The organism is Colwellia sp. MB02u-6 (assembly GCF_014077095.1).
Lineage (GTDB): Bacteria > Pseudomonadota > Gammaproteobacteria > Enterobacterales > Alteromonadaceae > Cognaticolwellia.
In genome coordinates this window covers 57,672-115,342 of the sequence record NZ_JACGVG010000028.1, presented here as the reverse complement: position 1 = coordinate 115,342, position 57,671 = coordinate 57,672, and the positions used below count along the sequence as shown (strand labels likewise).

Below are 57,671 nucleotides of genomic sequence, written 5' to 3'. Positions count from 1 at the left end.
AAGACTCAGCGATAGGTATAAAACTATCTGGAAAGTGTAAGGTGTTTTGAAAGTTCCAGCGTATTAATGCTTCAAAGCCGGTGATTTTTGATGTTGCTGTGTCAACTATAGGTTGGTAATGTAATATAAATTCATCGCGGTCTAAAGCACCTACTAAATTAGCTTCAATTTTGTATTGTTCTAAAAACTGATTTTGCATTTCTGTTTCAAAATAGCATATTTGATTTCGACCTAATTTTTTCGCGCGATACATGGCAATATCGGCATATTTAAGTAATTCATTGGCGCTGACGCTATTGTCAGGGAATATGGCAATACCAATACTTGCGGCCATTTTTATTTCTATACCTGAAATATTAAATGGCTCATCAAAACAATTCAATATCCGTTGGCTTACCCTAGTTACATTGTCTATAGATTTTAAGTGGTTTAATATTATAGAAAATTCGTCACCACCTACGCGTGAAAATAATTCATTTTCACGCGTGCACTTGTAAATTCTATTGGATACTTGTTTTAACAATAGATCGCCAATATCATGACCATGGCTATCGTTAATGAATTTGAAATTATCAAGGTCGAATAATATTAAAGCTAATTTAGCGTCATCACGAGGTTGTTGTGTAATGTTTAAACGTAATGCCTCTTCAAATGAGTAACGATTAGTTAAGCCAGTTAATGAGTCATGTTCTGCTAGCTCTCTCGCTTCTTGGTAACTTTTATAAAGTTTTCTCTCTAATTCAAAACGTGCTTGAGATTGTAGTATTGCACGTCGTAACCTTGATGAAGTTACCTCTGATTTAAGTAAAAAATCTTGAGCACCATTTTTTATGCATTCTAGCGCTAAATCTGACTCTTCAGAATTACTCAGCATAATAATGGCAACAGAGTGATCTACTAAAGCGCCACGTAACTCTAGTAATAATTCAATGCCGTCACGTTTAGGCATGCGGTAATCTAATAAAACCACATCAAATTTTTCAGCTTTAAAGGCTGCTAAGCCTTCATCTACTGACTCAGTTTCAACAATATGACAGTCGCTATTAGCTTTATTTAATGTTCTTATAAGGTGTTCGCGATCAACAACGTCGTCGTCAACAATCAAAATATTCAAATTTTATCCTTCTCGTGATCATCACGGTAAAAGTACTGCTGATTTGTTTAACTTCCTGGGAAAAAAACTATTTACCCATAGCCTTTGACCTTTACGATTTATAAAAAACCGTCTATCACTTGATCTTTGATAAAGTAGCCCACAATATTTTTTTGGTAGCTGGCGGAAATATCTTTATCTGATTTAGCTGTGGTGAAAAAAATAATACTATCGTCTCATTGTGGGTCTTGACAAATTTTTTCTAAAACTCTGAGCCATTTAAACGCGGCATTTGTAAATCAAGCTATATAATATAAGGAGAGGGTACAGCGCCGCTGCGCAGTAACGCTAAGTTGTGTAGGCCAAGTTGCTCTAAAATGGTGTTACCTAAGCACAATTCGTTAAAGGCACGCGTTATAGATATAGCATCAACATCATGATCTTCACTTAATAACAGCCTTACTTCTTTTTGTTGTTCAGTCATTTTATCCGTTATCCGTTTATCTGGTTTAATGCCAGTATTGCGTTGTTATATTTTTGTTGTAATGGGCCATAAAATCACTATGGCGGTGCCTCTAATACCATCGGAGTCAATCGTTAAACTGCCACCGTAATATTCGATTGTTTTCTTTGATAATGACAAGCCCATACCACTGCCTTCAACTTTATCTCTGGGTCGTAAAGTTTGAAACATCTCTAACGCCTTTTCAAATAATTCGCGTGGAATACCCGGGCCGTCATCTTGTACAATAATATGGTGCATATTGTTGATTTTTTTATATAATACGTTAATTTGACCCGTGGGTTTATCGTGGTGTTTTACGGCATTTGAAAGGAGATTTCGTAGTATAATTTCTAGTGGTGTTCTAGGTAAAAGTAAGGTCTGCTTTTCTACGGACAAATTAAAGCTTGTTGGGTGATCTAATAGACTAAAAATCTCGTTAGCTATAATTGCTAAATCAAGTTCTTGAGGTCTATATTCATGTCGGCCAATACGCGAGTAGTCGAGTAAATCGTCTAGTAACCTATTCATTCTGTCACTGCGGCTATTAAGCAATTTTAAATGTTTTTTGGAGCCCTCAGGTAATAGGCTTTCACAATCCTCAGTGATCCAGCTGGCTAATTTTTTTATGGCATTTAAAGGTGATTTCAAATCGTGGGAAGCTACATAAGCAAATTGTTCAAGATCTTGGTTTGAACGAATCAGACGTTGAGTACCAATTTTTAGTTCTCGAGTAATATCATCAGCATAGGTTAATGCTTGCTTGTTTGCTCTTGAAAGTACAATAAACAAGGCAAGTATCAAAAGATCAATGACAATACCGCCCGCTAATATGAAATAGGGTTGATTCGAACCTGAAGCCTCACGAAAGAATAAATTTGAACTAACAATAAACTTCCATTCTCGGCCATAGAAATTAACATCGATATGCTTAATAAAGAGTGGATTAGCGTCTATTTCAATACTGTCGGTATTATTTATATCATTATACAATGACTTACCATCGTCGCTAATATCCAATGAAACATGGCGTTGTTCAACAGCTAAAGTGCCAGAAATAAGTTTAGACATAATAAAAGGTGCATAGGCCACGCCTTTTATCGACGCTTGGCGAGTACTTACTGAATTGTGTGGTAGACCTTTTTTATAGAAAGGGGCATAAAAAAGAAACCCAGGCGTTTGTTTTGCGTCTTGTACTAGGGTAATTGGTCCGGTTAATTGTGCTAAACCTGTATCTCTGGCTTTTTTGACACCCATGTATCTATTTTTTTCAAAAGCTATATTTAAGCCCAAAGCCTGTTTATTTGTTAAGTGCGGCTCAATAAAGGTAATTGGCCAAAGTTCTTGATCGGCATATAAGGGGTGAATGCTAAAATTTGGTCGGCTTTTTTGCTGCTGTAGAACAAAGTTATTACGTTGGTCAAACTTAACATTATAAATTAAGCCTATGCCATTGATGCCAGGGTAGGCTTGGTCTATTCGCAGGCTATTACTGTAGTTTTCCCATTGCTGGTCAGTAATATTACCTTCGCTAGCATCAACATGAGCGACAGCGCCCCATAGGGCGTGCTCATATAGTTGCATTCTTTCTTTAACAAGTTCTATAACGTGCAAAGACTCACGCTCAAAACGTTCAGCTACTTTTTTATTAACCTGCACTGAAGCAATGTACCATGCCCCAATAGTTAATATGGTTGAAAGTATTAATATTAACCAATGTATACCGTGAAATCGACTTGCAGCAATTAATTTTTGTCTTTTTATATCAGCATGCGTCACTTCTATCGCGCTATTTTTCATTAATTGTATCTCGATGTGTTGTTTTAAATACCTAAGATAAATATAACGACCTATCCTTGGTGCTAAAAATTAATACATATAGCTCAACAATCTTTATTGATGTTAATTTAAATATTTGCTAAAAATGATCACTTAAGCGAGATTAGTTAACGTTAAAGCATAACACTGAAAAATTTCAGGGTGACGAGAACAATAACAAGGCTAACTGTGCATTAAGATAATATATAAATAATTGGATTACCAGAACATTGCCACTATAACCTAAGACGTTAAAGTTATTAACAACCTAAACTGTGTTTTTTTTAAACAACTATTGAGTCAGGTAAATATTATGAAAATATAAATACGGGTAAAGTAAATTTAAAGTTCATCAATAGTAGATTTAAATGAATAATTATTAATGCATTATAGAAAGTAAAAGCTAGTTTTATGTTTTTTTTAATTGTTAACCTTAACCTTAACCTTCAAAAGAAAGAGTGGTTAATATTTTTGTTACCGCGAAGAGTTTAATTAATTTATTTGATTAGTTTGCATAAATTAATGCGCTTGCTAGCTTGATATGAATGGCTATAATCGTAGTTATATACTATTTATTGAGTAATGAAATGAAATGACAAGTAAATGTACTAACAACATTAATTTAATCAGTATTGTTATTTTCACCATAGCACTTTTAATAACAGCGACTGTTTTTGCCTCCCCTGACGATGCTAAAGCTAAGGTCAGGCAGATATTTAGTCAGGTTGAAGGATCGCTAATTAAATTAAAGCAAACTGAGACCTTAACCAAGGCTAATATTAGAGAGGTGTTAAACCAGTATTTATTGCCCGAAGTCGATACCCGATACTTTACTTATAAAATATTGAATAAAAATTTGATTAAGGTCCCTGAAGAACTCATAGAGCCATTTATAGTTGAGTTATCGTTACAGCTCATCAACACTTATAGTAATTTATTAAATAAATATGATAATGAAGTGATTAATATCGGCGAAAGTACAATCTCTAAAAGTGGTAAAATGGCGATGGTTGATATCACCATTGTTGGCAGGACTAAAACCAATAAAGCCGTGGTTAAATTATTACAGTCAACGACACAGGGCTGGCTTTTCTTTGATATTGAAGTTGAAGGAATAAGTTTATTGCAAACAAAACAAGCAGAAATAAATACCAGTTTTAATAAATTGGGCATAGAAGGTACTTTGCTACAATTACAGAAAATTAATCATAAGGTCGTTGAGGGTTAATTAACGCTAAAAGTTAACAACGATAATTAGCTATTAAACACTAATGAAATTAATTTAATTAAGCCCTGAATTTCATTAAGTTATTGTCCACTTTTGCTCGTTAAATACACTAAGGTAACCGTATTATTAATTACAATAGTCGGTTGTTGAGCGACAATATTCATCAAAGTAGTATTGTTGTGTTAGCTGTTAATTATCTTTAATGAGCCATCAAGGTGTATGTCTCGTTGTGGATATGCCACCACAATATTTTCTTGTTCAAATAATTCTTCCAATCGAAACCTTACGTTGCTTTTTGCAATTCTTAAACCACTTTCCACTCTTGAGTTGACCCAAAAAGTGACTTCAAACATTAAGGCATTATCACCAAAGTCGTCAAAGGTGACTAAGGGTTTAGGCTCTGCTAGCGCCTCAGCCTGTTCTGTGGTTGCTTGCATAATCAAGCCCGCAACTTTTTTGGCTGGCGAACCATAGGCGACACCAACTTTAACCGAACATCTGACAAACTGGTCTACTAAGGTCCAGTTAACGACAGTGTTTTCAAGTAACTTGCTGTTAGGTATTAATAAGTGTACACCGTCTACTCGCTTTATACGGGTTGACCGGGTGTTAATTTCTTCCACTAGGCCTTTGGAGTCTTCAATTTCTAAAAAATCGCCAATACGAATAGGGCGCTCCCACATTAAGATCCAGCCACTAATAAAATTATTAATAATATTTTGTGCGCCAAAACCAAAGCCGATAGCAATGGCGCCAGACAAAAAAGCAAAAGCAGCAATCGGCACATTCATAAAGTCTAATATGCTGATCATAATAATGGTTATCGCAATGACATATAAAATTCGTTCCACTAAGTGAATTATATTAGGGTCAGTTTTTTTTGTTGTTAAACGACTACTGATTAACTTAATTAGCCATTTGGTTAACAATATACCCATAAAAATTATGATGGGTATAAAAAGAATATCGCCTATCGTGATAGGTTGCTCTGATATCGTGATAACAATATGAGAAAGTATCACTTTCGCTTGTTCTATAGTCTGTTCAATAGTCATCCTAAAACCTTAATAAATTGTATATTATGAATTTACAAAGGCTTTTGATGGGTCTATAAGAAACCTTTCACCAATTGCCTCGCGACCAAATAACATTAAGTAACTCATATCTGAGCGGTCAGTTAAGGTTATTTCAATCGGCCAAAGTTCACTACCTAATTTTACCAGTGTTGATATAACATAGCGTTGCTCTGCGGTACCATTTGAAGATTTAACTCTTCTAATGTCATGAATAGGGGCTTCACAAGAAACCATATTCTCAAGATTATAGACATCAGGGTGCAGGTCAAAGCGCACCATCACCTTACCATTTTTTTTAAATTTTTTAATGTTATCAACATGTAGAGAAGAGGTTTTAGCGCCTGTATCAACGCGTACTTGTATATCTGTTATCGCTAAGTCAGGGAGCGTAATCGTTTCCAAACTACCGATAATTATTTTTTGTTTTGTGGTCATATCAGGTTACCCTATTTTAAACGCTGTTCTCTGGTAATAGGTTGTCTTGAGCACTCTCTATTTGCTCAAATATATGTTTGTCATCTTCTTCAAAGTAGGCAATATGAAACATAGCTTCACCTTCTTGTACTAAAGGAATATTTTGCTGACCAATTAATATGCCAGATCTACTCGCTTTAACCACATCAATAATTTCGCCATACGGGCTGCCAATTTCTGCCAATACATCACCTTTCTTTATTTGTTCACCTAAACGTACGCGATGATTAACTATGCCACTGGCGTTAGCCCGTAACCATTGACTGCTATTAGCCACAAAGGGTGCGATGATTTTTTTGCGGCTTGGTGAAGCTTTACGCATGCCTAAATGTTTTAATACGTTAGTAATGCCTCTCATGCCGGCGCGAATTGAAAACTCATCAAAACGTAGCGCTTCTCCTGCTTCATAAAGCAATACTTTAGTTTTATGCTTTACCGCCGCGTCTCTTAATGAACCATCAATAATATTTGAATTTAATACCACAGGAACGCCAAATACCTGCGCAAGTTCTTTGGTTTCCGCACAAGATAGATCTGCTCTAATTTGTGGTAAATTTGAACGGTGAATTGCCCCTGTGTGAAGATCAATGCCGTAATCACAATGTTTAACAATTTCATTAAGAAAAATATAGGCTACGCGCCCAGCCAGCGAACCTTTCGCTGAGCCAGGAAAGCAGCGATTAAGATCTCTTCGGTCAGGCATGTAGCGACTTTGGTTCACTACGCCATAAACGTTCACCATAGGAACTGCTATCACTGTTCCTTTGGTAATTTTAAATTTATTTTCGCTGATTAATCGCCGAATAATTTCAATGCCATTTAACTCATCACCATGCACCGCAGCACTAACAAAAATAGTAGGCCCAGGCTTTTTTGAACGAATAATATGTACAGGTAAAGAAACGTCCGCATCTGTATATAACTTGGCTACAGGCAAGTCTATCTTGCGTTGTTCGCCAGGTAATATCACAAATTCACCTATTTTTAATGGATCCATCATTACCGTTATCCTTTACCACGAGTTTTATTGCTGTTTGGTTTGGCATTTTTTTCTAAAAATTCAAAAATCATACCGGCAATGTTTTTACCTGTTGCGGTTTCTATGCCTTCTAAGCCTGGAGATGAGTTTACTTCCATCACCATAGGGCCATTTTTGGAGCGCAGTAAATCTACTCCACACATATTTAAACCCATGGCTTTTGCCGCTTTAATTGCTGTTTCTCGTTCTTCTTTTGATAACTTCACCACTTCAGCACTACCACCGCGATGTAAGTTAGAACGAAATTCACCTTCTGCACCTTGACGTTTCATGGCGGCAACCACTTTGCCACCGATAACTAAACAACGAATGTCAGCACCACCGGCTTCTTTGACAAATTCTTGTACTAAGATGTTAGCTTTTAAACCCATAAAGGCTTCAATAATTGACTCAGCAGCTTTTGCAGTATCAGCTAAAACAACCCCGATACCTTGCGTGCCTTCTAATAATTTGATAACAACAGGTGCGCCACCAACATTTTTAATTAAATCTTTGGCATTATCAGGTTTACTGGCAAAGCCGGTACGCGGTAAGCCAATGCCTTTACGTGATAATAGCTGTAATGAACGCAATTTATCGCGAGAACGACTAATAGCCACAGATTCATTGATATTAAAAGTGCCCATCATCTCAAATTGTCGCGCAACCGCAGTGCCGTAAAAGGTAATAGAAGCACCGATACGAGGTATAATAGCATCATACTTAGGTAATTCTTTACCATGATAACGTACAGCTGAATGGCTACTGGTTATATCCATATAGCAATGCAAAGTATCAATAATATCCACCTCATGTCCCATTGCTTCGCCTGCTTCTTTTAAACGTCTGGTAGAATAAAGATTTTTATTCCTTGATAATATTGCTACTTTCATAAGGGCTACCGGTTCATTTCACTTTTATTATTTAAAGTGATGTAAATATTGAACTAGAGTGTATAGTCAGCTCCTAAAATAATAAAACGCAATATTTTGACCAGTTTAATCAAAATATTTGATTAAAGAGGGTTTTATGAAATTTGAATTATTAACCACATTTTTGGAAGTAAGCCGAACATTACATTTTAGAATAGCCTCGGAAAATCTTTTTATTACTCAGTCTGCGGTCAGTGCGCGTATAAAGTTATTAGAAGATGATCTGGGTGTTTTGCTTTTTGATCGTAGCCATAAACATTTAAAGTTAACGACTGAAGGTCTTCGACTCATAAAACATGCCAATGAAATTCTTTTTATGTGGCAAAAAACCAAGCACGATGTCGGTGTAGCCGTGCATGATGCGCAGCAACTTGCCATCGGTTCGTTAAATTCTATCTGGGATATTGTTTTACAAGTTTGGTTGCAAAAAATTCATCGTAATTTAGACAGTGTTAGTTTATTTACTAGTACCTATTCGCCAATGGAGTTAAGAAAAAATGTTATTGGCCGAGTGGTAGATCTGGCGTTTTTATTTGAACCACCATTTATCGAAGATTTAGTCACTGAGAAAGTAGCCACAGTGCCACTGCACCTAGTAACCACAGATCCCGATCACATTGAAGGCATGCATGTCGATAATTATATTATGGTGGATTATGGTGAGTCGGTAAATACCCAGCATATGCGTGAATTTCAGCATGCTCCTCCCGCAAAACATTTTATGAGTCAGCCTCGCATCGCCTTAAATTATATTTTACAAGCGGGGGGAGGTGCACACTTACCTCGGCAAATGACGTTTGAACATCTTGAAGCAAATAAGTTGTTTGTTATTGAAAGTGCGCCGGTTTATCATCGTGAAATATTTGCCGTGTACCTAGCGAAAAGTCAAAAAACTGAAGTTATTAAGCAAGTGATAGGTTTATTTCCCAACATACATTTTTAGCACAATTAATTTTATAAAATAGATTGTTGGCTTGTCGCTCATGGTTGAAAAACCAATACAATTTTAACTCTTAACGGGTAATAGGTTTGTTTTTTTAATAGGAAAATAGACAGGCTAAAAGTGTTTTACTCGGATAAAATAGAGTCTACTTTAAGGCCCAAGTGCCTTGAAATGATGGTTAAATAATCCACTAAACCTAGTGAGGCATCACTTAATAAAATCTACATACCTTCAAAAGCGCCTGATGAAAAGCTATTCAATACTGCAAAAATTAATAGTATAAACCCAAACATTATACCTAAGATAACAAGTTTCATATCGATGATAATCGCGCAGATTGAGTGGCAAAACTATTTATCTTTAGTCAAAAAATTATTTGTTCTCAAATAAAAGTAATTTTTAAGAGCAAGTCTGATATTGCACTCGATAAAATTAATACCCAAGACGAATGGATTAATTGAGTTTGACTGTCTTATGTGTTGCCTTAAATAGTTGAATAGGTCATTAGTCAACATTATGAATTACCACCTCTGCACATAGCGCTTAGCCTAACTAAGTGCCTTGCCTAGAACATCACACGAAATTAACCAACTGGATCAGAGTCATCTATATCATTGTCAGGTAATTCAGCATCTTCATTGGTATTGGTTCTGCCGATGTCAGAATCATCTAGATCATTGTCAGTTAATCCATCGTTTTCATTAGTATCATTGTTAGTTCCACCAAGATCAGAATCAGCTAGGTTATTAGCAATAGTTTCAGTATTTAAATCGACAGCAGGGGGTAAGGACAACGCTTTTTCGTCATTCCCACAAGAAATAAGCATAAATAACATTGAGCAATAAAGCATACATTTATAAAACATAAGAAACCTTGTTATTAAATAGTTAATTTAGTTAATTATTAGTTGCAAAAATTAATATGTGGTTAAAAATAAAACTTATAGTTGAAAAAATAAAAAAAATGTCTATTATCAGAATACTGTAGTTTCTGCTTTTTCTGATTTATATAATCTTATATTATTAATTCAATATATGCAATTTACAGAAGTAGTGTTTTCATGCAATGAGAACGTTTGTGTATAAATAATAAAATAACCTGAAAGGTCACCAATATGAATAGCAAACACATTTTTCTATTGTCAGTTATAAGTTTACTGCTTAATTCACCTTTAGTGATGGCAACTAATCAGGTTGAAAATACAAACACAGAGAATGCAACTAATCGAATTGCTAATGAAAACTTTAGTGGTACTTATATCAGTTTTACTAACCCCAAAAACGTCTTTGCCTCTACGTTAACCATAGTAGGCCCTAATGGTTTTTCTTTCAGTGAATCGGGTGATATTGAGCTTCCCAGCATTGAATTATCCGCTTTTGGTGCATTAACAGATGGTTTGTATACCTATCAGTTAACAGCTGCACTTTCCGAGCAGTTGGTTATGGCAACTCATCAACCTTTGAATAATGGCCGAGGTGAGAATGAACGTAAGCAGTTACATAAAGCGATTAAACAAAGTGGCCATTTTTATATTGAATCAGGTGAAATTAAAAACTTTGCTACTCAGACCCATTCAGTTGAATAATAAATTTACTAATCAAGAGGTATAATATGAAAAATATAAAAATTAGATTAGTGAAAGCGCCCGTTATCGCACTCATCAGTATTGCCGGATTGAGTAGTTTTTCAGTACTAGCTGATCAACAAATACTGGACGATTTAGTTGTTACTGGTAGTATTTGTACTGGATTTGATTGCGTCAATAACGAAAGTTTTGGTTTTGACACCCTAAGGCTCAAAGAAAATAATCTCCGGATAAAGTTTTTAGATACCAGTTCTTCGAGTTCATTTCCGACTAATGATTGGCAAATCACTGTTAACGACTCCGCCAACGGTGGCCTCAATAAATTCAGTATTGACGATATTGATAGCGGCTTAATACCATTTACTATTTTAGCTGGTGCACCAGCAAACAGCATATATGTCGCTAGCAGTGGTAATTTTGGATTAGGCACAGCAGCGCCACTAGTTAATCTGCATGTGCTTGGTAATAACACGCCAACTATTCGCTTAGATCAGGATACTAGTGGTGGTTGGGCGGCACAATCTTGGGATCTTGGCGGCAATGAAGCAGGCTTTTTCATTCGTGACTTTACTAATGGCTCGACTTTACCCTTTAGAATCTTACCGAATGCACCTTCTAACAGTCTTTATATTGCAGCTGATGGTGACATCGGTTTTCAAACCAGCACACCAGATGGTCTGTTAGATATTGCACACCCTAGCAATGCCAATAACCATGCATTTTTAGTCAGCCCTTTAGGTGATGTGGGTGTTAATATTGACAATGGGTTTGCGCCTAATGGCTTATTTGACATTCAAACAACTGGTGGTTTATCTCAGTTTACGGTCAACACTAACGGTAACATCGGTGTTCAAACAAGCACACCAGATGGTCTGTTAGATATTGCACACCCCAGCAATGCCAATAACCATGCATTTTTAGTCAGCCCTTTAGGCGCTGTCGGTATTAATATTGACGATGGACAAGTGCTTAATGGCTTATTTGATATTCAAACAACTGCCGGTTCATCTCTATTTACGGTCAACACTAACGGCACAATCGGTGTTGGTGTTTCAAGTGTTGACCCCTCAGTAAATGTACTTGAGTTTGCCAACAGTGCACGCTTGACAACAGGCGGGGTATGGACCAATGCATCAAGCCGTAAATTAAAAAATAATATCACTGATATTAGTGCCGAGGTTGCACTTAATACGATTAAAGCGCTTAAGCCTGTTACTTTTACCTACAAAATTGAGCCAACGGAAAGTTATGCGGGTTTTATTGCCGAAGATGTACCTAAAATAGTTGCCACTAATGGCCGGCAAAGTCTAGCGGCAATGGATTTTGTTGCGGTACTCACCAAACTGGTGCAAGAACAACAAAAAGCAATAGAAAATTTGCAGCACCGTGTCGAGCAATTAGAGCAAAGTAAAAAATAAGATAACAGTTGCTTGCACTTTATCTTTTGTTAAAAAATGTTTAATTCTCTTTGTATTATGTTGCTGTGTGTTTGCAGGCGCTAAGTAAAAGTCAAACGCAGGGCTTGTTTTGTTGTGCTTCGCTTAAAAATAACAAAAAGAGTATCATTAAATGAATAAAAAAATGTCTTTTATACCCAGCCTCTTCCAAGCTTTGGCACTTGCGGGTTGCCTAATGTGGAACTTTTTAAGCCATGCCGTGCCCTTGAGCACGCCAATATTTAGTGTGAGCTTTTCCCCGACAGCGATAGGTCCTGGTAGTGTCTCAACTATGACCTATACCATTGACAACTCGGCGCAGGCAACCGGTGTTAGTGAACTTAACTTTTCCGATACACTCCCTGCCGGTATGACCATCGCCTCACCGGCTTTTGCACTCAATACTTGTCTTAACGGTAGCTACTCTTCCACACCAGGGAGTAGTGCGATCTCCTTTAGTGATTACCGTTTAAACGCGGGTGCAAGCTGTAGTTTTCAAGTTGATGTTACTAGTAGCTCTGGAGGTGATCATAATAACATCACTGGCGCACTAAGCACTAGCGCTGGCAGTGCGGGTACGAGCTCAGCGATATTAACAGTCGATAATAATCGTCCCGGTCTTAGTATGGATTTTTCACCGGCTACAATTGCTCCAGGCGCGATTAGTACTTTAACTTATACCATAGATAATAGTGCTAATGGCTCGGATATTAGTTTTTTAGCGTTTAGCCATAGCTTGCCAACTGGACTAATTTTTTCTCAGCAGCCTAATATTACTGATAGCTGCTCAGCAACGGTGGTTGTAGAGCCTAGCTCTTCCACATTAGCCAGCGAACGTGCAGCTGTTAGTGCCGGTGCAACCTGTACTGTTTCAGTAGATGTAACAGCGCCTTCTGCTGGCGTTTATCAGACTAAAAGTAATGATTTATCACGGTTTGGTAGTAATCCCAGTGGTCAGGCTAGCGCTGAACTAACAGTGGCTAGTTCATTTATGTTTATGACCTTTCCAAATACTAGTGTCCCCGGTGCAACGGTTGACCTTATCTATACTATTAATAATTTTGATAGGGTTAATGCCGCTGAAAACATCAGTTTTACCAATGATCTTGATGCGACATTAAGTGGACTAACAGCTACAGCACTGCCGGCTGACGGTTTTTGTGGTGCTGGTTCTAGCCTAACAATACCAAGCCCAATTTTAGGCAGCAACGGCCGCAGCTCAGGTCCAAGCCCGATTACCGTTACGGGTGCTAATTTGTCGGCAGAAGCTTCGTGTACATTTAAGATCAGCGTATTAATACCTGCAAGTGCCGCTGCCGGGAATTACACTAACACCACAAGTGTCATTAGTTTAGTTTTAGGTTCGGCCACTACTAAAGCCGCCGTGGCTAATATACTGGCAATTAAAAAGGCACCACAAGTTAGTATGTCTTTTCTCAGCACCCCTGTTAAAAGTGGTGAAAACGTGACCTTGCGTTATGTTGTTACAAACACCGATACCACGAACAGCGCTTCTGATTTAAACTTTACTATGCTTATAGGTTCTATAGTGGCTGGTATGGTGCCTGATACATTACCTAATGCAGATACCTGTGGCAATGGCAGCACCTTCTCAGCACCCCAAACTAGTTCTGAGCCGTATCTATTCAGCTTTTCTGGTGGTGTAATAAGTGCTGGGGGCAGCTGTACCTTTGATCTTGTGCTTAGCTTACCTGCAGACATTTCTTTTGGTATACATTCTATCACTACTTCAACTATTGCTGGCATTGTTAATGGTGAAACTGTTTATGGTAATCAAGCTCAGGACACTTTATCGGTTATTAGTGCCGCTAAATTGTCGTTGGCAATTGTTGAAGAACAAATAGCGCCAGGGGGGCAAGTGACCTTAGAGTTTACGCTTGATTACAGTGAAAGTGCTTCCGCAGATGTTTCCAACCTTGCTTTTACTGTTGATTTGGATGCTGGTTTGAGTGGATTGACTGCAGTATCAATACCTTCTGGTGACGTCTGTGGTGTTGGCTCGACTATTAGTGGCAGTTCAATACTCACATTTTCTAACGGCTCTTTATCAAGTGCTAACCAATGTACTTTTTCTGTTACATTGTTAGTACCCAATAATGCAGCTCCTGATATTATTACGCTAAACAGCTCAGTAGTAGCAGGAAGTACCGCTGGGCAAGCAGTTAACAGCGCTGCAGCCTCCGATACCCTTGTAATCAGTGCCTTGCATTTAACTAAGTCTTTTAGTCCTGATGTTGTGTTAGCTGGTAGTAACGTTTCGCTGACTTATACGCTTACTAACACCTCTGCTGATGCTACATCTATTGGATTTACTGATTCAATGACTTCAGTGATTAACTCATTGCAGGCGAACAATCCGCTTACAGACCCTTGTGGCGTCGGGTCAAGTATCACAGGTACAACATTTTTAAATTTTGCAGGAGGAAATTTAGACTCTGGAGCATCCTGTACCTTTACTGTTGATCTTCAAGTACCAGCTGGTGCGGTAGATGGAGTATACAATAGTGTCACTAGCGATGTTAGTGCCTCTGTTAATAGTATTATTACAACCAGTGTTGCTGCAACGGCTACATTGGAAGTTCAATCGTTAACGGCATTGCTTACAAGCACCGCTGGCAATCCAACAGCCAGTAACCCTATACTTGTTAATATTAATTTTAGCCGCGAGGTCATCAACTTTACAGTAGATGACTTAGTTGTTAATAATGCCACCTTAGTTAACTTTAGTGGTTCAGGTAAAAGCTATCAGGTGGATCTTATTCCCTCAAGTAACGGCAACGTGACGGTAGATTTACCCGCTAATAGCGTTGATGATCTGGTAGAAAATAGCGTTAAAAACCCTTCGTCTAACCAGCTAACGCTTGAGTATAACAACAATCCCTCTATATCTGTGTTAGTTCCAGCAGCTAATACACAAGTGCAAGGCAGCAGTTTCAATATCTCTGGCACTAGTCCCACCAACGGCATGGTAATCTACCTTTACACCGATAATAACAACGATGGTGTTGCTGATAATAATACGGCGTTGGCGTCTGTATCTGTTAATGAAGGCAGTTGGGCATTAGCTGCCCCAGTTACGCTCGGTAATACGAATGACTTTTTAGTGGGCCTCTATAATCAAACAACACAGTTGATAGAAATTATCGATATACCGACGATCACAGAGATAACAAATTTTGCACCAGTCATCAGTGGTTCGCCGAGCAATACTGCAATAGAGGATTTAGTGTATACTTTTACGCCAACGGTAACAGATACAAATAGCAGTGATGTACAAACCTTTAGTATTAATATCAAACCTAGCTGGGCAACCTTTAGTACTTCAACAGGTAGCTTAACGGGTACACCCACTAATGCGGATGTGGGTACAACTGCTGGTATTGTCATTAGTGTTACCGATGCTGCTAATGCATCAGACAGCCTAGCAGCCTTTAGTCTGACGGTATCAAACACCAACGATGCACCGGTAATAACAGGTACGCCAGCCACAACGGTAGCTGAAGATGCCACTTATAGCTTTACCCCAACAGTTTCTGATGTTGATAGCGGTGATACCCAGACCTTTAGCATTACCAATCAACCCACATGGTCAGTGTTTAATACGACCACCGGCGCCTTAACTGGGACACCGGTTCAAGCCCATATAGGTACCACCTCAGGTATTATTATCAGTGTCAAAGATGCTGCGAATGTAACGGTAAGCTTAGCGGCCTTTAGTTTGACGGTAACAAACACTAATGACGCCCCGATAATTTCTGGTACGCCAGCCACAACGGTAGCTGAAGATGCCACTTATAGCTTTACCCCAACAGTTTCTGATGTTGATACCGGTGATACCCAAAGCTTTAGCATTACCAATAAACCTAGCTGGGCAATATTTAGTACTTCAACAGGTGGCTTAACGGGTACACCAAGGAATACCGATGTGGGTATAACTAGTGGTATTGTCATCAGTGTGACTGATGCTGCGAATGCAAGGGTTAGTTTAAGCGCATTTACTATCACGGTAGCAAATACTAACGATACCCCTATAATATCTGGTACGCCAGCCACAACCGTAGCTGAAAATGCGACTTATAGCTTTATTCCAACGGTTTCTGATGTTGATACCGGTGACACTCAAACCTTTAGCATTACCAATAAACCTAGCTGGACAGCGTTTAGTACGACCACCGGCGCCTTAACTGGGACACCGGTTCAAGCCGATATAGGTATAACCTCAGGTATTGTCATTAGTGTGACCGATGCTGCGAATGCAACGGTAAGCTTAGCGGCATTTACTATCACAGTGTCAAATACTAATGATGCACCGATAATTTCTGGTACGCCAGCCACCACCGTAGCGGAAGATGCTGCTTATAGCTTTATTCCAACAGTGAGTGATGTTGATGCAGGTGATACTCAAAGCTTTAGCATTAGTAATAAACCTAGCTGGGCAAGGTTTAGTACCTCGACAGGTGCATTAACGGGTACTCCTTCGAGAACAGATGCTGCAGATTATGCAGATATTGTGATTAGTGTGACTGATAGTGCCAATGCCGTAGGAAGTTTGCTTGCCTTTACTATTACGGTGACTAATACCAATGAAGCTCCAGTCGCAGATGCACAGACCCTATCACTTGAAGAAGATAGCGATTTAACCATCATATTATCTGCCGAGGACTTTGATGAAGATGAATTAACCTACGTTATTTTGACCGATCCAGTGCACGGATCTTTAGTTCAATCGACTGATAGTATATGGATTTATATAGCTAATACAAACTTCAATGGCACTGATAACTTCACTTATAAAGCAATGGATGCAGAAACTGATTCTGCGCCAGTAACTGTTGAGTTAACTATTAACCCTGTTAATGATGCACCTGTCGCTAAAGATGACACCATTGTTCTTACCTATAGTGAAAGCGGACGTTATATACTTGATGTGTTAAATAATGACAGCGATGTTGATGGCGATTTTTTGAGCATCATTGATGCTAGTAGCGCTATTGGTAATGCGAGCATCGAAGTAGGAGAGTTAATTTTTCAGATACAAGGTGTTTTCGAAGGTGAGATTAAATTACAGTATGCTATTAGTGATGGTAATGCCGCAAAGGATATCGATAAGAGTAAAGCTAACATAACACTTATTTTTGATAACCATATTGATGTCTTACTGCCTGTTATTACCCTACCTCAGGACATTGATATTAATGCGACGGCTTTATTTACTAAGGTTGACTTAGGTGTTGCTACGGCCATTAACAGCGAAGGTGGTTCAGTACCTGTTTTTCTTGTTGATGGCATTACACGCTTTGTCCCGGGTAATAATTTGGTCTATTGGCAAGCGCAAGACAGTGATGGCTTTAAGCGACTTGTTACGCAGCGTGTTACTGTTCAGCCATTAGTTAATATTGCTTTAGACAGCAAAGGTACTGAGGGTTCTCATTATAAAGTAGCTGTTCACTTAAATGGTGAGTCACCGACTTATCCTGTCATCATTCCTTACTCTGTAAGTGGTGATGCGGATAGCAATGACCATGACTTAGTATTAGGTGAGCTTATCATTGATGCTGGTTTATTGGGCTACATCGAATTTGATACCTTTAGTGATGGGGTAATTGAAGCTGATGAAGCCGTTGTTATTACTCTTGATGATAACGTTAATTTAGGTGCGAAGTCAGTATTCACCTTAACTATTACTGAAGGTAATCTTACGCCACAAGCAAGTATTACGGTTTCTCAAGATAATGAACAACGGACACTAATTGATAAAACTTTAGGGGAAGTGGTTATTAGCAGTGAAATATTCGATGCTAATAATGATGATAACCATAGTTACGCTTGGATGAGTGTTAGTGGTGTATTAGTTGACAGTGATACAGAGGATACAAGCTTTACCTTTGACCCCAAAAATGTAGCAATAGGACAGCAAAAATTGTCACTTAACGTCACCGATAATAATGAGTTGCCATTAAGCACTACAGTATTTGTCTACCTTGATATTGTTGAGGCATTACCGACATTGACTGATATTGATAGCGATGGTGACTTAATTCCTGATAATGCTGAAGGCTATGGTGATGCAGATGATGACGGTATTGCTGATTACTTAGATAACAATAATAGTCGTTGTAATATACAAACTTCAGAAATAAGTCAGCATGAGTTATACCTTATTGAGACTGAGCCAAGTACTTGTTTACGTCGAGGCATTAATACGGCGAGTAATCAGTCTGGTGCATTACTACTGAGTGTAGATGAAGTTATCAATGATAATGAAGCGACAAATGTTGGTGGTATTTTTGACTTTATCTTAAGTGGGTTACCTGTTGCAGGGCAAAGTATTAGCCTGGTATTACCGCAACGCTTACCTATTCCTGAAAATGCCATTTATCGTAAATTAACGTCAGATAAGGTTTGGGTTGAGTTTGCTGTAGATACTAATAATTACTATTCATCAGCCGCTGGAGAAATTGGATACTGTCCTGCGCCAAATGATGATAGCTGGACCCTTGGGTTGACCGCTGGCCATTGGTGTGTACAGTTAACACTAGAAGATGGTGGCTTAAATGATGACGATGGTGTTGCCAATAATCGCATCGTTGACCCTAGTGGTGTTGCTGTTTTTAACAACAATAATACCTTACCAGAAATTATATCAGAGCAGGTTGTGACAACAGAAAATAAATCAGTGACAATTGATGTGCTTGCTAATGATATAGATAGCGATGGAGACAGCTTGAGTATTACCAGTGCAAATGTTGATTTTGGTAATGTGACGATTGTAGACCAAAAATTATACTATCAACCAGGCGCTAATTTCTTTGGTTTAGCGACCATTGTTTATGGTGTGAGTGACAGTAACAATGGTGTAGGCTTTGGTGATGTAGCTGTCAACGTTATTGAAAATACAGCGCCTGTTACTGTAGATGATAGTGCCACTACGGATGATAGAACAGCCATAACTATTGATGTACTAGCGAACGACACTGATGTTGATAACGATGAATTAACTTTAATAAGTGTTAGTGCAGAGCAGGGTAGTATAATTATAAGCAATAACATGCTGGCTTATACACCACGTGCTGGTTTTGACGGTGTTGATACCGTTACCTATCACATTAGTGATAATAATGGCGGTGAAAGTCAAGGGCAAGTTGCGGTCACAGTTAATGCTTATGAAACCATTATTATTACCAATAAATCGAGTGGCGGTAGTTTTGGGCAAATCAGTTTACTGCTAGGAAGTGTCGTGCTATTTATTCGACGAAAAAGCACTTTAGTGACGTCTAAAGCATTAATAGGTAAAATATTAATGCAATGCTTAAATTTATGGGTGCTGCTTAGCTTGAGTATAAGTTTGAGTAGCTATGCTGCTCAAGCACCAAAGCTTGACACTTTCATTAAAGCTGAACTTGGTCAAGCGAAAGCAAAAGATTCAGGGGTTTTTAAGCACGTTCCTGTTGGGGTTATTACTCAAATTGATAACAAAGCAACAAGCTGGTCTATAGGTATAGGGACTAATATCACCACGGATTGGAGTGTAACACTGAGCTATGTTGATATGGGTAAAGGGTCTTTAGCAATAATGGGCGATACACTTATCGTGAGTGAGTATCACCAAAGTGTTGCTAAAATTGTGCCTGTTTTAGTTAAAGGAATCGGACTTAATGGTCACTATCATTTTTTACAAAGTGAGCAATATAATGTCTCTGTTCTATTTGGGGTGTTAATTTGGGATAGCGATGTTGTTAGTGTCTATGAAAATCAACACATTGATCATCATAACGACGGTATTGATATGTATTATGGCATTGAAGGCACTTATAAAATAGATGAGGTGTGGGGAGTTAATGCTGGCATTAAGCGTTATGCGCTTGATGTTAATGATGTTAATATTTTCTATTTAGGATTGACATATAAATTTTAAACTTTAATTTAAAATATTTATGTCGCACTTAATCTTGCATGTGTGCAAACTGTATTCACTGAGTGTAAAATGAGACTTCAAATACTAAAAACATAGATTTAAGTAAAATACACCTATGACAGAGTGTATATTTTATTTCTTAAATATACGGGCAAAGGCATATATGATAAATACCTGTTGCACTTTATACTCTAGTACTGCAGTAGGAATATGAAATGTTAGTGTTGTGAATAAAATACAACTGCACAACATATAAAAAAGTAGCTATAAGTACTGAACTTAAAAAGTGCCGACGTAATCCAGCCTAATCTGTAAGGTGACTGTGAGGCCGTCATTATTAAGCCAAGCCATCCATCCCAGTAAGTATCAATATGTGCTGCTTTATTGCAAAGAATGCTTGCCCACAGGTTTTCTAAGAGCAATGAAAAATTGCAGTCATTTAAGAAAGTAATCTAACAAAGTCACCAAATAAATATCAGCGAACTTAGTCAGCCGTTATTACATCGGTTGCTTTTTGTAATGACAGCGCTATTTAATCGCTAGGACTTATGTTTGGCTATTTATAGCGAAGGGATATCATTAACCAGCGGTTAAAACTCAACTGATTACACTAACTGCTCAGCCAAGTAGTCCACCAGTAGCCTTATTCTGGGAGATAAATGTCGATTTTGTGGGTAGACTGCCCATATGCCCTCATCAAGAGCACGATAATTATCTAATAAAGAGATCAGTTCACCACTTTGTAGATGTTGTTGCACATAATAATCGGGTAATTGCACTATGCCTAAACCTTTGAGTGCGGCATCGGTTAAGCTATGACCACTGTTATAGCGTAATCGACCTTTGACGCGGACACTTTTTTCTTTATTTAATTCTCTAAAGTGCCAATAATCTGCTGTGCCCAATAAACAGTTGTGTTTACTTAGCTCTGATATAGAGTGGGGTATGCCATGACTGTCGAGATAACGTGGCGAGGCACAAACATAGTTGGTTCGTTTACCTAATTTTTTTGCCATCATCGATGAATCACTTAATTTGCCAAGACGAATGGCTAAATCATAACCATCTTCGGCTAAGTCAATTTGTCGGTTACTTAAGTAAGCTGATACTTCAACATCGCTATAGCGCCTTACAAAATTATTCACTAGTGGCAATATTTGTTTTTCACCATAGGTAACTGGCGCGGTGAGTTTAATTTTACCTTGAGGTTTTGATTGCAGATTGGTGATTGCACGCTCTGCCGCGTCTAAGCCATCAAGTACGCTACGACAGTGCTGATAAAAAACCCGTCCTTCTTCTGTTAAAGAGACTTTGCGGGTAGTGCGGTAAAATAACTTTATATTTAGGCGCTTTTCTAACGCACTTATTTGACGGCTTACTTGCGCTGTTGATATGGCCATTTTTTTTGAGGCCAGTGTGAAGCTCTCATTTTCGGCGACATATACAAATTCGCTAATCCCTTCCCACTGCATAATTGTTACCTATATGTACAAATACTTTTATAAATTATTATATTATCATTTTTTAGGAAATAATTATAATAGCCTTTAGTAATACCAGATTACTGTGGTTATTGTTACCACTTGGTAAAAGTGAATTGTAATCTAGTGGTATTATCATGCCTAAAAGAATGTATTAAACTACAGTTAATAGTAAAAGTAGAAATATCTATCAATTGAAGGTGAGCATAAATATGTCAGACAAGTTTATTAAATCAAAAGCGGCTATTGCTTGGGGACCTAAGCAACCATTATCCATCGAAGAAGTCGATGTGATGTTACCACGTAAAGGCGAAGTGCTAGTAAAAGTTATCGCCTCAGGCGTATGTCATACCGATGCATTCACCCTTTCAGGAGAAGACCCAGAAGGTATATTTCCCGTTATTTTAGGCCACGAAGGTGGTGGTATTGTTGAACAAATTGGTGAAGGTGTCACTAGCGTAGAAGTGGGTGATCATGTTATTCCTTTATACACACCAGAATGTGGCGAATGTAAATTTTGTTTATCGGGGAAAACTAACCTTTGTCAAAAAATTCGTGAAACTCAAGGTCAAGGGCTAATGCCTGATGGCACTACACGTTTTTATAAAGACGGCCAACCCATTTTTCATTATATGGGCTGCTCTACGTTCTCTGAATACACGGTATTACCTGAGATTTCTTTAGCAAAAGTGAATAAAAATGCACCGTTAGAAGAAGTTTGCCTATTAGGTTGTGGCGTTACTACGGGTATGGGCGCGGTGATGAATACGGCGAAAGTTGAAGAGGGCGCAAGCGTTGCTATCTTTGGTCTTGGTGGTATTGGTTTATCGGCAGTTATTGGCTCAACTATGGCGAAAGCGAGCCGTATTATTGCGATTGACATTAACGAAAGTAAGTTTGAGTTAGCCAGAAAACTTGGTGCTACTGATTGTATTAATCCGAAAGATTACGATAAGCCGATTCAAGACGTGATTGTTGAATTAACTGATGGTGGTGTTGATTACTCGTTTGAATGTGTGGGTAACGTCGACTTAATGCGCTCTGCTTTAGAGTGTTGTCATAAAGGTTGGGGTGAGTCAGTCGTTATTGGTGTTGCCGGTGCAGGGCAAGAGATAAAAACCCGTCCGTTCCAACTGGTGACTGGGCGAGTATGGCGTGGTTCAGCGTTTGGTGGTGTTAAGGGACGTACTGAATTACCAGATTACGTGGAACGTTACTTACAAGGTGAATTCAAATTAAGTGATTTTATTACTCATACTATGGCACTTGAAGATATTAATGATGCGTTTGAATTGATGCACAAAGGCGAAAGTATTCGCAGTGTTATTCACTTTGATAAGTAAGCTTGATTTTAATCGCTGTGACTTATCTTAAAAATAAATTGCAAGCTAACTTAATATAATTTTTTCCCCCTTTTTTACAGCATAAGCTGTAAGCACAAAAGGGGGTAATATGGTGAGGTGTACCATGACAATTGAGCATTTAATAGAAAACGTAAGTGTAAACAAAAATTTTGGTGGCTGGCAGAAACAATATAGCCATCAATCCAAAATATTGAATTGTACTATGCGCTTTGCTATTTACCTGCCGCCGCAAGTATCAAACGGCGAAAAAGTACCCGTATTGTATTGGCTTTCAGGCTTAACATGCACTGATGAAAACTTTATGCAAAAAGCCGGTGCACAGCGTATAGCTGCTGAATTAGGTATAGCTATTGTTGCTCCAGATACTAGTCCACGCGGCGATGATGTTGCCGATGATGAAGGTTATGATTTGGGTCAAGGCGCAGGCTTTTATGTCAATGCCACTCAAGCACCTTGGAATCGTCATTATCAGATGTACGATTATGTGGTTAATGAGTTGCCAGCGATAATTGAAGCTACATTTGAAGTGTCAGATCAACGCGCTATTAGTGGTCATTCGATGGGCGGACACGGTGCATTAACTATTGCGATGTTAAATCCTGAGCGCTACAGCTCAATGTCGGCATTTAGCCCCATTTGTAATCCAGTGCAAGCGCCTTGGGGCAAAAAAGCTTTTACCACTTATCTAGGTAAAGACAAAGCTGATTGGCGCAATCATGATGCCAGTGAATTAATGCGCAAAGCCACAGCGTTTATTCCAGCTAAAGTGACTCAAGGCGGTGCGGATAACTTTCTGGTTGAGCAGTTAAAGCCTGAAACATTAGTAGCGGCAGCTAAAGTTAATGGTTATCCATTAGCGTTAACTATCCATGAAGGTTATGATCACAGTTATTACTTTATCTCATCATTTATTGAAGAGCACTTACGTTTTCATGCTCAGCACTTTACCCAATAACAGCATCACGGCCGTTGCGCGATTTGACGGCCGTTTTTACGGCATTAACATGGATTTTTCTGCTTTATTTAGAGCTTAAAAAGCTAACTTTTATATCGATAGGGTTACTACCGTAAAGTATTAACTTTTTTGTGACAGGTAATTATAGCCTGGTATCTTAGGGGGCAAGCTAATGAACATCAGCATTAATTCTACAGATGACAATTAACAATACAGTGTTTTTTAGCTTATATTTTCTCTTTTACAACCTATTATGCGCTATCTTCTGAATACTCTTCTCATTCTCCTTCTTTATTAATTAAGCCATGGTTAATAGCAAAGCGAACAAGGTCAGCTAGTGATTCTATATTGAGTTTAGCCTTTATATTGCGACGATGAGCTTCAACAGTACGAAAGCTTATGTCGAGCTTTTTAGCGATATCTTTACTGGAAAAGCCTTGTGCAACAAATGAGAGAATAACTTGCTCACGTGTGGTTAATTTATCGTTTTCTATTTTCAATGGACTTTCTTGTAACATTTTTGCAATCGAACGACTAAAGTGGCTATTACCTTTGGTGACCGCCTTTATTGCAAAATAAACTTCCTCTGATGAAGTGTCTTTTAATATGTAACCTGCAGCGCCGGCTTGAATCGCGCTGTGAACAAACTCAGAACTATTATGCATAGTAAAAATTAACACTTTAGTATCGGGCAGTTGCTCGGTAATAATCTCTGTTGCATCAATACCATTCATTATTGGCATACTGACATCCATCAAGATAACATTGGGTTTGAGCTCGTTAGCTTTATTCAGTGCATCTTTACCATCATGAGCTACGCCTATTACTTCGATATCATCGTAATAAGCCAGACAAGCAGACAATCCCCCTTGAACCATAGGGTGATCATCGACTAATAAAACTGATATTTTTTCTTGTTGTTTATTATCATGTATCATTTTTTTTTACTGCTCGATTTAAGTGATTAAAATAATTTGCAAAACTTTTAGTTGGGATTTTAACTGTTATTTCAGTGCCGGTTTGGGATGAGCTTATATGAAATGTACCCAGCTGATATTCAACACGTTCAGCCAAGTTTCTTAAGCCAATACCTGAGTGCTTTTGTTTCGTTATCGCGTTTACGTCAAAGCCTACACCATCATCTTTTATACTCAAGGTTAGCCAAGTTTGTTGTATTGAAATGTCAATTAATATGCAGTTAGCGCCAGCATGTTTTTTAATATTGGTGAGTGACTCTTGCACCACGCGATAAAGCGTTGTATTAATAAAATCAGGTAGCAGTTTTTTTAATAATGGTTTGCTGACTTTTATCTCAATGTTTGTTTGTTTAGCGAAATCACGACTGAGGTTTTCAATGGCGGCTGACAAACCTAGTTCGTCTAATATTTGGGGATGCATATGATGAGATATTCTTCGCACTTCGTGAATAGCAAAGCCTAGGTTATCTTCCGCCTGTTTAAGTGATACCGGCTTTTCTTGTTTGTTTTTTCGAAGAAAAAAAGTAGTGGCTTCGAGCGAATATTTAATTGAAATTAAGGTTTGAATAATACCATCATGTAACTCTCTTGAAATATACCGGTTTTCTTCTTCTTGCACATCAATGATCCGTTGACCTAATTCACTAATTTTTGCTTCAGCTCTTTTTTTATGACTTAGATTAACAGCAAGGCCAAATAAAAATATAAAAAATATGGACGAAAGCGCCACAATCAAAATAATTTTTTTGGTATAATTAATATGTAAATCAATCTCTTTATGTAAGTTGTTGAGTTGTGAGTAGACATCATCTAAATAGACTCCAGTGCCTAACATCCATTGCCATTTATCAATGTAAATAGAATAGCCCAATTTGGGCGCTTTCACTTTTCCTGACGGTTTAAGCCAGTTATAGCGATAAAATCCTCCACCAGCATGAGCATTCGCCAATAAAACTTGAATGATTTTATCGCCATTTTCACCTTCTAAATCCCACCAACTTTCCCCAACTCTATCTGGCTGTTTAGGATGAACAATAGCGATGGCTTTATCATCATAAATAAAAAAATAGCCATCATCTCCGTTGTACAGCATATTTTTAAAGATGTTGGCTACCGCAACTTTAGCCATGTCTTTTTTATCTTCTGATAACTCAGCCATATGATCGACCGATGAAAGTGCAATGGCAATATAGTTTTTTAATTCTTGTTCTTTTTGGGTAATAAGGAAAGTTTCCAGCGTTTTAACATTAAGATCGGACAATTCACGATATTGACTAGAAACGAAATAATAGATAATAAAAGAGGTTAAAATAACCTGAATTATGGCAAGATAAAACATCCGTAATGGAATTCTCATGTCAACAGCCTTTCTTAATATCAATATAAAAAATTTAATCATCGCAAAATTAGCACTAACTTTCTATCATAGATAAATATTTAGGTACTAATACCTAGTAAAGAAGTCTAATACTTACTTACGGGGTATTATGTGAAAATTGATTACTTACGCAACAATGGGTTGTTTAAAATAAACTAATAGGTGGAAAGGTGAACATGTTAAAAACCTCAATACTAAAAGCAATATTGATTGCATCAGTTGCATTCTCTGGATTTGCAAATGCTGATGCTGACGATAACAAAAAATACCGATGGAAATTAGCGGAAACTTGGGGGCCTAATTTTCCTATATTTGGTGACGCCTCAAAAAATATGGCTCGTTTAGTTGACGAAATGTCAAATGGGCGATTAACCATTCGTATTGATTCTTCAAACAGACACAAGTCAGCCTTTGGTATTTTCGATTTTGTTAAAAATGGTCAATATCAAATGGGACATTCGGCTTCTTATTACTGGAAAGGGAAAGATTTTAATACGATGTTTTTCACTACACTTCCTTTTGGTATGACGGCACCTGAGCAATATGCTTGGTTTTACCATGGTGGCGGCATGGAATTAATGAAGTCGGTATATGACAAACACGGCATCATGTCATTTCCGGGCGGTAATACCGGTAATCAAATGGGGGGTTGGTTCCGTAAAGAAATCAATACTGTTGAAGATCTTAAGGGCTTAAAAATGCGCATTCCTGGATTTGCTGGTGAAGTACTTGCTAAGCTAGGGGCTAAACCGACCAATATTCCTTCTGCCGAACTCTATACGGCGCTAGAAAGAAATACTATTGACGCATTAGAATGGGTTGGCCCATCGCTTGATCTTAGAATGGGTTTTCATAAAATAGCGCCGTATTATTATACTGGTTGGCATGAACCTGCGACAGAACTGCAGTTTATGGTTAATCCAGAAGCTTATAATTCATTACCTGAAGACTTGCAAAAAATTCTAACAGCAGCAATGAAACTGGCCGCTTATGATATGTACATTCAGTCGATGCATGAAAGTGGTAAAAATTTGGCTACTATTCAAGAAGATTACCCTCATGTAAAAATTAGATCGTTTCCAAAACCTGTTATGACAGCAATCAAGCTCGCAAATGATGAACTTTTGCTAGAAGCAGCAGAGAAAGATCCTAAAACAAAAGAGATTTTAGATTCAATTTCCACTTATCAGAAACAAGTACGTGCCTGGACTAACTTTTCAGACCGCGCTTACCTCGATAACTTTGATTCGAAATAATTAACCTTTAACCATCACACACATACCTAGCCGCCATTGCTAGGTATGTGTGGAGACAAAATGAATACTTTAATTAATCTATTAAGAAAAGTCATTGATACGGTAGGAAACCTATGTAGCCTGCTGATGATATTGATGATTTTAAATGTTTTCTATGACGTAGTATTACGATACTTTTTCAATGATGTCAGTATTGGTATGCAAGAACTTGAATGGCACTTTTTTGCTGCAATGTTTATGTTTGGTATCGGATACACCCTTAAAGAAGATGCACATGTAAGGGTAGACGTAATCTATGATCAATTATCTAGCAAGAAAAAAGCCATCATTAATCTTGTTGGATCCCTACTATTGGCACTGCCATTTGCTTGTGTATTAATCTATTTTGGTTGGCATTATAGCTATGAAGCTTATGCTATTGGTGAAGGTAGTGGTGATCCTGGAGGTCTGCCACATCGTTGGATAATACGCAGCGTTATTCCCCTTTCTTCAATATTTTTAGTGCTTTGCATTACTTATGTCGTGTTAACTCAAATGAGAGCATTAATGGTTAAACCCAATTTTAAAGAGGAGCAAAAATGACTGGATTAGTTTTATTTGCCGTAGCACTAATGTTCCTGTTTTTTGGCTATTCAGTTGCTTTTACGTTTGCGGGTATATCCCTTATTGTTGGCGTTATCAGCCTAGGGACAGATCTTTTCGCCTTTATGCCATACCGCATCATGAGCATTATGGAAAATACCACGCTAATGGCGATTCCTATGTTTATTTTCATGGGTATAGTTTTACAAAAAACAGGCCTTGCTGAAAAATTATTAGAGTCTTCGGCAAAATTATTTGGTCAGGTAGCAGGTGGTTTGGCTATTTCAACCATTATCGTTGGAGCACTACTAGCGGCATCAACAGGTGTTGTAGGTGCAAGCGTTGTTGCCATGGGAGTGATCTCTTTACCGGTAATGTTAAAAAATAATTATCATCAACCAACGGCTACTGGTGTTATTTGCGCCTCAGGTACCTTAGGACAAATTATACCCCCCTCAATCATTTTGATTATATTGGGCGATGTGATGGGTGTGCCGGTGGGCGATTTGTTTAAAGCGGCGATATTGCCAGGCTTTTTGTTGATTTTGATGTATACGCTTTATATTCTTGTGCTAGGAAAAATAAAACCAGAATTCTGTCCACCCATGATAGTGACAGAAAGTAAGCGTGAATTATTAATTCAAGCCCTGAAAGATATTGTGCCGCCAATGCTATTAATCATCACTGTGTTAGGGTCAATATTTGGCGGTATTGCTACGCCAACAGAGTCATCGGCGATAGGAGCTGTTGGCGCGGTTATATTGGCAACATGCTATGGTAAGTTTTCCTTTAAAATGATCAATGACGTTTCAAAAGAGTCGGTAAAAGTGAGTTCGATGATCTTTGCTGTACTGCTTGGCGCTACGGCTTTTTCAATGGTTTTTACCTATTCAGGCAGTGACTTTATTGTTGAAGACTTTTTTATGGATCTTCCTGGTGGTCAATGGACATTTATATTATCTGCAATGGTAGCGATATTAATACTGGGTTTTTTCATTGATTTTATTGAAATTGCTTTTTTAGTTGTGCCAATTTTAACACCTATTGCCATGGCATTAGATATTGACTTAATTTGGTTTGCTATTCTTATTACGATGAACTTGCAAACATCATTTTTAACCCCCCCGTTTGGCTTTAGTCTGTTTTACTTAAAGGGGGTAGCTCCTAAATCAATAAAAACGCTAACCATATACAAAGGTGTGATTCCATTTATCTTAATGCAATTAGTTATTTTATCGCTAGTTTTATTGTTACCTGGATACCTGATCATTACATAACAGTTAGTGAGTTCACTATAGAGAACTAAAGGACTTATCTGAGTGAGTGACTATTGGTTTTATTTATTACTGACAATAACAGGATTTATTGCGGGAATTATCAACACATTAGCAGGGGGAGGCTCTAACTTAACTCTCCCTGCATTAATGATAATGGGGATGCCTGCTGACATAGCTAACGCGACTAACCGAGTGGGTGTGCTGTTACAATCAGTGTCAGGGATTGCTGGTTTTAAGAAATATAACAAGTTAGCAAGCCACGATTTACCTGCCATTTTAAGTTTAACAATACTGGGTGGTATAGTCGGTGCGTTGGCTGCATTGGTGATGTCAGCGCAAACCCTTAAATATGTGCTACTTGGCTCAATGATAGCTATGTCATTAGTCATGATTTTGATTCCTAGTTTAATATTACCCAATGTTGCAACAGCACCTAAACTTGTTCGTTCAACACCCAGTTCATGGTTAATACTGTTTATTTCGGGCTTTTATGGCGGATTAATACAAGCAGGTGTTGGTTTTATCTTGCTGTTTGCGCTTGCGGGCTCTCTTCATTATGATTTAGTGCGAGCCAATGCTTTAAAATTAGTGTGTACGCTAGCATTTACCTTAAGCGCTTTAGGCATTTTTATTTATCAAGACTTAATTCTTTGGTTACCGGGCCTAGCATTGGCCTTGGGTAATATCATTGGCGCTTGGATAGCGGTTAAGATATCAATAAACATAGAACCTAAGTTATTGAAAATATTTATATTAATAATGACTTTATTGGCGTGCGCTGCAGTGCTATACCTAGATTAGCATGCAGTACCACTATGATATGTAGAAGGTAACGCCATAAGCTTGAGCGTTTAATGAGTAATAGAATGCTAGAGCAGTTATTACTTATCCCCCATGCGCTTTTAATACAAAGATTTATGCCTACGAATGCAGGTCAGTATTATTATGAGTGCACTTACTGTTGAGAAAGTGTCGAAAAATGTGTCGAACAAGCATAAAACCTTTCGCGGCATTGCTATGAATGAGGAATAATTAGCGTATGGAATATCCTATTAAAGGCTCCTGCCAATGTGGGCAGGTAACATACAAACTGTATGAAAAACCCAGTAGGGTTTGGGCTTGTTATTGCACAGAATGCCAAAAGCTCTCCACTGGCCCATTTAGTGTCACTGCCATTATTGCGTCAAATGCTATTGAGTTCGAAGGTGATTTAAATGAATGGAGTAGAATTGCAGATAGTGGTAACAGAAATAACGCAAAGTTCTGCTCAACTTGCGGCAATCGAGTTTATCATTACAACCCAGATGACTTAAGCACTATCAAATTAAAATTAAAACCAGTCAGTTTAGCAGACGCCACTATATTTAAACCATCGGCTCATGTTTGGGTAAGTGAAAAGCTCAGTTGGTGCCAGATCCCCAGAGGAGCTAAAACATTCGATAAACAGCCTTTTTAGATTTATCCAATCAAGCGCGAATTATGCTCTAACGTGGTTAACTATGACGGTAATATCCTTAATACTTGGGCTATGTATTATGGTTTTTTATTAATACATTCATTATGTTAGTATCATGAGTTAGACGCTTTAACCAAAAACTGTCTTGAATATTTGTTCTATTGTTATTCATAAATAATTGCCATTGCCTCATCATTAGAGCATACCATTGTGACTCTCGTTGCGGCCTTAAATCTTTTTCCCCAATATTTTTAGCATGGCGTTTGTCATTAAAAAAAACGAAATTTTTAGCCAATGCAAATAGGCTTTTACAGTTTGAATGCTGTAATGCATAGTACGAATAATAGGGCTAATACTTTCTAACAACAGAGAGGCAAACATAATAAATTGTATTGTCTTGGTACTAAACCAATCCATACAGAAAATGATCTACTGGTGTCAAAATCCTTAGCATCATTAACCCTAGTAACGACAGCAGTTACTGTGATTTCACTAATACTTGGAATACTTATTAAACGTTTAGCGTCTTTTATTTGATTAATTATTGTGTATGGTTTTCTATCATATCTGAGTGTTTAATTGTTTAAGATATTGATAATTATATATAAATAATTAAGCAGTTCTCTTGTAAGGTAAACTATTGTCTACATCTTCCACTATCCCACCAATAGTTTTCTGTGCTGGGTAACAGCCTTTAGGCATGATGATGCCGAACTCAGCAAGTCAGCCTCATAATCGATTGATACGTGCGGTTCTATCTTTGATAGCGCCTTGGCGAATGCGATGTAAACAAAGGATTGCTTGCTGCTCTTCATTATGAAAGGCTTCAGATTTATGCTTTATAATAGTGTAGTGATATTGTTTAGTGTTTATTGAGTGTGCACAAATATCATGTTTTTTATCCGCCTAATCGATACCTATAAGGGCGGCAAAATCATCCACGTTATATGCTTTCATTTTTAAGCTCCGGCGACTAAAGTTATTGATGAAATGTGCTTAAATCTCGTTTATCTCAGGTCTTGGAGATGTTGTGGTAGGTGAATATTGACTATGCGTTTTGAAACGAGTTGCTCTGTTGGTTCGAACGCTTTGTTAGAAATATTGGATGTTTACTATTCATTATTTGTAGCCAACAGAGACATGTTCCACTTAATAAATATAGTAAATTAATAGATTGATAAATGGATTGATCGATCGAACTATAAACTGTTCAACAAAGATTTATAAAGTTTGCTTACAAGCTTATTCACTTGTTAACTGGGCATTATAAGAAAAGGAAGTATCTATGTATCTGATAATAAATCAACGAAGGATAGAAAACCCAATAGCTATAGTTGCTATGTTTTTGTTTGCATTATCTGCTGTAGCTATTGGTATTTCGATTGTTTTGTTTGTACTGCTCCCTTTAGTAGGAGTTGTCATCTCTAGTATTTTAGCTTTAGTTTTAGTTATCATAATCCCAATTATCTTATGGCTTATTTTGCCAGTCATTTTATTAACAATTATTACTTGGTTTTTTGGTCGCTTTTTAAAATAATTGGCGTTATGTGAATCTAGCATTTTTCAATATTGGAGGAATTGAAATGGACGGAAAAGATCAAAAGGTTCTCGTAGAAATTTTGCAAGAATTGCAATCTCAGCGAGGCCAAAAGAAAGATTTTTGGGATAGGTTTTCTACCATCTCTGTCTTTTTATCAACTGTGGTTATTGCTGGTCTGGGCTCATATTTCACTTATTCGTACAATAAGCAACAAGGAACACAAGAGCATCAGAACCAAATACATCAAACAAAAATTTTAGAAATGCAAACTGTTGAAAGGTTTATTCCACATTTAACTGGTGATGAAAAAACGAAGGAAATTGCCCTTTTGGCACTCACTACTTTGGGAAGCTCTGAATTTGCGACAAAGTTTTCGCAACTTTCTCCCTCGCCAGGGAGTGAAGCAGCAGCCGACACTATAATGCGCACAGCGGTTGCATTGGAGCAGCAGCAAATTCCAAAAGCAGTAACATCAGTTGTTAATACAGAAAAAGAAGGTTGGGCTTATGTTGGCCATTTTGTTAACTCTCAATGGAAAACCAGATACTTTGATATTGCATTGGATGTGGCACCAGAAATTCTAGAGGGTACAGTACTTAAAGTTCGAGAAGAAACTGGTGCCCTTAATGTGCGTGAAGGTATGCCCACGTTTACTGGCAGTTTTAAATCCATCATTGGAGCATTAAAACCAGGTAGCGAAGCAAAAGTATTGAATGTGGAGGAGTGGCTTTCAAGCGGCTACATATGGGCGCATATCACTTATGGCATATAACGATCGCATGCAGCCTTTATATGTTCTTCAGGCTGAAATCAAAAAGAACACAGTTTTTACATATGCTTTATCATTTTATTCAACTGTTCCATTTCTATAAGCAGTAGTGGCTTGATTTTTACTGACCGTATATATGATAAGCTATTAATCATACTCACTCGCATACCATGATTTTTTATACGCTAAACTACCCCATAAAGCATGTGCTAAAGCGACTTCAGACAATGGTTGATTAAGATTTTTTGGCGTTAGTTTTTTTCATCAAAATCATAACTGAAATTCATCGGATCTTTTTGTGGTTGCAGTATCGTCACTTCATCATCTTCCATATAAGCAAAATTTTCAGCATATTGCATCATAGCCCGTCCTGAAATTTGTGGTTTGGTTAAATCGTGCCCCAGCATAGGTGAATGATTTTTCACGCCCATTAACGACAAAAGTGTTGGCGCTAAATCAATTTGACTGACAACTCTTTCGTCAGAAAACTGCTGCTTTGATGAATTGAGAATAACACCTGGGATATGGAAGTTTTTGATAGGCATAAGATCACTGCCAAATGCTCTTGCATCATGATCGGCAACCACTAAAAATATAGTATCTTGCCAATAAGACTGTTGCTTTGCTTTAGTGACAAATTTACCTAAGGCATAGTCTGCATATTGGATAGCTTTGTGCCGTAATAACTCTTTCTCACCATATTGGCTTAGTTGCTCTGCTGTATACTCAATAGGGGTTATAACACCTGGTGGTATTTCAAAGGGGTCATGATTACTAGACGAAAAAATAAACTAAAAAAGGGCTTGTCGCTCTTATTTAACCTGGTCAATTCAATATGGGCTTGATTGAATAAATCTTCATCACTGGCTCCCCACAAGCCAATAAAATCAGGGTTTTTAATATCATTAAAGTGCTATTAAATTTAAATGATAGGCTGCTACTGGAACCCTAGTATTAAAGTTTCAGCTTTTAAAGCAATACTACTAGCCAAATACTGCTGGCGACAATAAGACTAATAAATACCGCCGCTGAGCCTAGATCTTTTGCAAGGCCCGATAAGGGATGAATCTCTAAGCCCACACGGTCTACTACCGCTTCAATGGCGGTATTGATGATCTCGGTAAATAGTATGAAGAGTACCGCGAGTATTAAGCTAACTTGCTCTTTGGCGCTTATATCAAATATAAAAGATACCGGTATAGCAATAAATAGCAGTAACAGTTCTTGCCTAAATGCTGATTCATTTTGATATAACCATTTGAACGCTCTAAATGAGTTCAATGAGGCTAATACTATTCTTTGAATGCCCTTAGGCTTATTTTTATTGTCAAACACTAGTCTGCTAGCTCCATTTCTAATGAGGTTGATACTGTGGTACGGGCTATCGCATGTTTCGATTTACAATCAATGAAGGGATCACTTTCAATGCGATAGGCTGAAGTTTTAACCGACATGATACTCAATAAGGTATCGAAAACATTATCATGACTTATCGGCGATTTTGCCAAAGCATTTAAACATTGGCTATTAAAGTCAGTTTGTATTTTATTCGTCCAGTAGATCATGGGTACGTGAGTTTGTTCTTCAGGTGCAAACGCATAAGGTAAACCATGTAAATACACCCCATTTTCGCCCAGTGATTCACCATGATCTGAAATATAAAGTAAAGATGTTTCAATGACATTTTTTTTACCTAAGCCACTTAATTCATTGATGATTTTTGAGAGTATTAGATCAGTATAAGCAATAGTATTGTCATAAGTATTAATCAGTTGCTCATGGCTACAGTTTTGAATGTCACTGCGTTGACAGTCGGGTGTGAAGACACTTTTTTCTTTTGGATACCTTTTGAAATAGGTTGGCCCATGAGAGCCGATCATATGTAGTACAATGAGGGTATTGTCGTGGCTTAATGTCTTTAGTTTATTTTTTAATGGGGCTAATAGCGCCTCATCATAACAATACTCACCATCACAGAAGCGGTTAGATTTATCAGTTTCAATTTGTTCAGTTTTTACTCGGGAACAAACACCTTTACAACTACCATTATTATTACTGATCCATAAAACGTCAGCACCGGCTAAATGTATCAGGTCTATGGCATTTTGTTGAGCGGTTGCGATACGCTTATCATAATTATTTTTGTTCAATCTTGAGAACATACAGGGAACCGAAACTGCGGTAGCTGTTCCACATGAGCTCATTTGTGAAAAAGATATAACCCCTTGTTTTTCTGTATATTGATTGGTAGGTTTTACATAACCATTTAATGAAAAACTTTGCGCACGCGCTGTTTCTCCTAACACCATTACCGTGACATGCCGGCGAGTATTATCGCGAACGATTGCAGGCGCTGTGTCTAAGACCTTAAATTGCAAAGGAGGATAAAAGTACTGATTTATAACAAATTTATATGACGCATCTAGCAGTTTATAGGGTGTAACATAACCCAGTAGTTCTTTATTGTTTCGGCCAACCGAAGCATAATTTGAATAAAATACACTGGCAATTAAAAATGCTGTACCAAAGCTCAGCGTGATCATTTTTACTCGGCTTAACAATTCTGTAAAGCAAGGCTGATAAGTTAATTTAATCGTATAGATGATCAGTGAGGGGATAACACCAAAAATCAAGAAAAATAAGATGGCGTAAAGGTTAACGTAAGATGAGGCTTCGGCTGAATCGGTTTCAACAGTATTTTGCACCATACCGTAATCAAAGACGATACCGTAACTAATGGTGCCATAAAATATTAAGGATGAAATCATCACTGTCGTAATAAGTACCGGTTTGGTTAGCCATCGAAATGAAAGAAGCCCTTGAATTATAATACTTAAAGAGAGTAAAAATATGGGTAGTGACATTAAAAACAGCAGATTATATTTGCCTAACGCGGTAATTACGCCCGCTGTTTTTACTAAAAAAGGTAAGTTCAATATCAGTGCAATATAACAGCAAGTGAAGAATAGCAACTGGTTGGTTGTTAGTGTTAAGTTTTTAAAGTACGCGATAATTTTATTCATGTGAGACACCTATTAACAAGTGTCGCAATATTAGAGCAGTAAACTTAAGATAACCTTAAGCTAATCTGAACATTAGCTTGGATTAAACTTAATATGGTATAAAAAGTTAAGTGTAAATTATGCAAGGTTACTGCTTGTTATTATCAAGGGTGTGACCTATTACAATGTCTGTGCTTTGTGCACCAAATATTATAATAAAGTGGATAAAACAATAATTAAACCACGGCTGTTGTTGGTAATATAATAGTAAAGGTAAGTTATTCTTCTGCTATAAAGGTTCAAAAAACAACGCTAAGTCTTTTTCAGAGTAATCATGTTTACTGAGATTAGACACTTTTATTATGAGCTTATTATTGTGTGAATGAGTTTCAACACTGACAGTTACTGATTTTGAGGCGTGGCTATAATACAAGGCATTGTTAATAAGGCTGGCCATAATAGTCGTTAAAGTGAACTCATTGCTATAAATTTCTTCTTAGAAATGTTGAATCCTCTATAATTAAAACTTTCAAGGGTAAGCCGCAATACAGAAATATTATTCAGTAAAAGATACCAGACAAAACTTAAGATTGGCTGATTTTCAATTAAATTATTATCGTGTTTACTATAAATCTTTAATAATGGCCACTTGATAGCTGGAACTTGTTGATAGAAAATATGATGAAAGGATAGCGGGCATAAGGAAAATATTCGATTTTAATCTAGGTGAAAACTATTTATTGCATTGAATATAAACAGAAGTTATGCGAACATTATTTCAGTATAATCTTCGGCTGGTTACTTGTGACTTTACACTGCTCTAAAACATTAATGGTATTGCTGGTATGTTTGACCTTTGTGGGTCAGGCAATGGCGTCTACTATTATGCCTTATCAAATGATGGCTATGGCAGGCATGAGTGGGCAAGTAAAAGTAGCAGCACAGTCACAAGCTATGCCGATGACAGCGCACAGCAACCATAATATGTCCGGTGAGGCTGGTGATAATGCAACAGAATCAACCGAAGATTGTTGTACTCAAGTATGCAAATGCTTTATGGGGGGCTGCTCAAGTGTTGCCGCTTTCATGAAGGGCCTATCGGGTAATGCGCCGATCGTTGATTTACCAGCTAAAATACTTTCCTATTCTACTTTGGCGTTAAGCCAACCAGCTAGATCATTATACCGTCCGCCAATATTAAGCTAAATACAGCATAAATGTGCCTAAAATTTGGTGCATTTATAACGATGTCTGTATTAGGCTTTTTGATTTCGTGTTGGTATAAGTATTTCTAACCTCATCAAAAATAACCTAATTAATTAAAAATATTCATTAATATCCCTATTGGGGCGGTTATGTTTGCAAATAAATTTACGTTAAACCTTATCACTACCTTGGTTCTAGTCTGTACGCTGGCGAGCTGTTCAGATAAAACTGCTCTTGCTACTACAACAGATACAAGTGTTGCGGCTAAAACTGAAAAGCTCAAGGCGCAATCTATTGCCTTAGATGTTTATAAAAGTCCAAACTGTGGTTGTTGTAAAAAATGGCTTAGTCACATCAATGATAATGGCTTTGAATCAAAAGTTTACAGTAATGATGATTTTTCAGTCATTAAAAATGAAAAAGGCATAGCGCCCAGATATCGCTCTTGTCATACCGCAATTTCAACCAATGGTTATGTCTTTGAAGGGCATGTGCCAGCAAAATTCATCCAACAATTTATGCAAGCGACACAGGCCGTTGATGTTATCGGCTTGTCGGTACCTGCTATGCCTGTAGGTTCGCCAGGTATGGAAGTTGATGACAAGTTTCAGCCGTATCAAATTTTGCTTTTGAAGTCAGATGGTACGAGTGAAGTTTATGCTCATGTTCAATCGTATAAGGAACAATTCTAATGAATAAAATCAACCAGCGCAGTAAGTTTGGTCTCAAGTTTAGCGCAGGGATTTTAGCTTTTTCTGTTGTTATTGTTAGTGCTGCCCAGTTACCCGTGCTGGCTGATAGTAAGGCTTTGTCCTTTAAAAAAGCTATTGAAATAGCTCAAAAAAGTGACCCTTGGTTAACCGGCAATAAGCATAAACAACAGGCCATTGAATTAATGAGTACGGCGGCAAATACATTACCCGACCCCAAGGTGTCGATCGGTTTGGCAAACTTGCCGACTAACGGTTTTGATTTTGCTCAAGAAGGCATGACACAGGCCAAAGTGGGTATTGTTCAAATGTTTCCTCGTGGCGATACGTTAGCGATTAAAAGCCAACAACTAAAAACACAAAGTGAAGCGTTTCCCTATCAAAGAAAAGACCGAGCATCAAAAGTAGCGGTTACGGTAGGAAGTTTATGGTTAGACGCCTATCGAGTGCAACAAACCATAGCGTTAATAGAAAAGAATAGGTCGTTGTTCGAACAGTTAGCGGATGTAGCAACAGCAAGCTATTCGTCGGCGTTAGGTAAAACTCGTCAACAAGATATTGTGCGAGCACAATTAGAGCTAACACGTTTAGAAGATAGGTTAGCGCAATTGACACAACAGAAAAATGGTTTTGTCGGTATGCTAACTCAATGGTTGAGTCAGTTTTCTAACGAAAATAGTGCCGGTGAAGCGGTATTATTAGCCTCTGACTTTGCTTTACATCAGTTAGTGCTGAGTCAAGAACTGCCTGAAATAGAGTTAATTAACCGTGCGTTAGTCGTTAAAGAAACCTGGCTTGAACCAAGCGCGTTAATCCGATATTTTTCAAATCATCCTGCGGTTATGGCGTTAGAAAAAAACATTCAGGCGACTAAAACAGGTATTAAGTTAGCGCAGCAAAAATACCAACCTGAATGGGGCGTAAACGCAAGCTATGGATATCGCACAGACGATGCTATGGGCAGCAGCCGAGCTGATTTATTCTCTGTTGGTGTAACGTTTGATCTGCCAATTTTTACTCATAATCGACAAGATAAAGCATTGCAATCAGCGGTCTCTGCAACAGAAGCGGTGAAGACGGACAAAATTTTATTATTCAGACAATTATTGGGCGCTTACTCAAGTGCCAAGGGCAGGTTATTACGTTTAAAAGAGCGACAAATGCTTTATCAATTTAAGTTACTCCCTCAAATACATGATCAAGCAGCAGCCTCTTTATCTGCTTATACCAACGACGATGGTGACTTTTCTGAAGTTGTTCGCTCACGCATTGCCGTGCTAAATACTGAAATAGACCTGCTAACACTGAACGTAGAAGAACAGAAAATAGGCTTAGAGCTTAATTACCTTTTTATCGGCAGTCTCAAGACAGCAAACAACCATAACAAAAGCAATTTAACCAATAACAAGCAAATTGTTGTTAATTCGGGACAAAAATAATGAGCAAAAATATCGTCAACAATAATAGTAAAACCATCATTATTGGCATGGTTATCGGTTCAATTCTCACTTTTGCTGTTTATAGTTTTATAACTCCTGCGAAAAATGAGCAAGCTACTAGCGCTAAAACAGCTGAGAAAAAACCGCTTTATTGGGTGGCTCCGATGGATGCAAATTATATGAAAGATAAGCCAGGTAAATCACCTATGGGCATGGATTTAGTGCCAGTTTATGACGATGATGGTAAAGGGCCTGATGCTGGTGCTGGCACCATTCGTATTTCTTCTGATGTGGTGAATAACTTAGGTGTAAGAACTGCTATTGCAAACTTTAGTTCATTGCACAGCGAAATAAATACCATGGGGTATATTACTTTTGATGAAAGCAAAATCGTTCATATTCATCCGCGTGTTCAAGGCTGGATAGAAAAACTCTATGTTAAGGCGGTAGGTGATCCTGTTAAGCAGCATCAAGCCCTTTACGATATTTACTCTCCTGAGTTAGTCAATGCTCAAGAGGAGTTGTTACTGGCATTAGAGCGGAAAAATAGTCGCTTAATCACCGCAGCTGAAAATAGATTAATGGCATTGCAGTTACCTCAGTCGGCGATTATAAAACTGAAAAAAACCAAGCAAGTTCAGCAAAAAATAACTTTTTATGCGCCACAAGATGGGGTGGTTAAAACACTAAATATACGTGAAGGTTTCTTTGTTAAGCCAGGGACTACTTTATTGTCAATTGCTGATTTGTCACAAGTGTGGCTTGAAGCAGAAGTTTTTGAACGACAAGCCAACCAAGTTAAAGTCGGTGCACGGGTCACGATGACATTAGATTATTTACCGGGTAGAACATGGCAAGGGCAAGTAGATTATATCTATCCAACGCTCGATGCGAAAACACGCACAGTGAAAATACGCTCAAGTTTTAGTAATGAAGAAGCTGAGTTTAAGCCAAATATGTTTGCACAGGTTGTTATTCATTCTACCAGTGATGAACAAGCGTTGTTAATTCCGCAAGAAGCTCTGATTAGAACGGGTATGCAAGATAGAGTAGTGCTAGCTTTGGGTGAAGGTAGCTTTAAATCGATTGCCGTCACTGTAGGTCGATATGACCGCAACAATGTTGAAATACTTAGCGGACTGGATGCTGGTGAAAAAGTGGTTAGCTCAGCGCAATTTTTATTAGATTCAGAATCAAGCAAATCATCTGATTTTAAACGCATGCATCATGAATCTGACCAAGCAGGCTCTGACCAAGAAGATTCTGTCCAAGACAAACCAAGCGAAATGGATATGAGTCATAACAATGGCAGCGTTGCCGCTGACACAGTTTCTTCAGCAATGGTTAACGGTACAGTGGTTAACCTAATGGTTGATCACCGGATGGTCACTATTGACCGTGAAGCTATTGTGAAATGGGGCCGTGCAGCAGACAGAGTTGATTTTATTGTGGATGATAATGTGGATATAGCCTTATTTTCAAATAATGCCTATGTCATGTTCACCTTTGAAATACGCGAGGGTAATTTTATTATTGTCAGTGCGATGACAATGCCTAAACCTGATGCTGTAATGAAAAATGCTGCTAACGACAAAGGAGCATAATCATGATCACTGCTATTATTCGCTGGTCTATTGGTAATCGATTTTTTGTCCTGCTAGCAACATTATTACTGGTGGCAGTTGGATTGTATTCTGTCAGTAAAACCCCGATTGATGCACTACCTGATCTATCTGATGTGCAAGTTATAATAAAAACAAGCTACCCTGGCCAAGCACCACAAGTGGTTGAAGATCAGGTCACCTACCCCATGACCACCGCCATGTTATCAGTGCCGGGTGCGGTTACCGTGCGAGGTTACTCATTTTTTGGTGATTCATATGTTTACGTTATTTTCGATGAAGATACCGACCTTTATTGGGCAAGATCCAGGGTACTTGAGTATTTAAGTCAAGTTGCTCCCGATCTACCTGCTGATGCACGGCCTCAATTGGGTCCGGATGCAACAGGCGTTGGCTGGGTATACTTGTATGCACTTACTGATAAAACAGGCCAACATGATTTAAGTCAATTACGCAGTATACAAGATTGGTTTTTAAAGTTTGAATTACAAACCGTGCCTGGGGTATCAGAAGTTTCGGCGCTTGGCGGTATGGTTAAGCAATATCAAGTCCAGGTGAGTCCTGATAAATTACGCGCCTTTGGTATACCGCTGTCACTTATTCAAACCGCCATTAAACAAGGTAATCAGGAGATAGGGGCTTCAGTGGTAGAAATGGCTGAAGCCGAGTATATGGTCAGAACCACAGGCTATATAAAAAGTGTTGAAGATCTTGAAAATATCCCGCTAGGGGTTAACCAAAATGGTACGCCGTTACTGTTAAAAGATGTTGCAGATATTGGTACTGGCCCACAAATGCGCCGAAGTGTTGCTGAACTTAATGGTGAAGGTGAAGTGGTTGGCGGTATTGTTGTGATGCGCTTTGGTGAAAATGCTCAGCAAGTGATTAACCGCGTAAAAGCCAAGCTTGAACAGCTTAAAAAAGGCTTACCTGATGGCGTAGAAATAGTACCGGTATATGACCGGTCTGCATTGATAGAACGAGCAGTCGATAATTTGGCCTCTAAGTTATTGGAAGAGTTTGGCATAGTTGCTTTAGTTTGCGTTATTTTCTTATTCCATGTGCGCTCTTCTTTAGTGGCGATTATTAGTTTACCTGTGGGTATTTTAACCGCCTTTATCATCATGCACTTGCAAGGACTTAACGCAAATATTATGTCATTAGGTGGTATTGCTATTGCCATTGGCGCCATGATTGATGGCGCTATCGTCATGATTGAAAACATGCATAAGCACATGGAAAAAACCCCACTAACGAAAGAAAACCGCTGGCAAATAGTGACTGAATCAGCCAGTGAAGTAGGGCCAGCATTATTCTTTAGTTTATTAATTATTACCGTGAGTTTTGTGCCAGTGTTTACCCTAGAAGCACAAGAAGGGCGTATGTTTGCCCCGCTAGCATTTACCAAAACTTATGCTATGGCGGCATCTGCGGCCTTGGCTATTACATTAGTACCAGTATTAATGGGCTATTTTATTCGAGGTAAAGTACTACCTGAGCATAAAAATCCAGTGAATAAATTTCTGACCTTTATCTATATGCCGGCCTTGAAAACTGTTTTACGTTTTCCAAAAATGACACTAGTGGCTGCATTAGCTGTGCTTGCGGTTGGTATCTATCCACTGGATAAAATCGGTAGTGAGTTTATACCACCGCTTGATGAAGGTGATTTGATGTACATGCCCACCACTTATCCAGGTATTTCGATAGGTCAGGCTCGACAACTTCTGCAACAGACCGACAAGCTGATTAAAACGGTACCCGAAGTAAAAACCGTATTCGGTAAAGTAGGTCGTGCTGAAACCGCAACCGATCCCGCGCCATTAACCATGATAGAGAGCTTTATTCAGTTTAAGCCGGATGATCAATGGCGTGAAGGGGTAACAACTGAAAGTTTGAAAAAAGAACTTGATGCGCTAATTCAACTACCTGGGGTAACTAATGCTTGGGTTATGCCGATTAAAACCCGCATTGATATGCTAGCAACAGGTATTAAAACCCCGGTTGGGATAAAAATAGCGGGACCTGATTTACTGACGATTCAGGATATTGGCAAACAATTAGAGCTGATATTAAAAGACGTACCTGGTACCACATCGGTTTATTCAGAACGTGTTGCGGGTGGTCGATATATAAAAGTTGATATTCAGCGCGCCAAAGCCGCACAATATGGTTTGAATATCGCTGAAATTCAACAAGTAGTAGCCACCGCTGTTGGTGGCATGAATGTTACTCACACCGTTGAGCGTTTAGAGCGTTATCCGGTCAATGTGCGTTACCCACAAGACTATCGTGACTCCCCTGAACAGCTATCATTGCTACCTATTGTTACGCCAAAGGGTCAACATATAGCATTAGGTGATGTGGCCAATATTTATATCGAAGATGGCCCTCCGGGTATTAAGTCTGAAAATGCTCGCTTAAACGGTTGGGCTTTTGTTGATATTGATGGTGTTGATGTCGGCACTTATGTTGAAGTGGCCAAGAAAGTCGTCACAGATAAATTAGTACTGCCTGCTGGCTACTCAGTGACCTGGGCAGGGCAATATGAATATATGCAGCGAGCCAAGGCGAAGTTGGCTTATGTGGTGCCATTAACCTTATTTATTATTGTTATTTTACTTTATCTTAACTTTCGTAACGTGATTGAGGTGGCGATGATCATGGGCACTTTACCATTAGCCATGGTGGGCAGCATATGGTTGATATATTTAGAAGGCTTTAACTTCTCAGTGGCGGTTGGTGTTGGTTTTATTGCGCTGGCAGGGGTAGCGGTAGAAATTGGCGTTATTATGCTGGTGTATTTAAATCAGGCGTATCAAACCATGCTTGATGAGCACCACTCAAAAGATATGGTGACGACAAAAGAAGATGTATTACAAGCCGTGCTGCACGGTGCCGGTATGCGTGTTCGTCCGGTGATGATGACGGCAGCAGCGATTATTGTTGGCTTATTACCGATTTTATATGGCACAGGTACCGGGTCTGAAGTGATGAGCCGCATCGCAGCACCAATGGTTGGCGGCATGATGAGTGCCGTGTTATTAACTTTGCTAGTATTGCCAGCATTGTTTTATTTATGGCGTTCATCATCAATAAAGCTTACCGAGTCAAAAGCCTAGAGATATAAGTTGATAAATAACGCAGAACCTTAATGGCAATCATACGGCACTGAATGAATTTATTTAGAAAACGTTAAATATTTAATCACTAACCCAGGAGTAAAAAATGAAAAAAAGCTTAATTAAAACAATCAGTAAAATCGCTTTGGTATTAATACCTAGCATTTCTTTATCAATGACAGCTACAGCACATGATCCCAGTTTGCATGCAAAAAAGGCTAAAAAAGCTGATTGTAGCAAAATGGATCATAGCAAGATGGATATGAAGGATCCGGTCGCTATCGCCATGATGAACAAGTGCATGAAACAAGCTGAAAAATCAAATGACAATATGGACCATAGTAAAATGGATATGAAAATGGACCACAGCAAAATGAAAACGATGGATGAAAAAAAGCAGAAAAAAGCTGACGACAATAATCACTAATTAAATTTACAAAATCACTTAGCACAAAGGTATTGGCTAAGTGATTTTTTATTGACGAAGGAAAGAGGATGAAAATGCTTAAATGGCTCTTGATTCTTATGGCGTTAGGCCTTGGAACGACGGCGACAATTATTTATTCAGGTAATGTCGATGTAGCTGCCGATGAACCTCACAGTGATTTAGTCTACTGGCTTTTGGAAACAACGAGAGAAAACGCTATATCAAAAGCGACTGAAAATATTAAAGTGCCAGATTTAACCGACCCTGGACTATTGTTATCTGGTGGCGTTGACTATGGGTTTATGTGCGCTAGTTGTCATTTAAAGCCCGGACAAAGTGAAAGTGATATGAGCTTAGGCTTATATCCCGCACCCCCTAATTTAGCGGTTTCTGATTATAACGATGATAGTGATAAATATGGTGATGACACGCAAGCTGATCGTAATAATTTCTGGGTTATTAAGCACGGCATTAAAGCCTCAGGAATGCCGGCTTGGGGTAAAACTCATGACGATCAGCGTATCTGGGCAATGGTGGCTTTTATAAAACGCCTGCCAAGCTTAACACCTGAACAATATCAAATACTTACAGCTATAGAATAAAAGATAACCCTAATAATTATAAAGAGAAAAATATGAAAGTAATTCACAGTATATTAATGGTCACTTTACTTTTGTTAGCAACAGTGAGTTTTAACTTACTTGCACATAGTAATGACAAAAATACAGCTAAAATTGTCGCCAAAAATTCAATAGTCGCCACTGAAGCGGGAAAAACTGTTACACAATTTCATCAAGCACTGAAATCAGGCGACAGAGTAACAGCCAGAGCCTTATTGGCGAATAAGGTGACGATTTTTGAAGGTGGCGGTGTAGAAAAATCCGCAGATGAATATGCGGAACATCATATGCTTGCGGATATGAAATACTTGGCAGAAATTAATACCGAAGTCATAGATCATCAAATCAAAGTTATCGGTAATATTGCTTATTCTATGTCGAGAAGCAAATCAACTGGTCAGTTTCAAGGGAAAGATATTAATAGCGAAGGTATGGAAACCATGGTGCTTTTAAAAGCAGCTGGAAAATGGAAAATTGTTCATATCCATTGGTCGCACTAACTGATCTAATTAAAAATAAGCAAGAAAATATATAGATTATTGGCGCTGTTAGTACGAATAATTGTTTTTTTATCAACTGACCAAGGTGATAAGGTCGAGAGTAATCAAACCACTAGCTTGCATTAAAAGTAGCGCTTAATTAAGCGCTATTGTGGTTATCTAACGGATAAAGATATATTTTATTTGACCTGTGTCTTAGACATAGGTGTAAAGTGAGTTAATGTGATTAAAAACATATTTTTTGCCTTATTTAAAAGAGTAGTCATGTCATGTCATGACAGTAATTGAATTAGCTAATGCGATTAACACAACACCCGATACGGCGCGTCATTACACCAAAATGACGTTTATTACTGTCCGAAAAATCCTAATAAGGGCTACAAAATGTATGGTAAAAGTGCCTACAATAGACTTAAACTTATGTTAAGTGTTAAGTGTTAAGTGTTAAGCAATTAAATTTTTCAGTGGCCGAGATCAACAGTATGTTAATTGCAGCTGATAAGGGACATAGGCCTGTCTATTAGTAAGATGATGTTATGTGAAAAATTAAGCAAGGCCATTAACGATTGGCAAGACAAAGCAGATAAAACACCCACTGGCGATATGTCTGTCACCTGATTAAAAGTGCAGATAACACGCACCAAGGAGGTCATAATGAATAAATTAACCGGCAGTACGGGCAATCAAAATACCCAAGAGCTGATTATTGAAGGCGCAGGCTGTGCAAGCTGCGTTAGTAAAATTGAAACCGCGTTAAAAAATATTAATGGTGTAGACAGTGCAGAAATGAACTTTGCTTTGCGCACAGTCTCTATCGTTGGAAACGTTGGCCCCAACGTGCTGATAAAAGCGATTGAAACCATAGGTTATAACGCGAAAAGTGCCAGTGATCGTAGTGATAATGACTTATTAGATGAAAAAGAGCTTGCCGATCGAAAATACTATACCCGCTTAATAAGGCAGGTTTGGATTGCTCTTGGCCTAGGTGTACCCCTGATGATTTACAGTATTTTTGGTGGTCCTATGACCGTTGAAACATCGCTAGAGCGCGGTGTTTGGTTATTTATTGGTGTTTTATGCGCTGGCATTATGTACTTTGCAGGTAAACATTTTTATATAGGTGCGTGGAAATCATTGGTAAATCACAGCGCTAATATGGATACCTTAATTGCGCTAGGAACAGGCACCGCCTGGATCTATTCCATGGTCGTTGTTTTCTTTCCTATGGCATTACCAGAAATGGCAAGGCATGTTTATTTTGAAGCGACAGCCATGATTATTGGCTTAATTAACCTAGGCTTAGCGCTTGAAGTCAAAGCAAGAGGCAGAACGAGTGAAGCGATAAAACGCTTAATTGGTTTACAAGCTAAAACCGCGCGTGTTGTGCGTGACGAGAAAGAAATAGATATCGCTATCGAGCTAGTTTTGCTCAATGACATTGTACGAGTAAGACCAGGAGAGAAAATTCCAGTCGATGGCATTGTAACGCAAGGACACAGCTCAATTGATGAGTCGATGTTAACAGGTGAGCCGATGCCGGTTGAAAAAGCTACAGGCGATACCATCGTTGCTGGTACTTTGAATAAAACTGGTTCAATTTTATTTAAAGCAACGCGAGTGGGTAAAGACACGGCATTAGCACAAATTATTAAGATGGTTAAAAGGGCACAAAACTCTAAACCGCCCATTGGCCGTTTAGCTGACGTTATTTCGGCTTACTTTGTGCCGGTAGTGATGATTATTGCCATCGTCAGCGCGCTAGTCTGGCTTAACTTTGGTCCTGAGCCGACATTAGCCTTTGCCGTAGTTTCAGCAACAACGGTTTTGATCATTGCTTGCCCTTGTGCTCTTGGCTTAGCCACACCGATGTCGGTAATGGTTGGCGTAGGTAAAGCCGCTGAAGCCGGGGTTTTGATACGTAATGGTGAAGCCTTGCAAGCCGCTTCAAAAATTACCACTATGATTTTGGATAAGACCGGCACAATCACCGAGGGTGCGCCAAAAGTCACGGATATTATTGTTGTTGATGAAAGTTACACAGAACAATATATTTTAACTGTAGCCGCGGGTATAGAGCGTGGCTCTGAACATCCACTGGCACAAGCCATTGTTGACTCGGCCATTGAGCAAAATATTGAACTTGAAAGTACTGCTGATTTTCAAGCCATTGCAGGTCATGGCGTAACAGCAACATACCACGGTCAGCGATTACTCTTTGGCAATCAGACGTTGATGTTGAAAAACAATGTCGTGTTAAATGAGGTGGTTGCTAAAGCACAAAAGCTTGCCGATGAAGCTAAAACACCTATGTATTTAGCGATTGATAACAAACTCGCCGCCATTATCGCGGTATCTGATCCCATTAAGCAAGACTCTGTTGAAGCGATAAATAGGCTTCAGGCTAATGGTATCCGTGTCGTTATGCTCACGGGTGACAACAAAGTGACAGCTAATGCAGTGGCGAAAGAAGTGGGTATTACCGAAGTATTCGCTGAAGTATTACCAGAAGAAAAATCAAACAAAGTTGCAGAGCTTCAAGCTCAAGGTGAAATTGTTGGCATGACAGGAGACGGTATTAATGACGCCCCCGCATTGGCATTGGCCAATGTTGGATTTGCTATCGGTACCGGAACCGATGTGGCGATAGAAAGCGCAGACATCACCTTGATGAGAGGTTCATTACATGGCCTTGCGGATGCGATAGCCGTGAGTAAAGCGACACTGCGTAATATCAAACAAAACCTTTTAGGTGCCTTTATCTACAATGCGGCGGGTATACCTTTTGCCGCGGGCATTTTATACCCATTTTTTGGCTTGTTACTGAGTCCAGTTATTGCTGGCGCTGCCATGGCATTTTCATCATTAACTGTGGTCAGCAATGCTAACCGTTTACGCTTTTTTAAACCACAAGATCATTAAGTTAAGGAGAGCAATATGTTAATAATCAATTTAGTGGGCTTAGGGTTAATTGTGTTAATTATTTGGTGGTTTTGGTTATACAAAGCACCATCAACTCAAGTGAGTGATGAACAATATAAAAGTGAAATAAGGGTAGTGATTGAAGACGGAATTTATCAACCAGCACATATTTCATTGCTTGAAGACAAACCACTGGTCATTACATTTATTCGCAAAGATGCGAGTCCTTGTGCGGCAACTGTGCTATTTCCTGATTTAGAAGTTAGTGCAGATTTACCGTTAAATAAAGCATTTGCAGTACAATTACCCGCGATGAAAAAAGGTGAATATGCCTTTCATTGTCAGATGAAAATGTATAACGGCACTATTGTTGTTAAGTAAATATAACCCAACGGAGTGGGGGTATTACTACCGATTTAGATGAGGGCGTTGGTTTGATAGAAAATGGCTTGGTAGCTAGGTATATTAGACTTTTCAATACTTGGCTTAGACAAGGCTCTGTTTAACGAAAAGAGCTAAACCTTTATTTAGCTTATGATTTAATCAATTTGATGTTCAATAATATGTTGAGGATATTCACCAATCATAGCGAATTTCTACTCAAGAGGACGATGAAAAATATTGTACTCAAAAGGTTAACTATAACGTTCAAAATCAAACTTGGCGTTGTTATACCATAACGCCAAGTTTGACTATCATAAAACTTTAAGCTCGCAACGGCGAAACTTAACCGTGTATATCTAGCTCTATATCGCTGGTAGGCGTTGAACAACAGGTGAGAATTTCATTGTCACCGATAAAAGCCAAGGGGAATTGAGCGTACTCAACCGTGCCTTTTTTTAACAAACAACGACAAGTGCCACAAAAGCCATCTCGGCAATGAAATTGTGAATCAATATTTTTTCTTTCTAAAGCATTGAGAATATTTTTGTCTTCATCGAGGAACATTATCTTACGTCCCTCGACGGTAATATTAAAAGCCATCAATACTATAAATCGAAGTCGTCAAAATCATCACTTGATACTGATGAGTCAACTTGTCCAACTAAGTAGCTAGAAATTTCAGTTTCTTGTGGCGCTACTTGTACATTGTCACTCACTAAATAGGAATTCATCCAAGGTAATGGGTTACTTTTTATATCAAATGGTGCATCAAAGCCAATGGCACTTAAACGTTGATTACTAATATATTCAATGTATTGCTTTAAGATAGCAGCGTTAAGACCAATCATTGAGCCATCTTTAAATAGATAATCAGCCCATTCTTTTTCTTGTTCGACCACATCCATGAAAATCTCTTTACCTTCTTCACGCAAGGTTTTAGATATTTCTTGCATTTCAGGGTCGTCTCTACCTGACATCCAGTTATTAAGAATATGTTGTGTACCCGTTAAATGCAGTGCTTCGTCGCGGGCAATAAGTTTAATGATTTTTGCATTACCTTCAAGTAACTCACGTTCTGCAAAGGCGAAAGAACAAGCAAAACTAATATAAAAACGAATAGCTTCTAAGGCATTTACTGAACAAATAGCTAGAAATAGTCGCTCTTTCAATTTACGTTCACTAACCTCGAGGGTTTTACCCTCGACCTGATAATTACCTGGTCCTTGCGACTGTAATAATTGTGTGGTGATAATAACGGAGTCAAAATACTTTGCGATGCTGGTAGCACGCTTTAAAATTGACGGATTCACCATGATGTCGTCAAACACTTCACTAGGGTCAGTAAATAAATTACGTAAAATGTGAGTGTATGAGCGAGAATGAATAGTTTCACTAAAAGCCCATGTCTCAATCCATGTTTCGACTTCAGGCAATGAAACTAGTGGCAATAATATCGTGTTAACTGAACGTGCCGTTATTGAATCGAGTAGCGTTTGATATTTTAAATTAGATATAAAAATATGTTTTTCAGAGTCCGTTAGACTCTGCCAATCGGCCCGGTCTTTTGATACGTCAATTTCTTCTGGACGCCAAAAAAAGGATAATTGTTTTTCGATCAGTTTTTCAAACGCCATAAAACGTTGTTGATCGTATCGTGCAATATTAACACTGTTTCCCAAAAACATTGGCTCTAACAAAGCATTGTTAGCTGTTTGGTTAAACGTAGTGTACGACATTTATAATCTCCTAGAAATAGCGCCGTTTGAGGCGCGATATTTCATCTTTTAATAGTAATTAAGCTAATTTTTATTAGTTTTTATGCCAGATATATAAATTGGCAAAAAAAGAGGAAAACCAGGTGTTCTCCTCTGGTGGTGCTTTATATCTTACATGCGCCGCCGGCACAATCGTCTTCAGCTTCTATAAGGTTGTCGTCAGCACCATCACGTGTGTTGTGATAATACATAGTCTTAACACCAAGCTTATAGGCGGTTAAAATATCTTTTAATACTTGTTTAATTGGCACTTTGCCACCTTCAAAACGAGAAGGGTCGTAGTTGGTATTTGCTGAAATAGTTTGATCGATAAACTTTTGCATAATGCCAACTAGTTGTAGATAACCTTCATTACTTGGAATGTTCCAAAGAAGTTCATAATTATCTTTTAATTTTTCATATTCAGGTACAACTTGCTTTAAAACACCATCTTTACTTGCTTTAATACTGATTAAACCACGAGGTGGTTCAATACCATTAGTTGCATTAGATATTTGTGATGAGGTTTCTGACGGCATTAACGCTGATACGGTTGAGTTTCTAACGCCATGTTCTTTAATACTAGCGCGCAACGACTCCCAGTCTAAATGTAAGGGTTCAGCGGTAACATTATCGATTTCTTTTTTGTAAGTATCGATAGGCAATATACCTTGAGATAAACGCGTTTCATTAAACTTAGGACAAGCACCTTGTTCAATAGCTAGCTGATTTGACGCTTTTAGCAAGTAGTATTGAATGGCTTCAAAAGTACGGTGAGTTAAGTTATTGGCACTACCGTTTGAGTAGTAAACCCCATTTTTTGCTAAGTAATAAGCGTAGTTAATAACACCTATACCTAATGTACGACGCCCCATCGTGGCGGTATGTGCTGCCGGCACAGGGTAATCTTGATAATCTAATAAGCTATCTAAAGCACGTACCGCTAAGTCAGCTAGACCATCAAATTCGTCAAGGCTTTTAATAGCACCTAAATTAAAAGCTGATAATGTACATAGGGCAATTTCACCATTGGGATCATTAACATCTTCCATTGGCTTAGTTGGCAAGGCAATTTCTAGGCATAAATTACTTTGACGAATCGGTGCCACAGTGGGGTCAAATGGAGAATGCGTATTACAGTGATCAACGTTTTGTAAATAAATACGACCTGTACTAGCGCGTTCTTGAGCAAATAAAGTGAATAGTTCTATCGCTTTAATACATTTTTTACGAATTGAATCATCAGCTTCGTATTGAACATAAAGCGCTTCAAATTTTTCTTGATCTTCAAAGAATGCATCGTATAAACCAGGCACATCACTTGGGCTAAATAAAGTAATAGATTGGCCTTTGATCAAACGTTGGTACATCAATTTATTAAATTGTACGCCATAATCTAGATGACGCACTCGGTTTTCTTCAACACCACGGTTATTTTTAAGTACGAGTAAGCTTTCAACTTCTAAATGCCAAAGTGGATAGAACAGGGTCGCTGCACCACCACGAACACCACCTTGTGAACAGCTTTTCACTGCGGTTTGAAAGTGCTTATAAAATGGGATACAACCGGTATGAAATGCCTCGCCATTACGAATAGTACTACCTAATGCACGAATACGACCGGCATTGATACCAATACCAGCACGTTGAGAAACATACTTAACAATGGAACTTGAGGTTGCATTGATTGAATCTAGACTATCGCCACACTCAATCAATACACAGGATGAGAATTGACGAGTGGGTGTACGTACACCAGCCATAATAGGTGTTGGCAACGAAATCTTAAAGGTAGAGATAGCATCATAAAAACCTTTAACATAATCTAAGCGTGTTTCTTTTGGATATTTAGCGAATAAACAAGCCGCGACTAAAATATAAAGAAATTGTGCACTTTCATAAATTTCACCGGTGACACGGTTTTGTACTAGGTATTTACCTTCTAACTGTTTTACTGCTGCGTAACTAAAATTTAAATCACGGCCGTGGTCCATAAAGCTTTCTAACTGTTCAAATTCGTCAGCAGTGTAATCAATTAATAAATGCTGATCGTATTTACCTGCCTCTACCAATCTTACGACATGTGGGTAAAGCTCAGGTGGCTCAAACTGGCCGTAGGCTTTTTTGCGCAAATGGAATATAGCTAAGCGCGCTGATAAATATTGATAATCAGGTGTTTCTTCTGATATCAAATCAGCCGCTGCTTTAATAATAGTTTCATGAATGTCAGACGTTTTAATACCATCATAGAACTGAATATGAGACTTCAGTTCTACTTGAGAGACCGAGACATTGTCTAGGTCTTCAGCAGCCCAAGCAATTACTTTATGGATTTTTTCTAAATCGATGAGTTCTTTTGAACCATTGCGTTTTGTGACAAAAAGTTTGTTAGTCATGCAGTACCTGTAAATCTGTTTGTTGTTATAAACATCCAAAATAGATGGATATAATGTTAATTGCCTCAAGATGATATTACACAAGGTAAATTGTATTTCATTCAAAATGTCTTTGAATGAAAAATGCACTATATCTTGGGGTTTTTACGAAACTAATCACAAGATAGTGCGGTTTACGTGATATTGCAAGAACAAAAGTTGTCGAATATTGGTTGCTTTTTTTACCGTGAAAGTTCTGTTAGTAATAACTAACTTAGTAGCTCTTTTCAATTTTGATTTTTCTAAAACGCAACGGTTATTTTTATTTTTTTTTAGCGCTAAATTATTTTAAGTTATTTTTTAGAGTTTATATAACCAAAGGTAGCATTAAAATAATAAGTCTTAATATTCAATGGTTTATGTTTTTGGTTGATTCTTGGACGCATTAATTGACGAGTGATTGTTTTATCAACGCTAATAGATGATATTTTGATGCTATTATTAAAACGATAGTGAGTAAGAAGAGGGATTAGCCACGAAAGTGTGCTGTTTTTAATATTCATACTAATTTGGCATTGAGCTAGATTTACTGTCAGTAAAACGGGTTGATCGCTTAATGTAATAAACAAAGTAAAGCAGCTCTAAGCTAACAGACTAGTGCAGCTTATGATTCAGTATCGGTTAATAATTTAGTATTAGTTAATAAAGCTTAGTAGGTCTAATGGTGTAGCGACGATATGATCTGCTTGCCAAGTTTGACAATTTTCGTTTTGAAGAATGTATCCCCATTTAGCCACAAACGTAGTCATCTCGGCGCTATTACCGGCTTGGATATCACGCAGCGCATCACCAACATAAAAACACTGTTTATTATCAACATTAATTTGCTGACAAGCGTGCAATATTGGCTCAGGATCAGGTTTTCGTTTAGTTAAGGTGTCACCACCGACCATAACAGCACAGTTTGCAAATTCAGGGTAATAAGGTAAAAGCAGTTTTGTTAAGCCCTCAGGCTTGTTGGTGATAATACCCCAAGGTATATTGTTGGTTTCTAATTTTTTCAATAATTGAGCAACGCCTGGATAAAGGCAGGTATGCTCAGCAATATTTTCTTGATAGTAATTAAGAAATTTTTGACGCAAAACTTCATAGTCATATTGTTTAATGGCTGAGCCAAAACCAAGTTTTAGCAATCCTAAAGCACCGTCTGAAGCAATAGGGCGATAATCTTTTGCGGCGACAGTTGGCTTATTGTAATGGCTTAAAACATGGTTTAATGCCGCGCCTAAATCATCAGCGGTATCTAACAGTGTGCCGTCTAAATCAAAAAGTACGCTGGCAAGTTGCACAGTTGCATGATGTGGAGTTGACATAATATCGCTCTATTTCGTTATAGTTATTTTTATCAGCGGGGTTGCGGCGAAAATAAAATTCTATTAACGCGTTAATTTGCACCCATTCTATCTCAAGTGGCTGTTTCAGCATTAAGCTAGCACGGCTAAACGCGTTGACAGCAAAGAATATAATTCACATCAAGTGATGAGGTTAACTTATGATTTTCAGTCAAAGGGTTATAGTGAATACCAGCTGCATCGATGCATTTTAGCTCATACGACTCAGCCCATGCTATTAATGTTGATGGGCGAATAAAACTCTTGTGGTCATGAGTGCCATTAGGTACAAGTTTCAAAATTTTCTCTGCTGCGACTATCGCTAATAAATATGCTTTTAATGACTTATTTAAGGTAGAGAAAAAAACAAAGCCACCGGGTTTCACCATTTGAGCACAGGCCTTTATAATAGATTCGGGATCAGGCACATGTTCGAGCATTTCCATACAAGTAACAACATCGTAGTGTTGTGGTTGTTGTTGGGCTTTTTCTTCGGCGGTTATTTTTTGATAGTCGACACTAACACCGGCTTCTAAAGCATGTAGTTTGGCAACATTTAAGGGCGCTTGTCCCATATCAATGCCAGTAACATCTGCACCAAGTTGCGCAAGGCTTTCTGCTAAAATACCACCACCACAGCCGACATCAATAATTTTTTTTGCAAAAATATCACCAACATGCTGGCAAATAAACTGTCGGCGCAAAGGGTTAATTTGGTGTAGAGGCTTAAAATCACCATCAAGTTCCCACCATTGGCTAGCCACTTGTTCAAATTTAGCGATTTCGTCTGGATTAACGTTTAAAGGATTAGACATAACTACCATTGTTGTTGGTCTTTTAATATCGTCGATTCTAAAGCAATAATTACTACAAGCCTAGTGTGAAAGTTGATTGACCTTAAATCAATAGAAAAAATGGAGATGTTTTCTGTTTGCCATGTCATTGCTCGTAGCGTATTACTTTGTTTTTTCACACTCAGGTTGTAGGTATATAGGTTATAATGATGGTAAAATAAGCGCTTGAATATGAGATATGTTTAAAACACTAATAAGCGCTAATATCTCTAAGTATGGGCGCTTGAATTTAGCTAATAAACACCTCTAAAATCAACTCCATATTATTGTTGTGGTTAATATCGAGCATTTACTTGAAACTTTACCGTTTTTAACAGTAAGATTAAGCAATACAAAGCGGTAGGGCATGACAAAAATTTATGCTAGTATGCTGTGTTAATTATAAATATAATAATTTCGAAATTTTCTGAATTAGATTTACGTTAAGGGATACCATCAATTTATGACCGATTTGGCGAATAATATTGCTCCTGTCAATATTGAGGACGAGCTAAAAAGCTCCTATTTAGATTACGCGATGAGTGTAATTGTAGGTCGTGCATTACCAGATGTGCGTGATGGCTTAAAGCCAGTGCATCGTCGCGTACTTTTTGCGATGAACGTGTTGGGTAACGACTTTAACAAGCCGTATAAAAAATCAGCACGTGTTGTTGGTGATGTTATCGGTAAGTATCACCCACATGGTGATACTGCTGTTTATGACACTATTGTTCGAATGGCGCAGTCATTTTCATTACGCTATATGCTTGTTGATGGCCAAGGTAACTTTGGTTCTGTTGACGGTGATTCAGCAGCGGCTATGCGTTATACCGAAATTAGAATGTCGAAAATCGCCCATTCTATTTTGGCTGATTTAGACAAGGAAACTGTTGATTACGTTGCCAACTACGATGGTACAGAAATGATACCAGCGGTAATGCCAACGCGCATTCCTAACTTACTTGTCAATGGTACCTCAGGTATCGCAGTAGGTATGGCAACTAATATTCCTCCTCATAACTTAACTGAAGTTATTAATGGCTGTTTAGCTGTTATAGAAAATGACGATATTAGCTTTGAAGAATTATTAGAATATATTCCCGGTCCAGACTTTCCAACAGCGGGTATTATTAGCGGTCGAGCGGGTATTCAAGAAGCTTATCTTACTGGCCGTGGTAAAATTAAAATTCGTGCTCGAGCTAGAATCGAAGTTGATGAGAAGTCGGGTAAAGAAACCATTGTTGTCTACGAATTACCTTACCAAGTTAACAAGGCCCGTTTGATTGAAAAAATGGCTGACTTGGTGAAAGAAAAACGTTTAGAAGGTATTTCTGCTCTACGTGATGAGTCTGATAAAGATGGCATGCGTATGGTGATAGAAGTGAAACGCGGTGAAGTGGGTGAAGTTATCTTAAATAACTTATATAAGCTTACTCAAATGCAAGTTTCATTTGGTTTAAATATGGTGGCTTTGACCAACGGTCAACCTAAACTATTTAACCTGCGTGAAATGATTGATGCCTTTGTTTTACATCGTCGTGAAGTGGTAACACGCAGAACTATTTTTGAGTTGCGCAAAGCACGAGAACGCGCGCATTTACTGGAAGGTTTGTCGATTGCACTTTCTAACATCGACCCAATTATCGCATTAATTAAAAACTCACCAACACCAGGCGAAGCGAAAGAGCAATTATTAGCCTGTGGCTGGGATTTAGGTCTTGTGGCTGACATGTTAGCTGCTGCCGGTGATGATGCTGCACGTCCAGAGTGGGTTGAAGAAGAGTTTGGTATTCGTGATGGACAATATTTTTTAACGCCACCACAAGCACAGGCGATACTTGACTTACGTTTACATAAGTTAACTGGCTTAGAACACGAGAAAATCTTAAGCGAGTATAAGGTATTATTAGACGTAATCGCTGAATTACTTTATATCTTGGCAACACCTACTCGCTTAATGGAAGTTATTCGGGAAGAGCTTGAAGCGATTCGTGATGAGTTTGGTGACGAACGTCGCACTGAAATTACGAATGCCTCACATGACTTATCTATGGAAGATTTGATCACCGAAGAAGATGTGGTGGTAACGCTTTCTCATGAAGGTTATGTTAAGTATCAAATATTAAGTGATTATCAGGCGCAGCGTCGTGGCGGTAAAGGTAAAGCAGCAACGAAAATGAAAGAAGAAGACTTCATTGAACGCTTACTGATTGCCAACACACATGACACGATTTTATGTTTCTCTGACCGCGGTAAACTCTATTGGTTAAAAGTATACCAATTACCATTAG

The 57,671-nt window shown here is 38.3% G+C and carries 44 protein-coding genes and 1 pseudogene (2 of these 45 cut by a window edge); 25 read left to right on the top strand and 20 right to left on the bottom strand.

Going from position 1 to position 57,671, the window contains the following annotated elements; genetic code table 11:
• From H4J46_RS05925 to H4J46_RS05915, 3 genes are all read right to left on the bottom strand, one after another.
• A protein-coding gene (locus H4J46_RS05925; RefSeq protein ID WP_182232616.1) for a bifunctional diguanylate cyclase/phosphodiesterase crosses the window boundary here: on the bottom strand, positions 1–1,114 show its 5' portion. The gene continues 575 nt to the left of window position 1, outside the view; 1,114 of the gene's 1,689 nt are visible here — the first part of the coding sequence; the start codon lies at positions 1,112–1,114; the stop codon falls past the left edge of the window.
• 283 nt (positions 1,115–1,397) lie between these two features.
• Entirely contained in the window at positions 1,398–1,577 is a 180-nt protein-coding gene (locus tag H4J46_RS05920; protein ID WP_182232615.1) for a hypothetical protein, read from the bottom strand.
• Positions 1,578–1,622: 45 nt separating this feature from the next.
• Entirely contained in the window at positions 1,623–3,395 is a 1,773-nt protein-coding gene (locus H4J46_RS05915; RefSeq protein WP_182232614.1) for a CHASE domain-containing protein, read from the bottom strand.
• A 610-nt stretch (positions 3,396–4,005) separates the two neighbouring features.
• Between H4J46_RS05915 and H4J46_RS05910 the strand changes: the two genes are divergently transcribed.
• Positions 4,006–4,641, top strand: coding sequence for a phospholipid-binding protein MlaC (locus tag H4J46_RS05910; RefSeq protein WP_182232613.1), 636 nt, complete (start codon positions 4,006–4,008; stop codon positions 4,639–4,641).
• A gap of 182 nt (positions 4,642–4,823) precedes the next feature.
• On the opposite strand, the gene H4J46_RS05905 is transcribed toward H4J46_RS05910, so the two are convergent.
• The 4 genes from H4J46_RS05905 to rimK are packed head-to-tail and all read right to left on the bottom strand — an operon-like array spanning position 4,824 to position 8,102.
• Complete coding sequence (locus H4J46_RS05905) at positions 4,824–5,696, bottom strand: mechanosensitive ion channel family protein (protein ID WP_182232612.1); 873 nt, start codon at positions 5,694–5,696, stop codon at positions 4,824–4,826.
• Positions 5,697–5,720: 24 nt separating this feature from the next.
• On the bottom strand, positions 5,721–6,152 hold the full coding sequence (locus tag H4J46_RS05900; RefSeq protein ID WP_182232611.1) for an ATP-dependent zinc protease: 432 nt from the start codon (positions 6,150–6,152) through the stop codon (positions 5,721–5,723).
• A 16-nt stretch (positions 6,153–6,168) separates the two neighbouring features.
• Positions 6,169–7,188, bottom strand: a complete 1,020-nt coding sequence (locus H4J46_RS05895; protein ID WP_182232705.1) for a succinylglutamate desuccinylase/aspartoacylase family protein — start codon at positions 7,186–7,188, stop codon at positions 6,169–6,171.
• Positions 7,189–7,196: 8 nt separating this feature from the next.
• Positions 7,197–8,102, bottom strand: a complete 906-nt coding sequence (gene rimK, locus H4J46_RS05890; protein WP_182232610.1) for a 30S ribosomal protein S6--L-glutamate ligase — start codon at positions 8,100–8,102, stop codon at positions 7,197–7,199.
• Between the two features lie 136 nt (positions 8,103–8,238).
• Here rimK and H4J46_RS05885 point away from each other — a divergent pair, with 136 nt between their 5' ends.
• On the top strand, positions 8,239–9,084 hold the full coding sequence (locus H4J46_RS05885; RefSeq protein ID WP_182232609.1) for a LysR family transcriptional regulator: 846 nt from the start codon (positions 8,239–8,241) through the stop codon (positions 9,082–9,084).
• A 583-nt stretch (positions 9,085–9,667) separates the two neighbouring features.
• Here H4J46_RS05885 and H4J46_RS05880 read toward each other — a convergent pair.
• Positions 9,668–9,949, bottom strand: coding sequence for a hypothetical protein (locus H4J46_RS05880; RefSeq protein ID WP_182232608.1), 282 nt, complete (start codon positions 9,947–9,949; stop codon positions 9,668–9,670).
• 249 nt (positions 9,950–10,198) lie between these two features.
• Between H4J46_RS05880 and H4J46_RS05875 the strand changes: the two genes are divergently transcribed.
• The 3 genes from H4J46_RS05875 (at position 10,199) to H4J46_RS05865 (ending at position 20,041) form a co-directional block, all read left to right on the top strand.
• A complete protein-coding gene (locus H4J46_RS05875) occupies positions 10,199–10,669 on the top strand; it encodes a hypothetical protein (RefSeq protein WP_182232607.1) in 471 nt (156 codons plus the stop codon).
• Positions 10,670–10,695: 26 nt separating this feature from the next.
• A complete protein-coding gene (locus H4J46_RS05870) occupies positions 10,696–12,087 on the top strand; it encodes a tail fiber domain-containing protein (protein ID WP_182232606.1) in 1,392 nt (463 codons plus the stop codon).
• A gap of 151 nt (positions 12,088–12,238) precedes the next feature.
• Positions 12,239–20,041, top strand: a complete 7,803-nt coding sequence (locus H4J46_RS05865; RefSeq protein WP_182232605.1) for an Ig-like domain-containing protein — start codon at positions 12,239–12,241, stop codon at positions 20,039–20,041.
• 605 nt (positions 20,042–20,646) lie between these two features.
• On the opposite strand, the gene H4J46_RS05860 is transcribed toward H4J46_RS05865, so the two are convergent.
• Positions 20,647–21,513, bottom strand: a complete 867-nt coding sequence (locus H4J46_RS05860) for a LysR substrate-binding domain-containing protein (RefSeq protein ID WP_182232604.1) — start codon at positions 21,511–21,513, stop codon at positions 20,647–20,649.
• A gap of 221 nt (positions 21,514–21,734) precedes the next feature.
• Between H4J46_RS05860 and H4J46_RS05855 the strand changes: the two genes are divergently transcribed.
• Both H4J46_RS05855 and fghA read left to right on the top strand, forming a co-directional pair.
• Positions 21,735–22,865, top strand: coding sequence for an S-(hydroxymethyl)glutathione dehydrogenase/class III alcohol dehydrogenase (locus H4J46_RS05855; RefSeq protein ID WP_220462955.1), 1,131 nt, complete (start codon positions 21,735–21,737; stop codon positions 22,863–22,865).
• 124 nt (positions 22,866–22,989) lie between these two features.
• Positions 22,990–23,841: an S-formylglutathione hydrolase gene (gene fghA / locus H4J46_RS05850; RefSeq protein WP_220462954.1), complete on the top strand. Its 852-nt coding sequence runs from the start codon at positions 22,990–22,992 to the stop codon at positions 23,839–23,841.
• A gap of 278 nt (positions 23,842–24,119) precedes the next feature.
• Here fghA and H4J46_RS05845 read toward each other — a convergent pair whose 3' ends face one another.
• On the bottom strand, positions 24,120–24,779 hold the full coding sequence (locus H4J46_RS05845; protein WP_182232603.1) for a response regulator transcription factor: 660 nt from the start codon (positions 24,777–24,779) through the stop codon (positions 24,120–24,122).
• On the bottom strand, positions 24,769–26,175 hold the full coding sequence (locus H4J46_RS05840) for a cache domain-containing protein (RefSeq protein ID WP_182232602.1): 1,407 nt from the start codon (positions 26,173–26,175) through the stop codon (positions 24,769–24,771). The genes H4J46_RS05845 and H4J46_RS05840 overlap by 11 nt, the downstream gene beginning before the upstream one ends.
• 197 nt (positions 26,176–26,372) lie before the next feature.
• On the opposite strand from H4J46_RS05840, the gene H4J46_RS05835 reads away from it, so the two are divergent.
• From H4J46_RS05835 to H4J46_RS05815, 5 genes are all read left to right on the top strand, one after another.
• A complete protein-coding gene (locus tag H4J46_RS05835; RefSeq protein ID WP_182232601.1) occupies positions 26,373–27,452 on the top strand; it encodes a TRAP transporter substrate-binding protein in 1,080 nt (359 codons plus the stop codon).
• Between the two features lie 60 nt (positions 27,453–27,512).
• Positions 27,513–28,034 carry a TRAP transporter small permease subunit gene (locus H4J46_RS05830; protein ID WP_182232600.1) on the top strand — a complete coding sequence of 174 codons (522 nt, stop codon included), beginning with the start codon at positions 27,513–27,515 and terminating at the stop codon, positions 28,032–28,034.
• The gene (locus H4J46_RS05825; RefSeq protein ID WP_182232599.1) at positions 28,031–29,311 is read left to right on the top strand and encodes a TRAP transporter large permease subunit; all 1,281 of its coding nucleotides are present in this window, start codon (positions 28,031–28,033) and stop codon (positions 29,309–29,311) included. The genes H4J46_RS05830 and H4J46_RS05825 overlap by 4 nt, the downstream gene beginning before the upstream one ends.
• 42 nt (positions 29,312–29,353) lie before the next feature.
• Positions 29,354–30,112, top strand: a complete 759-nt coding sequence (locus H4J46_RS05820; RefSeq protein ID WP_182232598.1) for a sulfite exporter TauE/SafE family protein — start codon at positions 29,354–29,356, stop codon at positions 30,110–30,112.
• A gap of 238 nt (positions 30,113–30,350) precedes the next feature.
• On the top strand, positions 30,351–30,767 hold the full coding sequence (locus H4J46_RS05815; protein ID WP_182232597.1) for a GFA family protein: 417 nt from the start codon (positions 30,351–30,353) through the stop codon (positions 30,765–30,767).
• 386 nt (positions 30,768–31,153) lie between these two features.
• On the opposite strand, the pseudogene H4J46_RS17120 reads toward H4J46_RS05815, so the two are convergent.
• Positions 31,154–31,583: pseudogene (locus H4J46_RS17120) on the bottom strand (transposase); the annotation flags it as partial.
• Positions 31,584–32,052: 469 nt separating this feature from the next.
• On the opposite strand from H4J46_RS17120, the gene H4J46_RS05805 reads away from it, so the two are divergent.
• A complete protein-coding gene (locus H4J46_RS05805; RefSeq protein WP_182232596.1) occupies positions 32,053–32,304 on the top strand; it encodes a hypothetical protein in 252 nt (83 codons plus the stop codon).
• A 46-nt stretch (positions 32,305–32,350) separates the two neighbouring features.
• Entirely contained in the window at positions 32,351–33,079 is a 729-nt protein-coding gene (locus H4J46_RS05800; protein ID WP_182232595.1) for a hypothetical protein, read from the top strand.
• Positions 33,080–33,327: 248 nt separating this feature from the next.
• Here the strand turns inward: H4J46_RS05800 and H4J46_RS17115 are convergent, their stop codons facing one another.
• From H4J46_RS17115 to H4J46_RS05785, 3 genes are all read right to left on the bottom strand, one after another.
• A complete protein-coding gene (locus tag H4J46_RS17115) occupies positions 33,328–33,744 on the bottom strand; it encodes an LTA synthase family protein (RefSeq protein WP_404851705.1) in 417 nt (138 codons plus the stop codon).
• A 301-nt stretch (positions 33,745–34,045) separates the two neighbouring features.
• Entirely contained in the window at positions 34,046–34,411 is a 366-nt protein-coding gene (locus H4J46_RS05790; protein WP_182232594.1) for a diacylglycerol kinase, read from the bottom strand.
• Positions 34,411–36,099, bottom strand: coding sequence for a phosphoethanolamine transferase (locus H4J46_RS05785; protein ID WP_182232593.1), 1,689 nt, complete (start codon positions 36,097–36,099; stop codon positions 34,411–34,413). The genes H4J46_RS05790 and H4J46_RS05785 overlap by 1 nt, the downstream gene beginning before the upstream one ends.
• 849 nt (positions 36,100–36,948) lie before the next feature.
• Between H4J46_RS05785 and H4J46_RS05780 the strand changes: the two genes are divergently transcribed.
• From H4J46_RS05780 to H4J46_RS05735, 10 genes are all read left to right on the top strand, one after another.
• On the top strand, positions 36,949–37,284 hold the full coding sequence (locus tag H4J46_RS05780; protein WP_259365699.1) for a hypothetical protein: 336 nt from the start codon (positions 36,949–36,951) through the stop codon (positions 37,282–37,284).
• Between the two features lie 149 nt (positions 37,285–37,433).
• On the top strand, positions 37,434–37,976 hold the full coding sequence (locus tag H4J46_RS05775; protein ID WP_182232591.1) for a DUF411 domain-containing protein: 543 nt from the start codon (positions 37,434–37,436) through the stop codon (positions 37,974–37,976).
• Positions 37,976–39,433: a TolC family protein gene (locus H4J46_RS05770; RefSeq protein ID WP_182232590.1), complete on the top strand. Its 1,458-nt coding sequence runs from the start codon at positions 37,976–37,978 to the stop codon at positions 39,431–39,433. The genes H4J46_RS05775 and H4J46_RS05770 overlap by 1 nt, the downstream gene beginning before the upstream one ends.
• Positions 39,433–41,037 (top strand): efflux RND transporter periplasmic adaptor subunit, encoded by a 1,605-nt coding sequence (locus H4J46_RS05765; protein WP_182232589.1) that lies wholly within the window; start codon positions 39,433–39,435, stop codon positions 41,035–41,037. Before H4J46_RS05770 ends, H4J46_RS05765 begins: the two co-directional genes overlap by 1 nt.
• Before the next feature lie 2 nt (positions 41,038–41,039).
• Entirely contained in the window at positions 41,040–44,177 is a 3,138-nt protein-coding gene (locus H4J46_RS05760) for an efflux RND transporter permease subunit (protein ID WP_182232588.1), read from the top strand.
• A gap of 106 nt (positions 44,178–44,283) precedes the next feature.
• Entirely contained in the window at positions 44,284–44,604 is a 321-nt protein-coding gene (locus H4J46_RS05755) for a hypothetical protein (protein ID WP_182232587.1), read from the top strand.
• A 68-nt stretch (positions 44,605–44,672) separates the two neighbouring features.
• A complete protein-coding gene (locus H4J46_RS05750; protein ID WP_182232586.1) occupies positions 44,673–45,206 on the top strand; it encodes a cytochrome c in 534 nt (177 codons plus the stop codon).
• Between the two features lie 32 nt (positions 45,207–45,238).
• The gene (locus tag H4J46_RS05745) at positions 45,239–45,724 is read left to right on the top strand and encodes a DUF4440 domain-containing protein (protein ID WP_182232585.1); all 486 of its coding nucleotides are present in this window, start codon (positions 45,239–45,241) and stop codon (positions 45,722–45,724) included.
• A 654-nt stretch (positions 45,725–46,378) separates the two neighbouring features.
• A complete protein-coding gene (locus tag H4J46_RS05740) occupies positions 46,379–48,643 on the top strand; it encodes a heavy metal translocating P-type ATPase (RefSeq protein ID WP_182232584.1) in 2,265 nt (754 codons plus the stop codon).
• A gap of 15 nt (positions 48,644–48,658) precedes the next feature.
• Entirely contained in the window at positions 48,659–49,024 is a 366-nt protein-coding gene (locus H4J46_RS05735; protein ID WP_182232583.1) for a cupredoxin domain-containing protein, read from the top strand.
• Between the two features lie 345 nt (positions 49,025–49,369).
• On the opposite strand, the gene yfaE is transcribed toward H4J46_RS05735, so the two are convergent.
• The 5 genes from yfaE to ubiG form a co-directional block, all read right to left on the bottom strand.
• Positions 49,370–49,627, bottom strand: coding sequence for a class I ribonucleotide reductase maintenance protein YfaE (yfaE, locus tag H4J46_RS05730; protein WP_182232582.1), 258 nt, complete (start codon positions 49,625–49,627; stop codon positions 49,370–49,372).
• 5 nt (positions 49,628–49,632) lie between these two features.
• Complete coding sequence (gene nrdB / locus H4J46_RS05725; RefSeq protein WP_182232581.1) at positions 49,633–50,763, bottom strand: class Ia ribonucleoside-diphosphate reductase subunit beta; 1,131 nt, start codon at positions 50,761–50,763, stop codon at positions 49,633–49,635.
• Between the two features lie 143 nt (positions 50,764–50,906).
• Positions 50,907–53,177, bottom strand: a complete 2,271-nt coding sequence (nrdA, locus tag H4J46_RS05720) for a class 1a ribonucleoside-diphosphate reductase subunit alpha (protein ID WP_182232580.1) — start codon at positions 53,175–53,177, stop codon at positions 50,907–50,909.
• A gap of 674 nt (positions 53,178–53,851) precedes the next feature.
• Positions 53,852–54,529: an HAD family hydrolase gene (locus tag H4J46_RS05715; RefSeq protein ID WP_182232579.1), complete on the bottom strand. Its 678-nt coding sequence runs from the start codon at positions 54,527–54,529 to the stop codon at positions 53,852–53,854.
• A gap of 125 nt (positions 54,530–54,654) precedes the next feature.
• Positions 54,655–55,362, bottom strand: coding sequence for a bifunctional 2-polyprenyl-6-hydroxyphenol methylase/3-demethylubiquinol 3-O-methyltransferase UbiG (gene ubiG, locus H4J46_RS05710; protein WP_182232578.1), 708 nt, complete (start codon positions 55,360–55,362; stop codon positions 54,655–54,657).
• Between the two features lie 481 nt (positions 55,363–55,843).
• Here ubiG and gyrA point away from each other — a divergent pair, with 481 nt between their 5' ends.
• Positions 55,844–57,671 carry the 5' portion of a DNA topoisomerase (ATP-hydrolyzing) subunit A gene (gene gyrA / locus H4J46_RS05705; protein ID WP_182232577.1) on the top strand. It continues 911 nt past the right edge of the window, so only the first 1,828 of its 2,739 coding nucleotides appear in the window; its start codon is at positions 55,844–55,846; the stop codon falls past the right edge of the window.

What these genes read in the sequence shown, in the direction of transcription:
- H4J46_RS05920 (WP_182232615.1), bottom strand. Translation starts at nt 1,577, where the DNA reads ATGACTGAACAACAAAAAGAAGTAAGGCTGTTATTAAGTGAAGATCAT.
- H4J46_RS05915 (WP_182232614.1), bottom strand. Translation starts at nt 3,395, where the DNA reads ATGAAAAATAGCGCGATAGAAGTGACGCATGCTGATATAAAAAGACAA.
- H4J46_RS05910 (WP_182232613.1), top strand. Translation starts at nt 4,006, where the DNA reads ATGACAAGTAAATGTACTAACAACATTAATTTAATCAGTATTGTTATT.
- H4J46_RS05905 (WP_182232612.1), bottom strand. Translation starts at nt 5,696, where the DNA reads ATGACTATTGAACAGACTATAGAACAAGCGAAAGTGATACTTTCTCAT.
- H4J46_RS05900 (WP_182232611.1), bottom strand. Translation starts at nt 6,152, where the DNA reads ATGACCACAAAACAAAAAATAATTATCGGTAGTTTGGAAACGATTACG.
- H4J46_RS05895 (WP_182232705.1), bottom strand. Translation starts at nt 7,188, where the DNA reads ATGGATCCATTAAAAATAGGTGAATTTGTGATATTACCTGGCGAACAA.
- rimK (WP_182232610.1), bottom strand. Translation starts at nt 8,102, where the DNA reads ATGAAAGTAGCAATATTATCAAGGAATAAAAATCTTTATTCTACCAGA.
- H4J46_RS05885 (WP_182232609.1), top strand. Translation starts at nt 8,239, where the DNA reads ATGAAATTTGAATTATTAACCACATTTTTGGAAGTAAGCCGAACATTA.
- H4J46_RS05880 (WP_182232608.1), bottom strand. Translation starts at nt 9,949, where the DNA reads ATGTTTTATAAATGTATGCTTTATTGCTCAATGTTATTTATGCTTATT.
- H4J46_RS05875 (WP_182232607.1), top strand. Translation starts at nt 10,199, where the DNA reads ATGAATAGCAAACACATTTTTCTATTGTCAGTTATAAGTTTACTGCTT.
- H4J46_RS05870 (WP_182232606.1), top strand. Translation starts at nt 10,696, where the DNA reads ATGAAAAATATAAAAATTAGATTAGTGAAAGCGCCCGTTATCGCACTC.
- H4J46_RS05865 (WP_182232605.1), top strand. Translation starts at nt 12,239, where the DNA reads ATGAATAAAAAAATGTCTTTTATACCCAGCCTCTTCCAAGCTTTGGCA.
- H4J46_RS05860 (WP_182232604.1), bottom strand. Translation starts at nt 21,513, where the DNA reads ATGCAGTGGGAAGGGATTAGCGAATTTGTATATGTCGCCGAAAATGAG.
- H4J46_RS05855 (WP_220462955.1), top strand. Translation starts at nt 21,735, where the DNA reads ATGTCAGACAAGTTTATTAAATCAAAAGCGGCTATTGCTTGGGGACCT.
- fghA (WP_220462954.1), top strand. Translation starts at nt 22,990, where the DNA reads ATGACAATTGAGCATTTAATAGAAAACGTAAGTGTAAACAAAAATTTT.
- H4J46_RS05845 (WP_182232603.1), bottom strand. Translation starts at nt 24,779, where the DNA reads ATGATACATGATAATAAACAACAAGAAAAAATATCAGTTTTATTAGTC.
- H4J46_RS05840 (WP_182232602.1), bottom strand. Translation starts at nt 26,175, where the DNA reads ATGAGAATTCCATTACGGATGTTTTATCTTGCCATAATTCAGGTTATT.
- H4J46_RS05835 (WP_182232601.1), top strand. Translation starts at nt 26,373, where the DNA reads ATGTTAAAAACCTCAATACTAAAAGCAATATTGATTGCATCAGTTGCA.
- H4J46_RS05830 (WP_182232600.1), top strand. Translation starts at nt 27,513, where the DNA reads ATGAATACTTTAATTAATCTATTAAGAAAAGTCATTGATACGGTAGGA.
- H4J46_RS05825 (WP_182232599.1), top strand. Translation starts at nt 28,031, where the DNA reads ATGACTGGATTAGTTTTATTTGCCGTAGCACTAATGTTCCTGTTTTTT.
- H4J46_RS05815 (WP_182232597.1), top strand. Translation starts at nt 30,351, where the DNA reads ATGGAATATCCTATTAAAGGCTCCTGCCAATGTGGGCAGGTAACATAC.
- H4J46_RS05805 (WP_182232596.1), top strand. Translation starts at nt 32,053, where the DNA reads ATGTATCTGATAATAAATCAACGAAGGATAGAAAACCCAATAGCTATA.
- H4J46_RS05800 (WP_182232595.1), top strand. Translation starts at nt 32,351, where the DNA reads ATGGACGGAAAAGATCAAAAGGTTCTCGTAGAAATTTTGCAAGAATTG.
- H4J46_RS05785 (WP_182232593.1), bottom strand. Translation starts at nt 36,099, where the DNA reads ATGAATAAAATTATCGCGTACTTTAAAAACTTAACACTAACAACCAAC.
- H4J46_RS05780 (WP_259365699.1), top strand. Translation starts at nt 36,949, where the DNA reads ATGGCGTCTACTATTATGCCTTATCAAATGATGGCTATGGCAGGCATG.
- H4J46_RS05775 (WP_182232591.1), top strand. Translation starts at nt 37,434, where the DNA reads ATGTTTGCAAATAAATTTACGTTAAACCTTATCACTACCTTGGTTCTA.
- H4J46_RS05770 (WP_182232590.1), top strand. Translation starts at nt 37,976, where the DNA reads ATGAATAAAATCAACCAGCGCAGTAAGTTTGGTCTCAAGTTTAGCGCA.
- H4J46_RS05765 (WP_182232589.1), top strand. Translation starts at nt 39,433, where the DNA reads ATGAGCAAAAATATCGTCAACAATAATAGTAAAACCATCATTATTGGC.
- H4J46_RS05760 (WP_182232588.1), top strand. Translation starts at nt 41,040, where the DNA reads ATGATCACTGCTATTATTCGCTGGTCTATTGGTAATCGATTTTTTGTC.
- H4J46_RS05755 (WP_182232587.1), top strand. Translation starts at nt 44,284, where the DNA reads ATGAAAAAAAGCTTAATTAAAACAATCAGTAAAATCGCTTTGGTATTA.
- H4J46_RS05750 (WP_182232586.1), top strand. Translation starts at nt 44,673, where the DNA reads ATGAAAATGCTTAAATGGCTCTTGATTCTTATGGCGTTAGGCCTTGGA.
- H4J46_RS05745 (WP_182232585.1), top strand. Translation starts at nt 45,239, where the DNA reads ATGAAAGTAATTCACAGTATATTAATGGTCACTTTACTTTTGTTAGCA.
- H4J46_RS05740 (WP_182232584.1), top strand. Translation starts at nt 46,379, where the DNA reads ATGAATAAATTAACCGGCAGTACGGGCAATCAAAATACCCAAGAGCTG.
- H4J46_RS05735 (WP_182232583.1), top strand. Translation starts at nt 48,659, where the DNA reads ATGTTAATAATCAATTTAGTGGGCTTAGGGTTAATTGTGTTAATTATT.
- yfaE (WP_182232582.1), bottom strand. Translation starts at nt 49,627, where the DNA reads ATGGCTTTTAATATTACCGTCGAGGGACGTAAGATAATGTTCCTCGAT.
- nrdB (WP_182232581.1), bottom strand. Translation starts at nt 50,763, where the DNA reads ATGTCGTACACTACGTTTAACCAAACAGCTAACAATGCTTTGTTAGAG.
- nrdA (WP_182232580.1), bottom strand. Translation starts at nt 53,177, where the DNA reads ATGACTAACAAACTTTTTGTCACAAAACGCAATGGTTCAAAAGAACTC.
- H4J46_RS05715 (WP_182232579.1), bottom strand. Translation starts at nt 54,529, where the DNA reads ATGTCAACTCCACATCATGCAACTGTGCAACTTGCCAGCGTACTTTTT.
- ubiG (WP_182232578.1), bottom strand. Translation starts at nt 55,362, where the DNA reads ATGTCTAATCCTTTAAACGTTAATCCAGACGAAATCGCTAAATTTGAA.